The sequence below is a fragment of the Streptomyces sp. NPDC005017 genome (assembly GCF_042873115.1).
In the GTDB taxonomy this organism is placed as follows: domain Bacteria; phylum Actinomycetota; class Actinomycetes; order Streptomycetales; family Streptomycetaceae; genus Streptomyces.
On record NZ_JBIALD010000040.1, the window covers coordinates 1 to 47,168 of the forward strand.

43 protein-coding genes and 3 pseudogenes are annotated in these 47,168 nt (G+C 68.8%); 23 read left to right on the forward strand and 23 right to left on the reverse strand.

Annotation, left to right across the window (positions count from 1 at the left end):
* The first annotated feature begins 134 nt into the window (after positions 1–134).
* From ACFYR0_RS35695 to ACFYR0_RS35710, 4 genes are all read left to right on the forward strand, one after another.
* Complete coding sequence (locus ACFYR0_RS35695) at positions 135–1,523, forward strand: MFS transporter (RefSeq protein WP_389337834.1); 1,389 nt, start codon at positions 135–137, stop codon at positions 1,521–1,523.
* A gap of 158 nt (positions 1,524–1,681) precedes the next feature.
* Entirely contained in the window at positions 1,682–2,464 is a 783-nt protein-coding gene (locus tag ACFYR0_RS35700; RefSeq protein ID WP_389337837.1) for a sigma factor-like helix-turn-helix DNA-binding protein, read from the forward strand.
* A 186-nt stretch (positions 2,465–2,650) separates the two neighbouring features.
* The gene (locus ACFYR0_RS35705; protein ID WP_389337840.1) at positions 2,651–4,204 is read left to right on the forward strand and encodes an MFS transporter; all 1,554 of its coding nucleotides are present in this window, start codon (positions 2,651–2,653) and stop codon (positions 4,202–4,204) included.
* Complete coding sequence (locus ACFYR0_RS35710) at positions 4,201–4,872, forward strand: TetR/AcrR family transcriptional regulator (protein WP_389337843.1); 672 nt, start codon at positions 4,201–4,203, stop codon at positions 4,870–4,872. The genes ACFYR0_RS35705 and ACFYR0_RS35710 overlap by 4 nt, the downstream gene beginning before the upstream one ends.
* A gap of 87 nt (positions 4,873–4,959) precedes the next feature.
* Here ACFYR0_RS35710 and ACFYR0_RS35715 read toward each other — a convergent pair whose 3' ends face one another.
* The 5 genes from ACFYR0_RS35715 to ACFYR0_RS35735 all read right to left on the reverse strand — a co-directional run bounded on the left by ACFYR0_RS35715 (position 4,960) and on the right by ACFYR0_RS35735 (position 12,473).
* Positions 4,960–6,528, reverse strand: coding sequence for a DUF6851 domain-containing protein (locus ACFYR0_RS35715; protein ID WP_389337846.1), 1,569 nt, complete (start codon positions 6,526–6,528; stop codon positions 4,960–4,962).
* A 168-nt stretch (positions 6,529–6,696) separates the two neighbouring features.
* Positions 6,697–8,271, reverse strand: coding sequence for a DUF6851 domain-containing protein (locus ACFYR0_RS35720; protein WP_389337849.1), 1,575 nt, complete (start codon positions 8,269–8,271; stop codon positions 6,697–6,699).
* Between the two features lie 110 nt (positions 8,272–8,381).
* On the reverse strand, positions 8,382–9,947 hold the full coding sequence (locus ACFYR0_RS35725; protein ID WP_389337852.1) for a DUF6851 domain-containing protein: 1,566 nt from the start codon (positions 9,945–9,947) through the stop codon (positions 8,382–8,384).
* A 121-nt stretch (positions 9,948–10,068) separates the two neighbouring features.
* Entirely contained in the window at positions 10,069–11,505 is a 1,437-nt protein-coding gene (locus ACFYR0_RS35730) for a DUF6851 domain-containing protein (protein ID WP_389337855.1), read from the reverse strand.
* A gap of 59 nt (positions 11,506–11,564) precedes the next feature.
* Positions 11,565–12,473, reverse strand: coding sequence for an aromatic prenyltransferase (locus tag ACFYR0_RS35735; RefSeq protein ID WP_389337958.1), 909 nt, complete (start codon positions 12,471–12,473; stop codon positions 11,565–11,567).
* Positions 12,474–12,756: 283 nt separating this feature from the next.
* Here ACFYR0_RS35735 and ACFYR0_RS35740 point away from each other — a divergent pair, with 283 nt between their 5' ends.
* Together ACFYR0_RS35740 and ACFYR0_RS35745 are read left to right on the forward strand one after the other, a co-directional pair.
* Positions 12,757–13,665 carry an aromatic prenyltransferase gene (locus ACFYR0_RS35740; protein WP_389337858.1) on the forward strand — a complete coding sequence of 303 codons (909 nt, stop codon included), beginning with the start codon at positions 12,757–12,759 and terminating at the stop codon, positions 13,663–13,665.
* Between the two features lie 157 nt (positions 13,666–13,822).
* Positions 13,823–14,389 (forward strand): DoxX family membrane protein, encoded by a 567-nt coding sequence (locus ACFYR0_RS35745; RefSeq protein WP_389337861.1) that lies wholly within the window; start codon positions 13,823–13,825, stop codon positions 14,387–14,389.
* 285 nt (positions 14,390–14,674) lie between these two features.
* Here ACFYR0_RS35745 and ACFYR0_RS35750 read toward each other — a convergent pair whose 3' ends face one another.
* Positions 14,675–15,958, reverse strand: a complete 1,284-nt coding sequence (locus tag ACFYR0_RS35750) for an NAD(P)/FAD-dependent oxidoreductase (protein ID WP_389337864.1) — start codon at positions 15,956–15,958, stop codon at positions 14,675–14,677.
* A gap of 457 nt (positions 15,959–16,415) precedes the next feature.
* On the opposite strand from ACFYR0_RS35750, the gene ACFYR0_RS35755 reads away from it, so the two are divergent.
* Positions 16,416–17,798 (forward strand): FAD-binding oxidoreductase, encoded by a 1,383-nt coding sequence (locus ACFYR0_RS35755; RefSeq protein WP_389337867.1) that lies wholly within the window; start codon positions 16,416–16,418, stop codon positions 17,796–17,798.
* Positions 17,799–17,881: 83 nt separating this feature from the next.
* On the opposite strand, the gene ACFYR0_RS35760 is transcribed toward ACFYR0_RS35755, so the two are convergent.
* The 5 genes from ACFYR0_RS35760 to ACFYR0_RS35780 all read right to left on the reverse strand — a co-directional run bounded on the left by ACFYR0_RS35760 (position 17,882) and on the right by ACFYR0_RS35780 (position 23,855).
* Positions 17,882–18,451, reverse strand: coding sequence for a DM13 domain-containing protein (locus tag ACFYR0_RS35760; protein ID WP_389337870.1), 570 nt, complete (start codon positions 18,449–18,451; stop codon positions 17,882–17,884).
* Positions 18,452–18,561: 110 nt separating this feature from the next.
* Complete coding sequence (locus ACFYR0_RS35765; RefSeq protein WP_389337874.1) at positions 18,562–19,299, reverse strand: flavodoxin family protein; 738 nt, start codon at positions 19,297–19,299, stop codon at positions 18,562–18,564.
* 77 nt (positions 19,300–19,376) lie between these two features.
* A complete protein-coding gene (locus tag ACFYR0_RS35770; RefSeq protein WP_389337877.1) occupies positions 19,377–20,333 on the reverse strand; it encodes a sigma-70 family RNA polymerase sigma factor in 957 nt (318 codons plus the stop codon).
* Positions 20,334–20,616: 283 nt separating this feature from the next.
* On the reverse strand, positions 20,617–21,807 hold the full coding sequence (locus ACFYR0_RS35775; protein ID WP_389337880.1) for an NAD(P)/FAD-dependent oxidoreductase: 1,191 nt from the start codon (positions 21,805–21,807) through the stop codon (positions 20,617–20,619).
* 449 nt (positions 21,808–22,256) lie between these two features.
* On the reverse strand, positions 22,257–23,855 hold the full coding sequence (locus tag ACFYR0_RS35780) for an MFS transporter (protein ID WP_389337883.1): 1,599 nt from the start codon (positions 23,853–23,855) through the stop codon (positions 22,257–22,259).
* A 336-nt stretch (positions 23,856–24,191) separates the two neighbouring features.
* Between ACFYR0_RS35780 and ACFYR0_RS35785 the strand changes: the two genes are divergently transcribed.
* On the forward strand, positions 24,192–25,874 hold the full coding sequence (locus tag ACFYR0_RS35785) for an SWIM zinc finger domain-containing protein (protein WP_389337886.1): 1,683 nt from the start codon (positions 24,192–24,194) through the stop codon (positions 25,872–25,874).
* Positions 25,875–25,898: 24 nt separating this feature from the next.
* Here ACFYR0_RS35785 and ACFYR0_RS35790 read toward each other — a convergent pair whose 3' ends face one another.
* A complete protein-coding gene (locus ACFYR0_RS35790; RefSeq protein WP_389337889.1) occupies positions 25,899–26,312 on the reverse strand; it encodes a PIN domain nuclease in 414 nt (137 codons plus the stop codon).
* Entirely contained in the window at positions 26,309–26,566 is a 258-nt protein-coding gene (locus tag ACFYR0_RS35795) for a type II toxin-antitoxin system VapB family antitoxin (protein WP_389337892.1), read from the reverse strand. The genes ACFYR0_RS35790 and ACFYR0_RS35795 overlap by 4 nt, the downstream gene beginning before the upstream one ends.
* Positions 26,567–26,632: 66 nt before the next feature.
* On the opposite strand from ACFYR0_RS35795, the gene ACFYR0_RS35800 reads away from it, so the two are divergent.
* From ACFYR0_RS35800 to ACFYR0_RS35810, 3 genes are all read left to right on the forward strand, one after another.
* Entirely contained in the window at positions 26,633–26,797 is a 165-nt protein-coding gene (locus ACFYR0_RS35800; RefSeq protein WP_389337895.1) for a hypothetical protein, read from the forward strand.
* Between the two features lie 937 nt (positions 26,798–27,734).
* Positions 27,735–28,181, forward strand: coding sequence for a hypothetical protein (locus tag ACFYR0_RS35805; protein WP_389337898.1), 447 nt, complete (start codon positions 27,735–27,737; stop codon positions 28,179–28,181).
* On the forward strand, positions 28,178–28,645 hold the full coding sequence (locus tag ACFYR0_RS35810; RefSeq protein ID WP_386386994.1) for a helix-turn-helix domain-containing protein: 468 nt from the start codon (positions 28,178–28,180) through the stop codon (positions 28,643–28,645). Before ACFYR0_RS35805 ends, ACFYR0_RS35810 begins: the two co-directional genes overlap by 4 nt.
* A gap of 67 nt (positions 28,646–28,712) precedes the next feature.
* On the opposite strand, the gene ACFYR0_RS35815 is transcribed toward ACFYR0_RS35810, so the two are convergent.
* The gene (locus tag ACFYR0_RS35815) at positions 28,713–29,012 is read right to left on the reverse strand and encodes a WhiB family transcriptional regulator (protein ID WP_389337901.1); all 300 of its coding nucleotides are present in this window, start codon (positions 29,010–29,012) and stop codon (positions 28,713–28,715) included.
* Between the two features lie 691 nt (positions 29,013–29,703).
* On the opposite strand from ACFYR0_RS35815, the gene ACFYR0_RS35820 reads away from it, so the two are divergent.
* Complete coding sequence (locus ACFYR0_RS35820) at positions 29,704–30,255, forward strand: MarR family transcriptional regulator (protein ID WP_389337904.1); 552 nt, start codon at positions 29,704–29,706, stop codon at positions 30,253–30,255.
* On the forward strand, positions 30,200–30,433 hold the full coding sequence (locus tag ACFYR0_RS35825) for a helix-turn-helix domain-containing protein (RefSeq protein WP_389337907.1): 234 nt from the start codon (positions 30,200–30,202) through the stop codon (positions 30,431–30,433). The genes ACFYR0_RS35820 and ACFYR0_RS35825 overlap by 56 nt, the downstream gene beginning before the upstream one ends.
* Positions 30,434–30,683: 250 nt before the next feature.
* On the opposite strand, the gene ACFYR0_RS35830 is transcribed toward ACFYR0_RS35825, so the two are convergent.
* Positions 30,684–31,472, reverse strand: a complete 789-nt coding sequence (locus tag ACFYR0_RS35830; protein WP_389337910.1) for a hypothetical protein — start codon at positions 31,470–31,472, stop codon at positions 30,684–30,686.
* Between the two features lie 167 nt (positions 31,473–31,639).
* Positions 31,640–32,445 (reverse strand): IS5 family transposase gene (locus ACFYR0_RS35835; RefSeq protein ID WP_389337913.1). Its coding sequence is split into 2 segments (ribosomal slippage): positions 31,640–32,100 and positions 32,100–32,445, totalling 807 coding nucleotides; the frame shifts between segments, so codons are not numbered across the junction.
* Between the two features lie 270 nt (positions 32,446–32,715).
* Here ACFYR0_RS35835 and ACFYR0_RS35840 point away from each other — a divergent pair.
* Together ACFYR0_RS35840 and ACFYR0_RS35845 are read left to right on the forward strand one after the other, a co-directional pair.
* Positions 32,716–33,294, forward strand: a complete 579-nt coding sequence (locus ACFYR0_RS35840) for a hypothetical protein (RefSeq protein WP_389337916.1) — start codon at positions 32,716–32,718, stop codon at positions 33,292–33,294.
* Positions 33,295–33,440: 146 nt separating this feature from the next.
* Positions 33,441–33,607: pseudogene (locus tag ACFYR0_RS35845) on the forward strand (IS5/IS1182 family transposase); the annotation flags it as partial.
* A 201-nt stretch (positions 33,608–33,808) separates the two neighbouring features.
* Here the strand turns inward: ACFYR0_RS35845 and ACFYR0_RS35850 are convergent.
* Entirely contained in the window at positions 33,809–34,000 is a 192-nt protein-coding gene (locus ACFYR0_RS35850; protein WP_389337919.1) for a hypothetical protein, read from the reverse strand.
* A gap of 668 nt (positions 34,001–34,668) precedes the next feature.
* On the opposite strand from ACFYR0_RS35850, the gene ACFYR0_RS35855 reads away from it, so the two are divergent.
* The 3 genes from ACFYR0_RS35855 to ACFYR0_RS35865 all read left to right on the forward strand — a co-directional run bounded on the left by ACFYR0_RS35855 (position 34,669) and on the right by ACFYR0_RS35865 (position 37,662).
* Complete coding sequence (locus ACFYR0_RS35855; protein WP_389337922.1) at positions 34,669–36,030, forward strand: hypothetical protein; 1,362 nt, start codon at positions 34,669–34,671, stop codon at positions 36,028–36,030.
* A gap of 514 nt (positions 36,031–36,544) precedes the next feature.
* Complete coding sequence (locus ACFYR0_RS35860; RefSeq protein WP_389337925.1) at positions 36,545–37,177, forward strand: hypothetical protein; 633 nt, start codon at positions 36,545–36,547, stop codon at positions 37,175–37,177.
* Positions 37,150–37,662 (forward strand): hypothetical protein, encoded by a 513-nt coding sequence (locus ACFYR0_RS35865; RefSeq protein ID WP_389337928.1) that lies wholly within the window; start codon positions 37,150–37,152, stop codon positions 37,660–37,662. The genes ACFYR0_RS35860 and ACFYR0_RS35865 overlap by 28 nt, the downstream gene beginning before the upstream one ends.
* A gap of 64 nt (positions 37,663–37,726) precedes the next feature.
* Here ACFYR0_RS35865 and ACFYR0_RS35870 read toward each other — a convergent pair whose 3' ends face one another.
* The gene (locus ACFYR0_RS35870; RefSeq protein ID WP_389337931.1) at positions 37,727–37,948 is read right to left on the reverse strand and encodes a hypothetical protein; all 222 of its coding nucleotides are present in this window, start codon (positions 37,946–37,948) and stop codon (positions 37,727–37,729) included.
* Between the two features lie 23 nt (positions 37,949–37,971).
* Complete coding sequence (locus ACFYR0_RS35875) at positions 37,972–38,529, reverse strand: hypothetical protein (protein WP_389337934.1); 558 nt, start codon at positions 38,527–38,529, stop codon at positions 37,972–37,974.
* Between the two features lie 438 nt (positions 38,530–38,967).
* Between ACFYR0_RS35875 and ACFYR0_RS35880 the strand changes: the two genes are divergently transcribed.
* Together ACFYR0_RS35880 and ACFYR0_RS35885 are read left to right on the forward strand one after the other, a co-directional pair.
* Positions 38,968–39,783, forward strand: a complete 816-nt coding sequence (locus tag ACFYR0_RS35880; protein ID WP_389337937.1) for a sulfite exporter TauE/SafE family protein — start codon at positions 38,968–38,970, stop codon at positions 39,781–39,783.
* Between the two features lie 895 nt (positions 39,784–40,678).
* Positions 40,679–42,400, forward strand: coding sequence for a lamin tail domain-containing protein (locus ACFYR0_RS35885; protein ID WP_389337940.1), 1,722 nt, complete (start codon positions 40,679–40,681; stop codon positions 42,398–42,400).
* Positions 42,401–42,502: 102 nt separating this feature from the next.
* Here the strand turns inward: ACFYR0_RS35885 and ACFYR0_RS35890 are convergent.
* A pseudogene (locus tag ACFYR0_RS35890) lies at positions 42,503–42,791 on the reverse strand (Tn3 family transposase); the annotation flags it as partial.
* Between ACFYR0_RS35890 and ACFYR0_RS35895 the strand changes: the two are divergent.
* Positions 42,784–42,900 (forward strand): annotated as a pseudogene (locus ACFYR0_RS35895) (Tn3 family transposase); the annotation flags it as partial. The pseudogenes ACFYR0_RS35890 and ACFYR0_RS35895 sit on opposite strands and share 8 nt — an antisense overlap.
* A gap of 16 nt (positions 42,901–42,916) precedes the next feature.
* On the opposite strand, the gene ACFYR0_RS35900 reads toward ACFYR0_RS35895, so the two are convergent.
* Both ACFYR0_RS35900 and ACFYR0_RS35905 read right to left on the reverse strand, forming a co-directional pair.
* A complete protein-coding gene (locus ACFYR0_RS35900) occupies positions 42,917–43,633 on the reverse strand; it encodes a cation transporter (RefSeq protein ID WP_389337943.1) in 717 nt (238 codons plus the stop codon).
* A 2-nt stretch (positions 43,634–43,635) separates the two neighbouring features.
* Positions 43,636–43,971, reverse strand: coding sequence for an ArsR/SmtB family transcription factor (locus ACFYR0_RS35905; RefSeq protein WP_389337946.1), 336 nt, complete (start codon positions 43,969–43,971; stop codon positions 43,636–43,638).
* A 132-nt stretch (positions 43,972–44,103) separates the two neighbouring features.
* Here ACFYR0_RS35905 and ACFYR0_RS35910 point away from each other — a divergent pair, with 132 nt between their 5' ends.
* Positions 44,104–44,769, forward strand: a complete 666-nt coding sequence (locus tag ACFYR0_RS35910) for a hypothetical protein (RefSeq protein ID WP_389337949.1) — start codon at positions 44,104–44,106, stop codon at positions 44,767–44,769.
* Between the two features lie 90 nt (positions 44,770–44,859).
* On the opposite strand, the gene ACFYR0_RS35915 is transcribed toward ACFYR0_RS35910, so the two are convergent.
* Entirely contained in the window at positions 44,860–46,083 is a 1,224-nt protein-coding gene (locus ACFYR0_RS35915; protein WP_389337952.1) for an esterase/lipase family protein, read from the reverse strand.
* A gap of 395 nt (positions 46,084–46,478) precedes the next feature.
* Here ACFYR0_RS35915 and ACFYR0_RS35920 point away from each other — a divergent pair, with 395 nt between their 5' ends.
* Positions 46,479–46,685 carry a hypothetical protein gene (locus ACFYR0_RS35920; protein ID WP_389337955.1) on the forward strand — a complete coding sequence of 69 codons (207 nt, stop codon included), beginning with the start codon at positions 46,479–46,481 and terminating at the stop codon, positions 46,683–46,685.
* Positions 46,686–47,168: the final 483 nt, after the last annotated feature.

Sequence of the window (47,168 nt, forward strand, 5' to 3'; positions counted from 1 at the left end):
CACCCAGATGGCCGAGCAGCTCGACACGGCCGTCGAACAGCACGGCAAGGGCGACCTCGCCGCACTGCTCACCGGCGGCGACACCTGGACCGTCGCATGACCCACACAGCTTCAGAGGAAAGGGGCCGCCGCCCATGAGTACGGACGCCTCGGCGAGACCGAGTCCACAGGAGTTCATCGACCAGCGCCCGATGGGCCGTCGGCAGCGGCTCATCGTGGCGGTGGGCCTGCTCACGATGGTGGCCGAGGGCATGGACACCACCGTCGCCGCCTTCGTCTACCCCCGACTCAAGGAGGACTGGGGCATCGACGGCCGGGCCGTGACCGCGACCGTGGCGCTGGGCGTCCTGGCGATGATCCTCGGCGGCGTGGTGGCCGGCCCGCTGGCCGACCGCTACGGGCGCAGGCTCGTCACCCTCGTGGGCACCGCGACCTTCGGCGCCGGCACGGCCGCCATGGGATTCACGACCGGCATCGGCCCGTTCACCGCGCTGCGGATCGTGGCCTGTCTGGGACTCGGGGCGGTGCTGCCGACCGTGATGGCCCTCGTGGCTGACTGGATGCCCGCCCGGCGCAGGGTTCAGATGGTCGCGCTGGCGTTCGCCGGGGTGACGGCCGGCACGACCCTCGGCGGGCTTCTCGCCGCGGTGATCAAACCGGCCTTCGGCTGGGAGACGCTGCTGGTGGTGTGCGGGATCGTGCCGCTGCTGCTGCTCCCGGCGATCTTCCGGGTCGTCCCGGAGTCCCTCGGCGTGCTCGCCGCCCGTGAGCGGCCGCAAGAGGAGCTGCGCCGCGCCCTCGCGGCAGCCGTTCCGGGCGAGGACCTGTCCCAGGTGGACTGGGAGCGCGGCACGGTGCACAAGACCGCGCGGCCCAGCCCGAAGGTCGTGCTGTCCCGTGGCTTCTTCCGGATGACCATCCTGCTGTGGCTGTGCTTCTACCTCGGGCAGGGCGTCGCGTTCGTGATCGTCACCTATCTCCCCGAACTGGCCGAGAACGCGGGGCTGACGGAGTCCAAGGCCGCGGTGTCGGTCGCCGCGTTCGGGTGGGGCGGCCTGATCGGACAGCTCTCGGTGTCCTTCGTGCTCAAGCGGTTCGACCGGTTCCGGGTGCTGGCGGCCCTGTGGGCGCTGACCGCGGTCGGCCTGGGCGCGGCCGCGCTGACGGCCGGCCACTTCGCCGGGCTGCTCGTGACGGCGTTCCTGCTCGGGCTCTGCCTCCCGGCGGCGACCTCGGTGCTCCAGGCGATCACCGCGGTCGCCTACCCGCCGGCCGCCCGCGCCACCGCTGTGAGCTGGGCGAACAGCGCGGGCAAGGTGGGTCCGCTGGTGGGTGGTGTGCTCGGCGGTGTCATGGTCGACGCGGGCTGGTCGCTGACCAAGGTCCTGCTCGTCCTCGTGGGGCCGGTCGCCAGCGGTCTGCTGGCTACGCTGGCGCTGCACGCCCGCAGGCGAGGGCAGCAGGAGGAGTCGTACACCGTCGCGCCCCGGCCGCTCGGGAGCCTGGTCTCCGAGCGGTCCTGACCGCGCGGAGGTGAACTCGAACTTCCGTAGCACGTAAGGGACTTGCCGATCCGCCGCACCTACGATGGCGCCGCAAGCCCCTCCGTGGCGTGCCCGCCGATACCTTCCCCCCGTCGGCGGGCGCGCCGTTTCGTCCGAGCACGTCAGGAGGAGCCACTGTGACCAGGACCGAGGAGTTCGAGGGAGTGCGGCCGCTGCTGTACGCGATCGCCCGCCGGATCCTGGGCAGCGCGAGCGAGGCGGAGGACGCCGTGGAGGCGACCTGGCTGCGCTGGGCGGACACCCCGGCGCGGCCCGCTTCGATCGAGGGTCATCTCGCGGCCGAGGTCACCCGGATCTCCACCGACGTACTGCGCTCGGCCCGTCTGGAGCGGCACGCGCAGGTGGGGGTGGGGCCCTGGGCGGCCGAACCGCTGCCGGGCGGGACGGGCGGGGACCCGCGGCGGCCGGCGGAGCTGGCCGACTCGCTGCTGACGGCGGCTCTGCTGGTGCTGGAGCGGCTGTCCCCGCTGGAGCGGGCGGTGTTCGTGCTGCGGGAGGCGTTCGGGTGCTCCGTCGCCGAGATCGCGTCGGCGCTCGGGTGTTCGGAGGAGGGGTGCGAGCAGCTGGTCGACTCCATCGCCCGCACGAGCGACGGCGGCCGTGAGCCGCTGCCCTGGCCGACGTACATCGTGGGCGCCGAGAACGTGGCCCGGCTGCTGTCGGCGATCGTCCCGCCGCTGGTGCGGATCGGCGTCACCCTCGAGGAGCACCGGGTCAACGGCCGTCCCGGCTCCCTGTTCCGTGACCGCAACGGCAGGATTCTCAACGGCACGGCCCTCGACCTCCGTGACGGGCGGATCGAGGCGATCCATCTGGTCGTCAACTGCGAGGAGCTCGTGTACGCGGACCCGGTGGCCGAGGCCTACGCGGTCCTGCGCGAGGCGAACCGGGCCGGGTGAGGCGAACCGCGGGCCCGGTGAGGTGTACCCGGGCCCTGCGGGTGTGCGGTCGGCGCTTCGCGTCGGCTCTTGAATTGTCATGTACACGACAGGACTCGGGACGCTTACCCCAGGGCGGGACCCTCTCAATCCACATCGACTCGCAAGCTCTAGCTGCTCTCAAGTGAGAGCTGCTACCATTTTCCTATGGCTGTCAAAAATCGCTGGTTAGCTCTGATCGGTCTCACGATCAGCGTGCTCGTCATCGGATTCGATACGACGATCCTGAACGTCGCCATCCCCACCCTCGCCGCCGACACCGGCGCCTCCGCGGGTGAGCTTCAGTGGATCATCGACTCCTACGCTGTCGTCTTCGCCTCCGCGATGCTTCCCGCGGGCTTCCTCGGCGACCGCTTCGGCCGACGCAAACTGCTGATCACCGGGCTCGTGATCTTCCTCGGCGGCTCCGTCATCGGAATGCTCGTGGACACGCCGGGCGCGCTCATCGGGGCCCGGGCGGTCATGGGACTCGGCGCCGCGCTGATCCTGCCGCTCACGCTGTCCATCATCCCGACCCTCTTCAAGGGCGAGGAGCAGACCAAGGCGATCGCGATCATCACCGTCGGTGTCTCGATCGGCCTGCCGCTCGGTCCCCTGGTCAGCGGCTGGCTGCTCGATCACTTCTGGTGGGGCTCGGTCTTCGTCATCAACATCCCGCTGGTCGCCATCGGCATCGCCGCCTGCGCCCTGCTGATCCCCGAGACCAGGGACCCCTCGTCCCCCCGGGTCGACATCATCAGCACGGCCCTGGGCATGGCCGGTCTCGGCGCCCTCGTCTACGGCGTCATCGAAGGGCCCTCCGAGGGCTGGAGCGACCCCGTCATCCTCGGCTCGATCGTCGGCGGCCTGCTGCTGCTCGCCGGCCTCGTGCTGCGCGAGCAGCGCCAGCCCCGCCCGATGGTGGACCTGGAACTGCTGCGCAACCCGACCTTCCGCTGGAACACGGTCTTCCTGATCCTTGGCACGTTCGTGTTCATGGGCCTGATGTTCGTGCTGCCGCAGTACCTCCAGGTCATCCAGGGCCACGACGCCTTCGGCACCGGTGTGCGCATGATGCCGCTGGTGGCCGGAATGATCGTCGTCGCCAAGATCGTGCCGCCGCTGACCCTCAAGTTCGGCACCCGGCCGCTGGTCGTCGCGGGTCTGCTCATCATGTCCCTGGCGATGTTCCTCGGCGCCAGCACCGACACCGGCACCGGCTACGGCTTCACGGTGGTGTGGATGATCCTCACCGGCCTGGGCGTGAGCCTCGTGATGGTGCCGGCCCTGGACACGGCCCTCGGGGTACTGCCCCAGGGCAAGGAGGGCACCGGCAGTGGCCTGAACACCACCCTGCGCCAGGTCGGCGGCGCCATCGGCATCGCCCTGCTGGGCAGTGTGCTCAACGGCGTGTTCACCGACCGGCTCGACACCGACGGACTGCCGGCCCAGGCGGCCGACGCGGCCGAGGAGTCCGTGGTGGCCGCGCAGGCGGTCGCCGCCCGGCTCGACCTGCCCCAGCTGGCCGAGTCCGCCGCGTCCGCCTTCGTCGACGGCATGAGCACGGTGCTGCTGGTCTGCGGTGTCGCCGGCGTCGTCGCCGCCGCCCTCGCCGCCTTCAAGCTGCCCGACAGCCGGGAGACGAGGAGGACCGAGGCGAAGGCAGAGGAGCAGCCCCGGGCCGAGGTGCTGTCCGACGTCGCGGACGGTGCGCGACAATGAGCCGTATGCCCTCCGCCACGACCAGCGCATCGACGTCACCGGCGATCACCGTCGCCGAAGCCGGCCTCGGTCTGCGCGAACGCAAGAAGCTCCGCACGCGCCAGGCCATCCGTGAGGCGGCCCGTCGGCTGATCGACGACCGAGGGTACGACAGCACCACCGTCGAGCAGATCGCCGCGGCGGCCGAGGTCTCGCCGAGCACGGTCTTCCGCTACTTCCCCAGCAAGGAACACATCGTCCTGACGGACGACTACGCCCAGTCCAGCATGGCCATCCTGCGCGAACGCCCCGCGGACGAGCCGCCGCTGGCCGCCCTGCGGGCGGTGGTGACCGAGATGGTGCGCCGGCTCGCCGAGGACTTCAGCGAGGAGTACCGGTGGCGGCGTGAGCTCGTGCGCCAGGTGCCCGCGATCAGGGCCCTGGTGGGCGAGCAGCAGGACAGGTGGGTCGAGTTCGTCAGCGAGGCGTTCGCCGAGCGGGCGGGCCTGCCCGCGGCCAACCTCGAGATCCGTGTCCTGGTCGGCGCCGTGACGGGCGCCTTCCACCAGGTGCTGTGGGGAGACCACGGCGAGGACGCCGACCTGGTGGAGATGATTGAACGGGCCTTGACGGTGCTGGAGCGGCCCGATGCGGTGGGCCGCCCTAACACCAGCCCAGGCGTTGCGTGACGTATCCCCCGGCGACACGCGACAAGGGCCTCCCGGCACTCGCAACCGAGTGCCGGGAGGCCCCTTCTTATCGCCGCGGCAGGACCGTCAGCGCTTGACGTTGCCCTCGACGTGCTTCTGCACGAACTCGTGGGCCATGTCGCCGAACTGACGGCCGAACTCCACGGACCGCTTGGTCGTCGTCGCGAAGTGGACACCGCCGTCCACCCGGCTGCGGGCACACGCGTTGTCGAGGTCGGTCCACGTGGGGAAGTGCACCTCGACGTCCTTGACGGGGGCGATCCCGTGCTCCGCCCGCAGCGCGTTGGCCGGGACGGTGAACTTCCAGTCCAGGGTGTCGGTGCCGAAGTGACGCCGGGCCGCCTGCGATCCCGCGGAACAGATCGTCGTGGAGCCCGAGGGGTACTCCGGGTGGTCGCTCACGCTCAGGTAGCTGGCCCACTCGGAGGCGCGGATGTCGTTGACCGTGCCCAGACCGGGGCCGCCCCAGGCGGTGATCTTGCTGTTGCCGTACACGTGGCGGACCGCGCTGACCGGCCGCACGGCGTCGTACTTGACCTTCTGGTACCAGGCGATGATCAGCGTGTCGAACGTCGCCAGGATGGTCTTGCACGTCCACTGCAGCCAGCCGTGCACGCCCAGCTCGTCGTTCTGGTCGTGCTTGCGGGCGATGACGATGGACGAGTAGCCGATGCCCCACAGCTTGTTGTCCATGACCTCGGCGAGCACCTTGGTCCGGTCGTTGAGGTTGGCCGACGCGTCGATGATCTCGTCCACCTCGCGCTTGTAGGCGCGCATGTTGGTGTGGTCGCTGTGGTTCGGCGGGGCCAGGTAGTACTTGGACGGGTCGCGGAAGATGTGGGGCTTGACCCGGCCGGCCTGCGGGGTGACGAAGTGCTGGCTGACGTAGATGCCCATGTCGCCCGGGCCACCGCCGACACGACGGCCGTTGTGGGGGCCGAGCTGCGGCTGCCAGCGCGAGGGGTTGTTCAGCCTGAACGGCGTGTTCACGGGCCGGTAGCCGGTGTAGTCCGACCACGGCACGCGGTTGTACTTGCGCCCGCCCTCGTCGCCGAGGAGGTTCATGCCGTCGTGCTCGAGGAACTGCCAGACCTTCCTGGCGGCGTAGTTGCCGATGCCGATCGGGCTGCTCAGGTTCTCCGAGGTGTCGTTCGGGTCGAGGCCGAACGAGACCATCAGCTGCTGGAGGCGGCCGACGTTGAGCGGCAGCAGGCGCTTCCAGATGCCGTGCTGGGCGTAGATGACGGCGATGTTCATGTTCCGGTTGCTGGCGGACTCGCTGGACGGCCGGCGCGGGATCTGGGAGTGGAAGCCGACCGCGGTCTCGTGGTACGGCGCCAGCGCGTCGAACGCCGCGAGGATCGCCGCGCGGTTCGTCCACAGGAAGACCGTCGCGTCCATCGGACCGATGAACTGGAGGCTGGGGGAGTCGCCGGCCTGGTCGTCGTTGGGCTGGGCCCACTTGACGTAGTTGTCCTTGTCCAGGTCGAAGTCCACCTTGACCGGCTCATTGGTGGCGGCACCGGCCGTGCGGGAGAAGACCAGCGAGGAAAGGGCGGCCGCGGAGCCGCCGAGCAGCAGGGACCTGCGGCCCAGCGAGGAGCCTGAGAGGGAGGTGTGTCCGGACGTCGTCATGATCGTCTTCCTTGTTCGGGACAGGGAAGGGCCTGCGAAGGCGAGTCTCGGAAGGGCCCTTCATGAGGAACGGGACATCGACGGCTGCGCCGCGGCCTGCCGGCCCGGCCGGCGCTGGCCGGGAACGCGGCGGCGGACTGACGGCCCGCCGCCGCGAGGGGAAGGGCGTCAGTTCTTGACGTCGCCCTTGACCTGGCGCGCCACGAACTCGTGGGCCAGGTCACCGAACTGCTCACCGAACACCAGCGACCGGTCGACGGTCTTCTGGAAGTGGACACCGCCCCACACCCGGCTGTCGGCACAGGTGCGGCTGAACTCGGTCCAGGTGGCGAAGTTGATCGACAGATCCCTGGCGGGCGTCTGCCCGGGCTCCACCAGCGTCGAACCGGCCTTGTAGTCGATCGTCCAGTCCAGCTCGTCGGAGCCGAAGTAGCGTCGCGCGGTCTGCGAGGTCGCCGAGCACAGCGTGGTGGAACCCGACGGGTACTCGGGGTGGTCGCCCACCGTGAGGTAGCTGCGCCACTCGGTGGCGCGGATGTCGCTGACGGTGCCCTTGCCGGGGCCGCCCCAGGCGGTGATCTTGCGGTTGCCGTACACGTGCCGGACCGCGCTGACCGGGCGGCAGGCGTCGAACTTGGCCTTCTGGTACCAGGCGGCGATCGTCGGGTCGAACGTCGCCAGGAGGTGCTGGAGCATCCACTGGGCCCAGCCGTGCACGCCCATCGTGTTGTTCTGGTCGTACTTGCGGCCGATGACGATGGACGAGTAGCCGATGCCCCAGAGCTTGTTCTCCATGATCTCGGCGAGAGCCTTGCGCTCGTCGTTGAGATTGGCCGACGCCTCGATGATCTCGTCCACCGAGCGCTTGAAGGCGCGGGTGTCGGTGTGGTCGCTGTGCGCGGGCCGGGCCAGGGGGAAGCGGGCCGGGTCCTTGAAGATGAGCGACCGGGTCCGGCCGGCCTGCGGGGTGATGAAGTGCTGGCCGACGAAGATGCCCATGTCGCCGTGGCCGGGAGCGCCGAGCCGGCGGCCGTTGTGCGGGATCAGCTGCGGCTGCCAGCGCGAGGGGTTGTTCAGGTCGAACGGCGTGTTCACGGGCTCGTAGCCGGTGTAGTCGGCCCACGGGCGGGGGTTGTACTTGCGGCCGCCCTCGTAGCCGAGGACGTTCATCCCGTCGTTCTTCAGGACGTTCCACGTGTTCTTGGCGGCCACGTTGCCGATGCCGATCGGGCTGGTCAGGTCCTCCGACTCGTCGTCGGGGTCCAGACCGAACGCGGCCATCAGCTGCCGCACGCCCGCCGTGTCGTTCGGCAGCATGCGCTTCCAGATGCCGAGCTGGGCGTAGATCGTGGCGATGTTCAGGTTGCGGTTGGTGGCGGACTCGCCGGACGGGCGGCGCGGGATCCGCGTGTAGATGCCGACCGCGCTCTCGTGGTACGGCGCCAGCGCGTCGAACACCGCGAGCATCGCCGCGCGGCTCGTCCACAGGAAGACCGTCACGTCCATCGGCCCGATGAACGCCAGTCTCCCCTCCAGACCGGCCTGCGCGTCCTGGGGCTGGGCCCACTTGATGTAGTTGTCCTTGTCCAGATCGAAATCGATCTTGAGCGGCTCGTCGCCCGTGACGGCCCCGGCCGTGCGGGAGAAGGCCAGCGTGGACAGCGCCGCGGCCGAGGCACCGCCGAGCAGTGCTCGGCGGCCTAACAGGGCGCCTGAGCCAGAAGTGTGTCCGGACGTCGTCATGACTGTTCCTGCCCTTTGAAGAGGTTGCTGCGCGAGTGAGGGGGGAGTGCGACCGATCAGGGCGAACACGGCGGCGGGCGAAGGGCGCCCGCCGCCGCGGTGGGGGAGGGTCAGCCCTTGACGTTGCCGTTGACGTGCTTCTGCACGAACTCGTGGGCCAGGTCGCCGAACTGCTCACCGAGCTCCAGGGACCGGTTGACGGTCTTCTGGAAGTGGACGCCGCCCCAGACACGGCTGTCGGCGCAGATCCGGGCGAACTCGCTCCAGGTGCGGATGTGGATCGGGAGGTCGTTGTGCGGGGTGAGCCCCTTCTCCACCAGCGACGCGCCGGCGGAGATGGTGAACTTCCAGTTCAGGGTGTCCGTGCCGAAGAAGCGGCGCGCGGACTGCGCCGAGGAGGCGGCGAGCGTCGTGGAGCCCGACGGGTACTCCGGGTGGTCGCTGACGCCCAGGTAGCTCGCCCACTCGGAGGCGCGAAGGTCGCTGACGGTGCCCTTGCCGGGGCCGCCCCAGGCGGTGATCTTGCGGTTGCCGTACACGTGCTGGATGGCGGTGACCGGCCGCGCGGCGTCGTAGATGACCTTGTGCCGCCAGGCCACGATCGCCGGCTCGAACGTCGCCAGGATGTGCTCGAGCATGTAGTGGATCCAGCCGTGCATGCTCAGATTGTGGCTGCGGGCCATGACGATCGCCGAGTGGCCGATGCCCCAGACCTTGTTGTCCATGACCTCGGCGAGCAGCTTCTGCCGCTCGGTGAGGTTCGCCGACGCCTCGAGGATCTGGTCCACCGAGCGCTTGTACTCCCGGGGCCGGGTGTGGTCGACGTGGGTGGGCGCGGAGAGCTGGAACTTCGTCGGGTCCTTGAAGATGTGGGCCTTCACCTTGCGCAGGTGCGGGGTGACCATGTGCTGGACGACGAAGATGCCCAGGTCACCGTTGCCGCCGCCGAGTCGGCGCCCGTTGTGCGGGCCCAGCTGCGGCTGCCAGCGCGAGGGGTTGGTCAGCTCGAACGCGGTGTTCACCGGCTCGTAGCCGGTGTAGTCGGCCCACGGGCGGGGGTTGTACTTGCGGCCGCCCTCGTAGCCGAGGAAGTTCATGCCGTCGTTCTTCAGGTTCTCCCAGACGTTCTTGGCGGCCACGTTGGCGATGCCGACCGGGCTGGTCAGGTTCTCCGACGTGTCGTCCGGGTTCAGGCCCATCGCGGTCATCATGGCCCGCGTGCCCGCCATCTTCGACGGCAGGACCCGGCTCCAGATCTGGTACGTGGCGTGGATGGCGGCCACGTTCAGGTTCCGGTTGGTCGCCGACTCGCCGGAGGGACGGCGCGGGATCCGCGTGTACACGCCGACCGCGCTCTCGTGGTACGGCGCCAGCGCGTCGAACACCGCGAGCGCGGTGAGGCGGTTGATCCAGAGGAAGACGGTCACGTCCATGGGGCCGAACAGATCCCCGTTGGGCGACTTGCCGGCCATGTCGTCGCTGGGCTGCGCCCACTCGATGAAGTTGTCGGTGTCGAAGTCGAACTTGGCCGGGTCGGCAGCGCTCTCGGCCGCGGTGGCCGAGCCGGAACCCAGCCCGGTCACCGTCAGGGCAGCGGCCCCGCCGAGTCCGCCGAACAGCAGCGACCTGCGGCCCAGGCCGAAGCCGGAGACGGGAGAACGTCCGGACGTCGTCATGAGTGAATTCCTGTCCTTGTGAGGGGGGCAACTGAGAAAGGGGTGTGGCCGGCCCCGGCGGCGGACAGCGGTGCCCGGCCCGCCGCCGCGGTGCGTGGAACGCCGTGGGAAGGAGGCGGTCTCAGTCCTCGACGTCGCCGTCGATGTGGCGCTGGACGAACTCGTGGGCCAGGTCGCCGAACTGGGCGCCGAACTCCAGGGACGTCTCGACGGTCCCGGGGAAGTGCGCACCGGCCCACACCCGGCTGCGGGCGCTGTCCTTCTCGAAGTCGGTCCAGGTGGCCCAGGTCAGCTCGAGGTCGTTGGCCGGTACGGTGCCCGGCTCCTTCTGCGCCGAGCCGGCGGGGAAGGTGTGCGTCCAGTTGAGGACGTCGTCCCCGAGGAAGCTGCGGGCCGCCTGGGCCTGGGCGGCGGTGAGCGTGGTGAAGGCGGAGGGGAATTCGGGGTGGTTGCCGACCGGCAGGTAGCCGGTCCACTGGTCGCCGGGGAGGTCGTCGACCGTGCCCTTGCCAGGCCCGCCCCACGCCGTCACCGGGTCGCTGCCGTACACGTGTCCGACGGCACTGAACGGCCGTACGGCGTCGTGCTCGCGCTTGTGGTGCCAGGCGGCGATCAGGCTGTCGAACCGCGCCACCGACGTCACCAGGAACAGCTGCACCCAGCCGTCCAGGTCCAGGTCGTGCGCCACGGCGGCGGCACGCGGCGACAGGGTCACCGACAGCGGCGTGTGCTCGAAGAACTCCGCCTTGACCTTCTGTTCGTCGGTGAGGTTCGCCGACGCCTCGAGGACCTCGTCCACCGCGTGCCTGTACGCGCCGGAGTCGGCGTTGCCGAGGTGCTTCGGCGGGGCCAGTTCGAACTCGCTCGGGTCCTTGTACGTCTGCGGCGCGACCAGGCCGAGCTGCGGCGTGGCGAACCGCTGGGCGGTGAAGACGCCCTTGTCGCCGGGCCCACCGTCGATGCGCCGGCGGTGCGGTTCGACGGCCGGCTGCCAGCGCGAGGGGTCGACCAGTTCGTCGGCCGTGTTCACGGGCCGGTATCCGGTGTAGTCCTCGTAGGGCAGACCGTTGTACTTGCGCCCCTTGTCACCGAGGACGTTCATGCCGTCGTGCGCCCGGGCCGCGACGACCGCCTTGCCGGCCGTGTTGCCGATGCCGACCGCGGTGGTCAGGTCCGTTGACTCGTCGTCGGGGTCCAGGCCGAGCGCGGTGAACGCCTGCCGCAGCACCGGCGTCCGCTCCTCGAACACCGCCTTCACGACCTGGAACAGGGCGTGGAGACCGGCGATGTTCTTGTTCCGGTTGGTCGCGGACTCCTCCGCCGGACGGCGGGGGATCCGCGAGCAGATGCCGACCGCGGTCGGGTGATAGGGGGCCAGCGCGTCGAACCAGGAGGTCTGGAGCTGGTGGGTGAGCCAGGTGTAGGTGGCGACGTCGCCCGGGGCCATGGCGTCCGCCGGCGGATAGCCCCCGCCGCCGTGGGTGGTGATCAGGTCCCGGATGAAGTTGCCGTTGTCGAAATCGAAGGGTATCTGCTGGGCGCGACCGGAAGTCGTCACGGGGTGATGCCTTTCTTGAGGAAAGAGGGCTCCGCGTTTTCCGAGAGCGGGTGCGCCCGTTATTCCTGTGCTTCGATTGCCTTCAGGTGGATGGGCGAGACCTGGTAGTACGACGCGAGGTCGAGGAATTCCTTCTCAGGTGACCACTTGGCGGCCGTGGCATTGATCAGTGCTCCGGCGTACTTGTGCGGGGTGGCCTGCATGAACTCGGCGATCCTCGGCACCAGCCGGGCGGGCAGTTCCGCCAGGTCGACACTGCGGCGCGGCTGCGGCGCGAACGAGATTCGAAGAATCTCCGAGCGGTCCCAGTTGAGGGTTACATACACCCGGAAGGCCTTACCGGCGTACGCCAGCATCTCCTCGCTCGGCTCGCTCATCCCGGTCTCGCGCAGCATTTCCTGTACGGTCTTCGGCTCCAGGTTCCCGGCGATGCCGGCGGGGAGCTGGAAGTACAGGTTCATCGTGCGGTTCTTGCAGTCGGCTCCGACCAGCGCCACGTCTTCCAGACCGTAGCGGGCGAAGAATTCCAGGTTCTCGCTCACCGCGCGCGGCATCGAGGGGACCTCGGCGAGCTTCGACACCTTCTGCGGAGCGTGCGGGAAGTTCGCGTAGATCTTCTTGAAACCGCCGACGATCCCGCAGTCGATGTAGTGCTCGCTCGTGGGGACCAGCTCCACGACCTCGGCGAGCAGGGCGCGGACGGGGTGGTCCGTCTCCTTGAAGAAGCCGTTCGCCAGAGCGTGGGTATAGGGATCCTCGATTCCCGGTGAAACCTGGATCGAGTACTCGACCTCCGCCACCTCTTCGCCGGCCTGGAGGCTGAAAATCACTCCACCGTTCTCCGAGAAACCGCCCTCGAATGCCGCGAGGATCGGCCAGACCTTGTCACGTGAGAAAGGTGCGTCGACCAGTCGAGCCGATTCCTCGATGGCCGAGTACAGCTCTTCTGCCGAAACGCCTCCGGACATCAACACTCCAAGCAGTTGACGGCGATCATTGTTTCCACGTGAAATCCTGCGCCGCCACGCTACCAGCCGCCACTAGAGGGCCACTTGAAATGGGCTAAGCATATGGATCACCTTGACACGTCCAGTCCCCGGCATCGACACTTCACGGGGTGACGAAATTGGGACGTGCCATGCCCGTCTGCCCTGATCCTCGGCAATACGGCCACCGGCCCTAGACACAACAAATACCCGGTCGGCCGCCTGATTAACAAGATGCTCCACACAGAAGGAAACTGGAGGACGAATGACCAGCACAGGCATGGAAGGTCTTTTCAGCGCCATCGAGGAAACGGCCGGGCTGCTGGACATATCCCCCTCGCGCGAAAAGGTCGAGCCCATCCTGTCCGCGTACGACCTGGACAAGGTCGTCGTCGCCTTCCGGGTGACCACGCGCGGCTCCGAGGACCTCGACTGCCGCTTCACGGCACTGCCCGGGGACGTCAACCCCTACCTGTACGCCGTGTCGCAGGGCATCGCCGAGGCCACGGACCACCCCGTGGGCAAGCTGCTCGAGGAGGTCCAGGAGCACATCCCGGTGACCGCGCACGGCGTCGACTTCGGAGTCGTCGGAGGCTTCAAGAAGACCTGGACGTTCCTGCCGGTCAACGACCTCCAGAAGCTGTCCAAGGTCGCCGCCCTGCCGTCCATGCCGCCGGCCCTGTCCGAGAACCTCGACTTCTACGCCCGCTACGGCCTCGACGACAAGAACAGCATGATCGGGATCGACTACCCGAGCCGCACGGTGAACGTCTACTTCCTCCAGTTCCCCGAAGAGTGCCGCGAGCCCGGGACCGTCCGCGCGATGCTGCGCGACCTGGGCCTGCCCGAGCCGAGCGAGCGCATGCTCCAGCTGGCGGCCCAGGCGGTCGGCATCTACACCACCCTGAACTGGGAGTCCTCCAAGATCCAGCGCATCACGTTCGCCACGATGGTCCCGGACGCCGGCGCCCTGCCCGACCGCATCGCCGTCGACGCGAGCGTCGAGAAGTTCGCCAAGAACGTCGGCCACACCTACCCCGGCCCCGTCCAGGGTCTCTACAACGTGGCGTCCTACTCCGGCGGCGAGTACTTCAAGCTCCAGACGTACTACCAGCTGTCCGAGGGCTCCCTGGAGGCCAAGGTCCTGCTCGGCCCCGCGCCCGCCGGCCACTGACGGCCCCGCCCGGCCCACAACTGAAGATCGCCGAACGACTCCCTCCGGTCGCCCGATAGTTCCGCCCTGCCGCTCCTCCACCGAGCCTTGGGCGGAACATGACAGCCTCATAACCAAAATTCAGCCGGAAATGAGAAACTGCGGGGAGTCAAGGCCCATGCGCACCTATGGACGAATCGCTCGTTTCATCGAGGGCCTCGGTGCCTCATTCGGGATCACGGCACTCCGAATATCCATAGGAATCATCTTCCTGTGGTTCGGAGTGCCGAAGTTCTTTCCGGGGGTGAGTCCGGCGGAACCGCTGGCCGCGGAAACCGTGGAGCGACTGACGTTCGGCATCATCGAGGGAACGCTCGCGACGGTGCTGACCGGCGCGCTGGAAACGGTGATCGGGTTACTTCTCGTCAGCGGGCTTGTGCCCACGCTGACGACAATGATCCTCCTCGGACACATGGCGGGCACATTCACCCCTCTTTTCATGTTCCCGAAGGAGACCTGGGAGTCCTTCTTCATCGGCACCCTCGAGGGCCAGTACATCCTCAAGAACATGGTGATCGTGTCGGCCGCTCTGGTCATCGCCGGCCGCGGCAGGAAGCAGAACCGGCCCGCACCGGCCGAACTGGTCGCCGGCACACCGGCCCTGACCGTCCTGGAGGCCAGGCGCAAGCGGTCGCAGCCCACGGCCGGCTCCAGGCCCGTGGCCGCACCCGACCGGGCGAGCTGAACCACCGTGCCCACGGCTCCGGGCCGTGCGGCGGCCGGCCCCCTCACCCACGGGGGCCGGCCGCCGCACGGCCCGCACCGCGTCCTTCCGCACCGCGTTTTCCCGTACCGCGCCCTCCCGCGCCGAACGACGAACAGGCAGACAGGGCTCCCGGTGCACAGGGCGGAACTCCCCGGCACACGCGCCATGGCAAAGTCCCCCGGCAGACAGCACGACTGAGCTCCTGGCGGAGGGGATCCCCTCCGCCAGGAGCTCAGTCGTACCTGCCAGTGGTCCTGCCCGGCGTCAGTCGCCGACGCTCTCGGCCGGAGCGCCGGCGCCGTCGATGAGGTCGTCCACGTTCAGCTCGAACAGACCGCCCTGACGCCCGCTCAGCCCGGAGATCAGCTTGACGAAGTCGACCTCGGCGTCGTTCTTCTTCTCCGGGTCGACCATGTCCTGGGCCATGTTGAAGTAGAAGCCCTTGGTCTTCGAGCGGTCGTAGAACCCCTCGACGAACCGGCGGATGTCGTGGAAGAAGTCCTGGTACGCCGTGGAGTACCGGTCGAGGGCCTTCTCCTCGATCTCGGGGTGGTTCAGTATCTTGTCGACCACCTTGGACAGCGTGCTGGCCGCCAGGGTCGCGAGCGCCACACCCGTCGAGAACAGCGGGTCGACGAAGGCGGCGGCGTCGCCGACCAGGACCCAGCCGTTGCCGTGGAAGTGCTCGTTGGTGTACGACCAGTCGCGCGCCGAACGGTAGCCCGCGGCCTGCGTGGCGTCCCGCAGCAGTTCCTTCAGCTTGCTGGTCTCCTGGATCTCGGACTGGAACAGGTCCTCCAGCGACTTGTCCGACTCCGTCGCGAGCGCGGACCGGGTCACGTAGCCGACGCTGAAGACACCCTTGTCGATCGGGATGCCCCAGAACCAGCCGTCCTTGGTGCCCTCGATGAGGATGTTGCTCCACTCGTCGCCCGGCAGCCGGTGGCAGTTGTCGAAGTACGTCCACACCGCGACGTTGCGCAGCTGCTCGTTCCAGTTGACCTCGGAGTACTTCCGGCCGATCACACGAGCCTGCCCCGAGGCGTCCACGACCAGGCGCGCCCGCGCCTCGTGCGTGCCGTTCAGACCGCGCAGCGCGTAGCGGACGCCGACGACCCGGCCGTCCTCCTCGATGGTGTCCTTCACCGTGGCGTCCTCCACGACGAAGGCACCCAGCTCACGCGCCCGGTCCAGGATCAGCGCGTCCAGGTCGGCGCGCCGCGTGTGGAACGCGTACGGGATGCGCCCGCCCGTGGTGAAGGAGAAGTTCCACGGAACCTCGTTGTTGCCCCAGACCAGGGTCCCGCCGTACTTCCGCTCGAATCCCTTGGCCTCCATGCGCTCCTTGAGACCGAGTTCCTCCATCGGCACCATCACGCCGGGGATCAGCGACTCCCCGACGTGGTACCGGGGGAACCGCTCACGGTCGAGCACGAGGACACGGTGTCCCTGCTTCGACAGCAGCGCAGCCGTGGTCGCACCGGCGGGCCCGCCGCCGATGACGATGACATCGAAATCGCCAGAAAACCCGAAGAGAGTGGACGACATGTAAGACCTTCCAGTTCCGATGTGGCCGCACCAGCGATTCGCGTGAAGACCCCCTCCACGCACGCAGAACACGTTTCAGGGACCAGGTTGCAGGAACGCGCCGGACGGTGTCATCGCCGAGATTGCTCAGTGGAAATTCCGCTGAAACAGGTTCGGGAGAACGACAGGATCCCGGTGTGGCGGATCGGCCTTGAGTCGTGCTGCAAGCGAACTCGAGAAACGATTACACGTCACAAGTTCTGCGGCCGTAGCACTAGGCTCCCGGTAAATGACCCCCGCCACCCGTCAGTTCTGGTCTCTGGTCTCTCGTCCTGGAGGAACGATGCTGAGTAGACGATCTCTTCTTCGCGGTGGTGGCAGCGTGGCGCTCGCGGCCACGGCGCTCGGGTCATCGGTGCGGTCGGTATACGGAAGCGAAGACAAATGGGGGCAGCTGCGCCGGCATCTGCAAGGAGAGGTGGTCCTGCCCTCCGACCAGGCCTACGCCTATTCCAAGCAAGGCGTCCTGGTAGAGCTCGACACCGTGAAGCCGCAGGGAATCGTCTACTGCGAGACTCCCAGGGACGTGAGCACGGCCATCAGGTTCGCCCGTGACAACCACATCGAGGTCCACACCCGCAGCGGCGGCCACAGCCTGGCCGGCTGGTCCACCGGTGAGGGCATGGTCCTCGACGTCTCCCGGCTGAACCATGTCTCGGTCGGCGACCACACGGTGCGGCTAGGCCCCGGCGTGCAGAGCGTCGACGTGCTGGCCACGCTCAGGCCCCACAACAAGCAGGTGGTCACCGGCACCTGCGCCACCGTGCGCATGGGCGGCTACATCTCCGGCGGTGGCATCGGCTTCCAGGTACGGAAGTTCGGGGTCGCGAGCGACCGCCTCGTCTCGGCCCAGGTGGTCCTCGCGAACGGCCGGATCGTGCGCGCCTCCGAGGAGTCCCACCCCGACCTCTTCTGGGCGATACGCGGCGGTGGCGGCGGCAACTTCGGCGTGGCCACCGACTTCGAGGTACGCCCGATATCGGCCCCGAAGATGGTGTACTTCGACACCTACTGGCCGTGGGACAAGGCTCAGGAGATCATCACCGCCTGGCAGGAGTGGTGCTCCAGCGGCTCGAACAACCTGGGCTCGACCCTGAACGTGCTCCTGCGCGACGGTGCCCCCGGCAATGTGCCGATCATCAAGATCAACGGCGGCTATCACGGCCCCCAGACGGAGCTCGAGCAGGCCCTGAACGAACTGGCCGCCGAGGCGGGCGCCACGCCCAGCCTGCGTGTGGTCCAGGAGATGCACTTCGACGAGGGCATGAAGGCCGTCTACGGCTGCGAGCAGCTCACGCTCCAGGAGTGCCACCGCGCCGGTACGAACCCGGACGCCAAGATCCGCCGCACCCCGTTCCTGCGGGAGCGCACCCGGCTGCTCGACCGCCCCACCGGCAGCTCCGGGGTGGCCGACCTGCTCGCCGCGTTCGAGGCCAACCGCAGGCCGGGCCACATCACGTACCTGTACATGACGGCGCTCGGCGGAGTCGCCAACAAGGTCTCCCGCGGCCGGACCGCGTATGTGCACCGCGGCGCGGAGTTCTTCGTGGCCTGCGCGACCCTGCTCTCGAACGGGCAGCCGCCCGCCGAGGAGGCCGAGGCCGCCATGCTGTGGCCCGTCCAGGCCTTCGACATCATCGACCCGCTCTCCAGCGGCGAGTCGTACCTCAACTTCCCCAACCCGGACCTCGGGGACTGGCGCCAGGCCTACTACGCCGAGAACTACTCCCGGCTGGTGTCGGTCAAGCGCCGCTACGACCGGTCGGACTTCTTCCGCCACGCGCAGAGCATCGGCAGCTGATCCCTCCCGGGGGCGGTTTCGGTCCGGCGTACCGCAGCGCCGGACCGAAACCGTCGCGGCCTCCCGCCACCCCCGGCCCCGCGTCAGCCCTGTACGAGCTCCGCCGCGCCGAAGGACACGTCGAAGCGGTCGCACCAGATGCTGACGCTGCTGTACCGGGCCAGGTTGACGTCCTCGGGCACGGCGTAGTTCTGGTTGCCCTTGTTGCCTTTGAGCTTGCCGAGGCTGACGTGGTCGCCGTCGTCGAACACGTGCCAGCCTGCCTGGCCTTCCTTCACCGGTGCGTCGGCCAACAGCACCCGCAGGTCGGGGCCGTTGCTGGTGTCGAGGTTCTCCAGCCGCACGACATGGGAGCCGTCCGCCAGCCGTACGAGTTTCACGGTGCCGGACGTCGCGTGCTCATGGCTGATCAGCGCACCGCTGGCCACCGTCACGGGCCCGGCCGGGGCGGACGGGGAGGGAGCCGCGCCCGACGGCGCCGCGGCAGGAGCCTCCGTGACGTCCACGGCCCCCGGCAACGCCTCCTGGACCGTCTCGTCCTGCCACAGCTTCCACGGCTGGAACCAGTACAGCCCGAAGCCGACCCCGGCGACCGCCACCACCAGCACCCACGCCATCCACGGCCTGACCCGCGAGCGTCGTCCACGCTCCATACCCGCCCACCTCCGAAGAGCCCGTCGTTCCCGTCCCATTCAACGGAAACCACGGCGGCCCCGGGCGGCCTGACGGATGACGAAACCCTTACGTCTGCCCGGGAGGTGGGTCAGCGGTGTTCGGGGTTGTCCGCGCCCGGCCGGCAGCCGGCGTCCCACTCCGTGCGCTGGTTGCCGTACGCGGGCACGCCGCCGGAGCGCTTGAGCAGCGCGGCGAGGTGCATCAGGTTCCAGGTCATGAAGGAGGTGTTGCGGTTGGTGAAGTCGTTCTCCGGACCGCCCGAACCGGGGTCCAGGTACGAGGGCCCGGGCCCGGCCGCGCCGATCCACCCGGCGTCCGCCTGCGGCGGGATCGTGTAGCCGAGGTGCTGGAGGCTGTAGAGGACGTTCATCGCGCAGTGCTTCACGCCGTCCTCGTTGCCGGTGATCAGACAGCCGCCGACCCGGCCGTAGTAGGCGTACTGGCCCTGCGCGTTGAGCAGGGCGGAGCAGGCGTAGAGACGCTCGATGACCTTCTTGGTCACGGAGCTGTTGTCGCCGAGCCAGATCGGCCCGGCGAGGACCAGGATGTCCGCGGCCATCACCCGCTCGTACAACGCTGGCCACTCGTCGCTGCCGAACCCGTGCTCGGTCATGTCCGGATACACGCCGGGCGCGATGTCGTGGTCGACGGCCCGGATCTCGGACGTGGTGACCCCCGCGGACATCATGATGTCCGCGCTCTTGTCGATCAGCCCCTGCGTATGACTGAGCTGCGGCGAGGGCTTGAGGGTGCAGTTGACGAACAGCGCCGTCAGGTCGTCGAAGCGGTAGGGGGCGTTGGCGGAGGTCGAAGGCGAGGCAGTCATGGGGGCAGCGTCTCGCGCAAAACCCCCTTTGTCCGCATACGACGCACCTTCATATGTCGTGGGAGGCCGGTGTCGCGTCACCACTCGGCGATGAGCGGGCTGTCCGGTTCGTGGCGGCGCCAGGCCTCGTTGAGGCGGATCAGGCGGTCGGGGGCGGCGATGCCGCGCACGGTGGCGATCCGGCCGTCGGCGATGTCGAAGGTCACCGCGCCGACGACCCGGTCGCCGGGCACGAAGAGGATGGCGGGGGCGCCGTTGACGAGCGCGTAGTGGACGGCGGGCGTGCCGCCGGCGAGCCGCCGCTTCGCCGGTGTGCCTTTGAAACCGGCCCGGGCGATGGCGGCGATGCGCTCCGGAGTGTCGTAGCGCAGCAGCGTCTCGGTCAGGCCCGCGCCGTCGGAGATCGCGGTCGCGTCGTCGGTGAGCAGCGCCACCAGCTGTTCGGTGCGGCCCGAGGTGGCGGCGGCGAGGAACTCCTCGACGATCCTGCGGGCGGACGCCGGGTCGACCTCGCGGCCTCCGCGTCGCCGCGCGGTGGTGATGCGCCCCCGGGCGCGGTGCAGGTGCTGCTGGCTCGCGGACTCGGTGACGTCGAGGATCTCGGCGATCTCGGCGTGGCTGTAGGAGAAGGCCTCGCGCAGGACGTAGACGGCCCGCTCCAGGGGCGCCAGGCGCTCCAGGAGGGTCAGTACGGCCAGGGAGACCGACTCGCGCTGCTCGAAGGTGTCGGCGGGGCCGAGCATGGGGTCCCCGTCGAGGAGAGGTTCGGGCAGCCAGGCGCCGACGGTGCGTTCGCGGCGGGTCTGTGCCGAGCGGAGCCGGTCGAGGCACAGGTTGGTGACGACCTTGGTCAGCCATGCCTCCGGCACCTTGATCCGGCGCCGGTCTGCGCCCTGCCAGCGCAGGAACGCGTCCTGCACGGCGTCCTCGGCGTCCGCGGCGGAACCCAGCAGCCGGTACGCCAGCGAGGCCATCCGGTTCCGGCTGGCCTCGAACCGGCCGGTGTCGAAGCGATCAGTGGCGGTGCTGTCCACGCGGACCACTCCTAAAGCCTGTTGCAGAACGGCGTGAGGACCGCTTGGGACAACGACCGTCGCCGACCCGCCAGGAATCCGGACAAAACGAAGCACTAGACAGCCTGGATCATGGCGGAAAACCGGCGCTGATCGCGCTCTGCAACACTCTTTAGCTCGATCTTTGACCCGTACGGCGGGTCGCTGGGGCCCGTCCCAGGACCGGGCGGCTGCCGACGGCCGACGGCAGCCGCCTTCCCGGCCGCCCCGACGGCTGCGCGGGCGGGCCCGCGGCCCGGGCCGGCTACGCGACCGCCTGCTCGGCGGCCGCCTCCGGCACGGCGGCCAGGCGGCGCCTGCGCGTGGGCATGCCGAAGGTCGGGTGCGAGATGCCCCAGAGGGACATCTTGAGGATGCCCGACTTGATCCGGGCGGCCTTGCGGCCGCCCATGTACTTCGGCTTCGCTAGCGCCTCGTCGTCGACCATCTGCAGGATCGCGTCCCGGCGGCCGAGGCTGATGTGGTTGCCCAGGTAGCCCAGCTTGATGTTCGCGACCTTGCGGCCGGTCAGGCGCGCCACGATCGCGTCCGTGGCCTGCCGTCCGGTGTAGCCGGCCGAGGCGCAGGACATCGGCAGCGGCCGGCCGTTGTCGCCGATGGCATGGGCGCTGTCGCCGGCGGCGTAGACGTTCGGGTGCGAGACCGACCGCATGGTGCGGTCGACGACGATCTGACCGTTCCCGGTGACCTCCAGCCCGCTCGCGGCGGCGATGGGGTTGACCGTGAAACCGCCCGTCCACACGGTCGCGTCGGACGCCACGGACGTGCCGTCGGCGCACCGCACCCGCCTCGCCTCGACGGACGCGACGCTGGTGTGCTCCAGGACGGTGATGCCCAGCCGCTCGCAGGCCTGGCGCAGGTGGCCGCGGGCCCCGGGGGAGAGCCGGTCGCCCAGCTCGCCGCGGGCGATGAGCGTCACCGACAGGGAGGGCCGGGACTCGGCGAACTCGGTGGCGGTCTCGATGCCGGTCAGCCCGTCGCCGACGACCAGCACGTTCCCGCCTTCGCCCAGGCTGTCCAGGCGCTCGCGCAGGCGCAGCGCCGAGGGCCGGCCGGTGACGTCGAAGGCATGCTCCGCCACACCGGGGACACCGTGGTCGGCGACATGGCTGCCCAGCGCGTAGACGAGCGTGTCGTAGCCGAGCTCGGCGTCACCGTCGGCATCGGCCACGGCGACGACCTGTCGCTCGGGGTCGACGGCGGTGACACGGGCCAGCCGCAGCCGGACGCCCGTGCCCGCGAAGACGTCGGCGAGCTTGAGGGCCTCGATCTCCTGACCTGCCGCGATCTGGTGCAGCCGTAGCCGCTCCACGAAGTCCGGCTCGGCGTTGACCACGGTGATGTCGGTGTCCTCCGAGGACAGCCGACGGGCCAGGTTCCCGGCCACGTAGGCCCCGGCGTAGCCGGCGCCGAGGACGACGATGTGGTGGTTCATGTGGTGCTCCTGTGGTTCGCTTGCCCCCGGAAGATGAACGGAACGGCGCCCCGATTGCTGACAGGCACCTGTGGTGGGGGTGACACAGCGGCCGGTGCGACCTCGTGGACGGAGCTGCACGCGACGCCCTAGAGGCCGCCCCGCAGTGCTCGCGGCACCGAGACGGCGCAGCGGACACCGAGCCCGGCGCCCGGTCGGCCGCGACACCCGCACCGCTCCTCCCGGCGCATGCCCACCCCACCCCTCCGCCGTCGACGGGCCCAACGAAGGGCCGACCCCGAAAGGAACGAAACCGGCCTGCAGCGCTCCCGGCACGTGGCCCCCGACAGCAACCGTCCGGGACGGACACAGCCGGACACGCCGAAGGGGCCGGCCCAGGGATCTGGGCCGGCCCCTTCAGATGGGGAGCGGTCAGTTCGAGAACCGCTCCGGGAGCGGTGAAGGCGCGGTCACCGGGCGACGACAGCCTCCGTGTCCTCCGCCTTGTCCGCCTCAGCCACGGGAGCGGGCTTGTTCGGGCCGCGCAGGGCGATGTAGACGAGCAGCACGCCCATGACGGCGACGCCTGCCCACATGGACTGCTGCCATCCGTCGACATAGGACTGCTTCGCGGCGTCGACCAGGCTCTGCGCGTTCGAGCCCGCGCTGCCCGAGACCTCGACGGCGTTGGCGATGCCCTCCCGCGCGGTCTCCGCGGTCCCCTCCGGGATACCGTCCAGCTTGTCGTCGATGGCGTTGCGGTAGCCGGCCGTCAGGATCGCGCCGAGCATCGCGACTCCGAGCGCGGTACCGAACTCCCGGGTGACGTCGTTCAGCGCGGAGGCGACGCCCTGCTTCTCCTGCGGCAGGGACCGGGTGATGGCCTCGGTGGAGGGCACCATGGACAGGGCCAGGCCGAAGCCCATGACGACGATGCCGGGCAGGATCGACAGGTAGCCGTCGTCGACGGAGACGAACAGTGCCATGAGCGCCAGGCTGACGCCGATCAGCGCGATGCCCGCGCTCATGGTCGCGCGGGGGCCGATCTGCGCGGCCAGCTTGGGCGCCAGACCGGAGGCCATCATCATCGCGATGGCCAGGGGCATCAGCGCCGCCGCGGACAGCAGCCCCGACCAGCCGACCACGGCCTGGAGGAACGGGAAGAGGACCACGGCGATACCGCCCTGGACGCCGAAGACCACGACCAGCGTGATCGAACCGCCGGCCAGACCGCGCTCACGGAACAGGCGTACATCCAGCAGCGAGGCGTCCCGGCGGCGCAGCTCCCAGTACACGAAACCGACCGTGGCGACGAGGCCGACGGCGAGGCTGATCAGAGTGACGGGGGCGGTCCAGCCCTGCTCCGGCCCCTCCTGGAGGACGAAGATGAGGGCGGCCACGGCGACGACCGACACCAGTGCGCCGACGGTGTCGAAGGCGTGCGGGGACCGCTCGTGGGAGTTGGGGACCGACTTCAGCGTCATGGCCAGGGCGACGACGATCAGGAGCACGGGCAGGGCGAACAGCCAGCGCCAGTCGGCGACGTCCACGAGGAAGGCGGAGAGGAACATGCCCAGGATGCCGCCGCCTCCGGCAACGCCGGTCCATACCCCGATCGCCTTGCCGCGCTGCTCCTCGGGGAAGGTCGAGGTGATGACGGCCAGGGTGATCGGCATGATCGTCGCCGCGCCGATACCGCTGGCCACGCGCGCGCCGATCATCACCTCGGCGTTCGGGGCCACAGCCGCCACGACGCTCGCGACGCCGAAGACGACCAGTCCGCCGATCAGCATGGGCTTGCGGCCCACGCGGTCGCCGATCGCGCCGAGCGGCAGCAGCAGCGCGGACAGGGCGAGGGTGTAGATGTTGATGATCCACAGGACGGTGTTCTGCGAGGCGTCGAACTCGACGGCCATGTGCGTCTGGGCGACGTTCAGCCCGGACACCGATGCCATGACGGCCATCAGCGCGATCGAGACGGTGGTCAGGATCGCGCGCAGCTGACGCGCGTCCAGCGCGCCCCCGCCGCTCCCGTCGGCGTGGGCCGCCTGTGCAGGGTTCGTACTCATGGATTCCTCTCAAAAGGGCGTGCGGAGTCAGCGTCGGCGCCGGAGGGCCGGTGGCTTCCTGCGCCTGGGTCCGTGGGGAGCATTGCGACGGCAGGGGAGCCGACGGTGCACGACAACTCACCCATGGAGGAAGCAAGTTCGGCGGTCAGGGTGGGCAGGGCGACGGACGGGATCGTCGTACTGAAGCCGATGGCAAGGGACGCTGATCGTCAGATCGGTCAGCCCTAAGTCCCAACTTCTGACAGTCATGCGGAAATGGTAGCAGCTCTCAGTTGAGAGGGAGTCGAGAGTGGGTGGGCTCCCTCCGGAACCGCGATCCACGGTTGAATATCCGTTGTGACACGGAAACTTGCGGGGTTCGCCGAGGACGACCTACGGGCGCTGGCCGGCGATCGGTCCTTCACGCGGGGGCTGGGGTATCTGGACGCGGTGAGCGGCCTGGAGGTGGGGGAGGGCTCGGTCACCGCCGTCGTGCACGGCACTGATGCCTACGAAGTGGAACTCACCCTCGGCGACGGCGACGGCATCTCGGGCTGGTGCGACTGCCCGTACGGACAGGAAGGCAACTTCTGCAAGCACTGCGTGGCCGTAGGGCTGACCGTGCTGCGACGGGCCGAGGCGATCCCCCGTCAGCGGGCCGCGGCACGGGCACGGACCTCCGGCCTGGAGGCATGGCTCGCGGCCCTGTCACGTGACGAACTCCTGGCCCTGGTGCGGGAGCGGCTCGCCGAGGACCGGACACTGCGTCGGCGCCTGGAACTGCGCGCCGCCACCGCCCGCTCCGATCTCCACGCGGTCCGCGACCGGGTCCTCGCACTGATCGATCCGCGGCCGTTCGCCCGCTACGGGTACATCGAGTACGCGGACGCCCCCGGGTACGCGCAGCAGATCGCCGAGGCGGCGAGTGCCCTGAGCGCCCTGACCGCCGGCGGAGGGGCGGCGCAGGCGGTCGGCCTGGCCGAAGAGGCGCTGCGGGTGCTGGCGGAGGCGTACGAGGAGATGGACGACTCCGACGGCGTGGTCGGGGAGGCGGCCGCCGCGGTGGCCGAGGCCCATGTGAAGGCCTGCAAGGTCGCACGTCCCGATCCGCATCGGCTCGCCGAGTGGCTGGTCGGCCACATGCTCGGCGACGACAGCGGCGTGCCGGACCTGGACCCGCTCGACTACGCCGAAGTGCTGGGACCGGCCGGACTGTCCCGCATGCGTCAACTGGCGGCCGAGGCGAAGCGGCGCAGGCCGTCCGGCTGGGCGGAGCGGTACCTGATGGAATGCCTGGTCAAGGCGGCGGGTGACGTCGACGAGCTCGTCGAGCTGTACGCGCAGGACCTCCACCCGTCCGGCGCCACGCATCTGCGGATCGCCGAGGAACTGGAATCGGCCGGCCGCGCCGACGAAGCGCTCGCCTGGGCGGAGCGCGGACTGCGGGACTGCGCCGCCGAGGCACACATCGACGGCCGCCTGGTCGACCATGTGTGCGTCCACTACGCGAGGGCGGGACGGACGGCCGATGTGGTCGCACTGCGACGGGACCGGTTCCACGTCGAACAGTCCCTTGCCGCCTACCGGCAGCTGCGTTCCGCCGCCCAGGCGGCGCACTGCTGGGAGGCCGAACGCGTGGCGGCGCTGGCCGCCTTGAAGGCGGACGCTCGTCGTGAGCGCGGCAGCCGGTACGGCGGAACCCTACTGATCGACGCGCTGCTCGACGACGGCGACCTGGACGCCGCCTGGAAGGAGGCAGCCGGCCGCGCCCACGACGGGCAATGGGAGCAGCTCGCCGATCTGTCGCGCGAGACGCGTCCGGCTGAAGCCCTGACCGTCTACCTCCGGCTGGCCGAGAGCGCGAAGGAGCCGACCGGGGACCGCGCCTACGAGCGCCTGGCGAGGCTGCTGCTGGGTGCGCGTGACTGCCATCGCGCGCTGGGGACCGAGGCGGTGTTCACCGAGTATCTCGTCGGCCTGCGGACGGAACTGAAGCGCAGGCGGAAACTGATGACCGTCCTCGAGAGGCACGGCCTGTGAAGGCTCGACGGGTCTCCCGGCCGATCAGTCCCCGAGGTCGATCATCCGCACCGGCTGCCCGGTCGCACGGGCGATCGTCTCGAAGTCACGGTCGTGGTGCAGCAGCGTCAGCCCCGCCTCCTCCGCGGCAGCGGCGACGAGCAGGTCGACGGGACCGGCACTGCGATGCTCGCCCTTGGCGGTGAGCATCTCCTGGACGACGCGTGCGCGCCGGAAGACGCCCTCGGGCATGGGGCACCAGGTGTAGTGGGCGTTCAACGCCTGCTTCACGCGCTCCCGGTCCGCCGCCGAGCGTGCCGAGTAGAGGACTTCGAGTTCGGTGATGTCGCACAGGGCGACGAGCCCCGCCCCGATCCGATCGTCCCACTCGGCCGTCGTCCGCCCGAGAAGGACGCGGGCGAGGGCGGAGGTGTCGATCAGGTAGTCGGCGACGGTCACGCATCCGCCTCCGCGTCCCGGACACCGTCCCGCCCGCCGACAGGCCGGTACGTGCTCTTGTCGAGAAGAAGGTCGACATCCAACGCGCCTTCGGCGACCAGCTCCCGGGCCTCCCCGAGCGCCCGCAGCCGCCGATAACGGGCGGTGACCTCCCGCAGGGCGGTATTGATGGTGTCCCGCTTGGTGGTGGTCCCGAGCTCCTTGGCGGCGGCCTCCAGAGCCTCATCGTCAAGATCGATCACGGTGCGACTCATGACCCCTCCTTGTATATACACACTCGTATATCAATATACATGATCGAGTATGTATCTGCGGGGTGCATGCTGCCAGCCGCAGACGTCCGCCCCTCCAAGCCCGCTCCGCGCAGGGCCCGCCCTGCGGCCGACCGCCACTACGCCCGTCAGCGCCACCCCTGCCCACATGGACCCGGTTCCTCGGCCGACTTCCTCGCCCCCTACGTCGTCATCGACGGCACGGCCGCGTAGGAACTGACGTGTCGTTCCGGCGAGGAACGGGGTGTTGCGCGGGACAGCCACAACCAGCGCGCGCCACGACTGCCGGACTCGCGCGTTGCGCAGGAAGCCGGCCAGAACGAAAACTCGGCATGCAGGGGCGTGTCGGGCATGTCCCTGGACGGAATCGATCTATTCACCCACGTGCATGCATCTCGCCGCCCGCGACCACGTTCTATGCACCCAGAATGCATGCATCGGCCGCGTTTTCGCAGGTCAGCGCGTTGCGTCTATCTGTTCTTTAGGCGTGCGCCCGCAGATCCCTCCTCCGCCCCCCTCCCCACCACTCCGTACAGCCGAGCAACCGCCCACGAGCGCGAGCGGGACAGGACTACCTGCGAGCGTCCCTGGCCCACGACCGCTCCCGACAACCTCCTGCCCGCGACCTCGGCCACCGAAAGTCAGCCACGACGATGCGGCTGGCCTCAAGACCAGGCACGCGTGTGTACGGCGACCCCCCGCCGGGCACAGCCACGCCTTCGCGTTGATGAGGCAAGAGGAACCACCGACTGCCTCAGCGTGCTGAAGAACCTGGTCGAGAGCCGATGACCAGAGGGCGCCATGCCCGGGTAGGGCCTACCACTGCCTCAGCACTCTTCTTACAGATAGGCGCAAGCCTGTGAACTGCGAAAACGCGGCCGATCTATTCCATAGGAGGCATAGATCTCGACTGCAGGAGGGGAGTTGTATTCCGACTAGCGGCATAGATCGTGTCCGTCAAGGAGGAGTCGGCGTCACTCGAATAGATCCCCGCAAAAGTTGTGTCTCCTGGTAATTTTTGACGGTCGGAACGATCAAAGGCGCAGGTCACGTGCCTACACCTGCAAGGCGCCCGGCCTCGTCGGCGGTAGCCCCACAGCGCCTTGCCCCTGTCCCGTCCGCGGCCCCGTCGGACGACGTGCTTCGCAGCATGGTCGAAGCGCTCGACAAGGTCGCCGCCAACGGCGGGACCATCACAGCTGACGCGCCGAAGCAGAAGTACCAGTTCTTCAGTGGCAACCACACCAATGTGGATCAGGTGATCCAGGCCAACCTGTGGCGATTCGGGCTGACCGGCATGGCTCGCAACCTGCTGGACCACATGAGCACCGAGCACGACGAGGACGGGCAGGTCGGCGCGACGCAGGCGCAGCTCGCTGCGTACTTCGGCTGCTCGCAGCCGAGGGTGAGCAAGGCTCTCGGGGAGTTGTCCAAGCACCACTTCGCCTGGAAAATCCGGAGGGGAGTGGTCCAGGTGAACCCGACCTACACCTACCGGTGGGGCAGCGGAAAGCATCGATCCCTGACGATCAAGATCGGGGCGGAGACGCTTCGAGAACACGCGATCGTGATCCCGGAGGCAGGGAGGCCGTCATGAGCATCGCACTCGTCCGTAACCCCGACATGTTCGAGAGGCTGCCTGACGCGGGCCTGGGCAGGACAGCTCGTGAGGTGTTCGACATCCTCCAAGCCCGCCAGGAGCCGGGCGGTCTCGTCCGCATCACCCAGAAGGAGATCGCCGGTCGTCTCGGTATCGGTGTGCCATCGGTGTCGCGCGCCATAGGGGATCTCAAGGACCGTGGCCTGGTCCACCCGCGCACTGTTCACGGCAAGGTGCAGATTCACCCGCTGTTCGCCGCCTACGAGTCGGCAACGCACATGGTGAACCATCTCAAGGACCCGAGCACACACCTGTGGCCACTGAACTTCCCTGGCAGGGCGATGCCACTGCCTTCCGGCTCAGACCCCCGCTCGGGCACCTCGTTCGACCCGGACCCCGATGGCGGTGAGTCAGCTCCACTGCCAGAGACTCCACCAAGCCGCCTCCGCCTGGCCGGCTGACGCGGCGGCCTCGGTGTGCCGGAGACGTACGGTCCGGCTTCAGCCACGCTAAAGCCGGCTGAAGACATCACCCAGCCTGTGACGCTCGATTGCGCGGAGTCGGCTCGGCCCCGGCCCGCCGAATGGCACGCCGCTGAGAAGCAGTGGTGGCACCCCAGATGCCGTCGTCCTCGCCGTGCTCGATCGCCCAGGTGCGACACGAGAGAATCACCGGACACCGGCGGCACACCGCACGAGCCTGAGAGGCCGACGCCTCCGCAGCGGAGGAGTCGCTCAACGGAAAGAACAGCTCCGGATCCTCTCCCACGCACGCGGCCCTGCCACGCCAGTCGAGATCGGCCGGTGATGTAGGGGATGAACGGTCCATCACACACCTCTGCTGAGCCCGACTGAAACAGCCAGGGCGGCCACATCGGCACACAGGTGCCAATGGCCCGGCAGAGGTTCGCGCCATTTTATAGCCCTTTACATGGAAATCACCACGCCCTTCCCCGCACGACCGCCCCTGACCCAAGATCGCTCCCGACAACCTCCCGCCCGCGACCTCAGCCACCGAAAGTCAGCCACGGCGATGCGGTCAGCCTCAAGACCAGGCGCGCGTGTGTACGGCGACCCCCCACCGGGCACAGCCACGTTTTCCAGTTGCTGCGACATCAGCGAGCAGCGCACGGTGCGCCGACGGACGGAGTGTCCCGGTGGGAGTACTGGAGGGGCACCGAACGGTGCACACGTGCCTGGTTCCTGGACCGTATATAGAGGACGCGCCCCCCGCAGGGCTTTGACCTGCGAAAACGCTGGAATCAACGGCATCCTACGATGCCTATATCGGCATCCTAGGATGCCGATACATGGCGCCTATGGTCATGTCGTCTGGCGTCACCGAACGAACCTGCGGGTTCGCCCAGTTACCAGACACGACATGTCGCCTAAGGTAACGTTGAGATCATCGGGAAGCTCGAAACGAACGCCCAGGTCAGGGGTTGCAGGTGCCAGAGCGCAGCGGTAGAAGGCGCGGCCGAGAGCTGGTCAGCACGGCAACAGGTGAGGTCCACGAACTGGTGGATCACGACGACGAAGATGATCGCCGGTCATACAGCTTTGGCGGCCGCCACGGTCAGTTCAGCTTCCCGAGGGTCCTGGCCATGCTCGCAGCGGAGTCCGGTATCACCGGTGATCAGTTCAGGCTGTTCTGGTACTGCGCGATCATGACGTACGAGAAGGGTGGCGCCACCGCCGGGGAAGCCGCCAAGTTCCTGGGCCTTACTCCGCAGGCCACGCGAAGGCTTGCGAAGGAGCTACTCAAGCACAAGATCTTCCTCGTGGAAGAGGTCATCGGCCGGACGATCAAGTACAAGGCCACCCCACACATCGTCTCCAGCCTGTCCGGTAGGGAACAATCGGAACTGGCTGCCAACTACAACCTGCCGACCGTGCCGGGGCGCTCCGACACTGCACCGAAGGGTCCGAAGAATGCCTCGCCAAAGCCCGTACCCGGAGCTCGACGCTCTGCAGTGCAGAACAAGCGGCCTGCCGCACCTGAAGCAGAACTTGGTGATGACGTACGCGATCCTGGGCGGGTTCGACCACACCGTCGAGCGAACGGCGGCTGAGCTGGCCGAGCGTATAGGAGTTCCACGGTCGCACTTCTCCCGCGCCCGCAAGGAACTCGAAGAGGAAGGCTGGCTGGAGTACGTCTACAGCGAGGGCCAGGTGCCGTTCTTCCGCCTCGGAGAGAAGGCCACCGGCCGCGATGTCGTCGTGCAACTGCACAGCAGGCCTACGGCCTGACCCACAGCGAGCGGTGCCACGGCGCGGAGGCCGCGCCGGGCGTGGCTGCGCCGGGGGATCGTCTCAGGCTCGGGCATGAGCGTGCCGATGTGGCCCCCTTTCGGGGCCGGACGATCGGGGCTTTGCCGGGACGGCCGCCGGGGCGGCGGTCTCCTCCTGGGCGGATAGGGAGCCCCGCTGGAGACTGTTTCCCGATGCGTAGGAGATCGCTTCCCGTTTCTCGTCCGGCGCTTCGTTATGTGCTGCGGTGTTATTCGCGTAGTGCCTCGACGGCGGCCCGGGGGAACCGTCCGAGTGGTCCGGGTGACAACCCTCGGCGTTCGGCGGTCACCTCGAACTTGCCGACCGGCCATCCCAGCAGTGTCGCGGCTTCCTGGGGCGTCAGACTTGCCTCGGTCCAGGCGTGGCGCTCGCGGACGACGGCGGCGATGTGTTCCTCGGGGAGCTTGTCGAGGGACTCCAGGGAATACATGGGGTGTCCCTTGAACTCCCCGACGGGGTGCAGCAGTCCCTGGGCGGCGAGGGTGTGGACATCGACGCGTTCGACGTCCCTCTTGGTGCGCTCGGCGAGATATTCTGCCGCTTTGATCGAGCCGTGGCCCGGATGGTCTCCGACAGCTGCTCGGATCTCTTCGATGCGCTCCGGCAGGGTATGGGCGGAGGTCTCGGTCCAGCGCTTGCCGTCGACATCTGGTGGCGGGATCACGCCCAGTTGCACGCCGCGGGGAACCTGCCAGTTCTCCAGCCCCAGCCACTTGGCCAACTGGACGGGGCCGAAGACTCGCCCCTTGTCGGCCCTGCGGCTGCCGGCGCCCGTCCTGGCGTCTTGAGAAGAGGGTGCTGACACGTCGCCGCTGAGGGCAGCGGCTATGTCTTCGAGGCGGTCGGGCAATGTCTTGGCCAGCGTGAGCGACCATCGTTCCTCGTCGATGTCGGGAGGCGGTATGAGTCCGCGGGCCTGGGCCCGGCGAAACTGCCGCGGTTCCAGTCCCAGCCAGCGGGCCAACTGATGCGGACCGAAGTCCCGTTCACTCGCCATATTCCCCCCTGGTGAGGTCATCGCTCACTCCTGCGCGCAGCTCCGGCAAAGCCCGCAGGCCGGCCAACGATCACCCTATGCGTCAGGCGCTGCGGGCGGGAATGGAATGACCGTCGCGCGGGATCTTGTCGGATCCGATCGTGGGACTCCAGGCTTTAGAAGTCATCTCATTTGGTGAGTCGGCGGTAGCAGATGGGGGTGCAGGCGATGGCGGCGAAGGCGAGGAAGTGTTCGGCTTTGCGTTCGTAGCGGCGGTGGAGCCTGCGGCAGCCGGCGAGCCAGGCGACGGACCGCTCCACGACCCGGCGGTGACGGCCCAGATGGGTGGAGGACTCGACGCCACGTCGGGCCAGGCGGTGCGCGATGCCCCGGCTGCGGAGCCATTGCCGCAGGTGGCGGTAGTCGTAGCCCTTGTCGCCGTGCAACTTGCCGGGCCTGCGTCGGCGCGGACCACGGCGCGAGCGGATTGGCGGGATGCCCCGCACGAGCGGCTCCAGGCCCTGGCTGTCATGCATGTTCGCCCCCGAGATGCCCACCGGCAGGGGCAGTCCGGTCGGCTCGGTGATCAAGTGGACCTTCGACCCGTACTTGCCCCGGTCGACAGGATTCGGACCCGTCAGGTCCCCCTTTTCAGGGCCCGCATGTTCACCGAGTCGATCACGCAGCGGGACCAGTCCAGCTCGCCGCGGGAGCCGAGCTCGTCCAGGACCAGGCGATGGAGCTTCGCCCACACCCGGGCCTTCGACCACTCGGCGAACCGCCGGTGAGCCGTGGCTCCCGACGGTCCGAACGAGGCGGACGGCAGCTGCTGCCACGTGCAGCCCGATGTGGCCACGAACACGATCGCGGCCAGCACTTCCCGGTCACCGTGCCGACGTCGGCCGCCACCCTGCGGACGGGTCGGCGCCTCCGGCACCACCCGCTGGAACAACTCCCACAACTCGTCCGGCACAAGCCGCTCAACGATCCCCACACCGGAAGCTTATCGAACACTCCAAATGAGATGACCTCTTAGAGGGCGCTGGAAGTTTCCCGACGTCGTGCTCTCGCAGAGGTCATGCCGAGGGTCTGGGTCTGTCCGGCGGGCGGATGAGGAAGCAATCCGGTGGCCACCTCCTCCGCGACGTCCCAAAGGGCTGTCGGCTTTTGCAGTCAGGGGTTCCGGAAGCCTTGCGTTTGGGTTAATGATCAACAGCTAGGGGTGGAGGGAGTGGTCGGCCCGTGCTGGAGTGGGGGAGCTGGTATGTCGGTCCAAACGGTGCCTACACGGCCAACGTTCGGCACGTACGTGGTCATGGCGGTGTGTACTGGTGTCGCGGCTGTCCTGCTAGGGACGCTGTACCTGATCTACCGGGACATGGCGATCACTGGAGGCTGCGGATCGCGGTACGGCGTCACATGTTCCGGGAAGCAGTCCGCGCACATCTTCGCGGGGCTCGTGGTGATGCCTGCCTCCGTGGCCTGCGTCATGTTCTTGAACTGGGTTGTCTTCCGCCCGTACCGCCGGGGGCATGAGGCATATCGCCTCATCAGCCCGCTTCTTCTGGCGGCGGGTGCCGTGGAGTTGTTCGTAGCGGATGTTCCCCTGGGCAGTGCGGCCACGCTTCTCGGCGCCATCGGGGTTCTCCTGGCCTTCCGTAAGCCGGTCGGTGTGCGGGGAATGGTGTGGGGGCTGAGCCAGGACCGCGTCGTAGCGCTGACGACCGACCCCGAGGCGGAACCGTTGTCCACGGGCCAGAACGTACTCTTCCTGTGCGCCAACGCCATCGGGACGACGCTGGGACTGTTGGGAGCCGATCGGCTGATCTCGTTGCTGGGATGAGTGGAGCCGACCGGTCCACGGTCCGACGACCACGCCATTTCCTACGCGTGCAAACGCTGGTTCAGGGAGCAGGTGGCCGATCCCACTGAACCGCTGCGGTACCGCGTTTGAGCAGGGAGAACCTGAAGCGGTGGAATGATTCCGACGTGGCTGCTGTGATCACGGCGTCGAAGCCGTCCTGGATAGGTCCGTTCACCGGGTTGAGCTTGCGTCAGTTCGGCAAGCAGATCACCGCGCTGCGGCGGAGGGGACGTACCCGGTTCGCAGGGGTCGGCCGTGGAGCCTGCCGTTGGAGGATCGTGTGCTGCTGGTCGGGGAAGTTGCCGAGGGCCGCAGGCGCCTCGGCCGGACCCCTTGACCACGGGCGAATCCCCTTGCCACGGCGGGGCCGGCCTCTTGTCCTGAGCGCCGCCGCGGCCCTGCTGGGGGCAAGTTGCAGGGCAAGTTGTGCGGCCAGTTGCAGGGCAAGCCGGCCGTGTGCGGTGCGCTGGCTGCCAGGTGGTCCGCGAGCGGGTCACGCGCGGACGACCTGGGCGACGCCGACGATGATCGCGGTGAAGACGCCGAGGGCGACCAGGGCCAGGGTGATCGGCTCGAGCAGGACCGGGCGGCGGTAGGCGATGTAGCCGAGGCCTCCGGCCAGGGCGAGGACGACGACGGTGACGAGCAGCGCGACGACGACGGCGAGTACGGCGAGAACGGACACAGGGTCCCCCCTTGGGATTCGGGCACGAGGCGGGCCTGCGTGCTGTGGTGGACGGCGCAGCGTCGGTGGTGCTGAAGGCCTGATGCGGTACTGATCCCGCAGGCCCGTGACGAGGTGGGGGCAGATTGCTGGACGGGGGAGTTAGGCCCGCAAGGGGGGCTTGACCGGCGCGGTTGCGGCTGGAGTGACGACACGGTCATGTAGCCGGTGATGTCCCAGGCCCTCCAGAACGTCCCTGGTGCGTCGAACGCGGCCTGGCCGGGCGGCCCGTGGTTCACGGGGGCGGGCAAGTCGTATACGGCCGGGGTGATTTGCAGTGTTCCGGCGTGGGACGGGGCGGGTGCGGACATGCTGGTACTCCTCCTGCACGCAGCGGGTGATCCGGCCGGCCGGAGGCGGTGCTCCTTGGGCGGCTTCGCATTCACCTTGGAGGAGGGAGGAATTGTCGCGCTAGTGGAGAAAACCGCAGGTCAGCCCGGAAAGAAAGAAACAATTCCAGGGCGGGCCGCGGCGGGGGGTGTGCTGTGTCCGACTCGGCGAACGGCGCGGGGGACGAGCCGGGAAGAGGGCTGCCGGCCAAGAAGAGTGGTCCCGGTCCGGGGCGGCCACGCGGCCCGTTGCACGGGCCGCCGTCGCGGCGAGAGCTCGCGAGACTGCTGCGCGAACAGTTGTTTGATCCGCTGAAAACGGCGGGGTGGCCGTTGCAGCGGATCAGCGATCATCTGCGCGAGTCGAAGGTGGACGGCGCCCGCCTTGCGACGCTGAGCCGGATCTCCAGCGGTGAGCGGCTCCCCTCAACGAAGGTTCTTCACGCGCTGCTGGATCTGGTCGGCCAGGTGGCGGGCCGGCCGGTGCCGGGCGAGGCGCGGCAGCAGCTGCTGGCACTGCGGTTACAGGAGCTGGCGGTCGTTGATCCGAAGAGCTACGAGATAGAGATCCTCAGGCAGACGACCGTCCAGTTGGATCGGAGATGCGAGGGCCAGATCGACCGGCACAGCGACGGTGCCATGCCCGCCGAAGCGGACGACGGCGGCGCGGAGGCGACGGACGATGGTGAGTCGAGGCTGCCGTATCCGGTGCTGGCCCTGCGCGCGGACACCGTTGCGCATGTCGAGGACGTCGCCGCCGCCGGCGTGCCGCTGCCGGCGGGGCTGATGGAACCCGAACCCGACAGCAGGTCGACCGTGATGGGCGTGCTGTACGAGATCCACGACGTCCTGGGCCACATCTCACGGGCCCTGGACCGGGCGCTCGCCGAAGCGGACACAGAACCCGATGACGTCCCGCCCCCAGCCCCGAGCCCGATGCCGAGTGCGCCGTACGCACTCGACCCACTCGACCCCACCCCTGCCGAGAGAGACGGTTGCGTGGTTCCCGCCATGACCGTGGTGCTGGTCGTGGCGCTGCTCGTCCTGGGCTCCGTCTACATGGTGCCGTTTGTGAAGAAGCAGTGGGAGGCGGCGGAAGCCCGGGAATCCCCATCGGCCACCGTCACGGCCACGGCCACGGCCACCTCGACAGGCGGCTCCGGAGGCACAGGAGGAGGAAGCGGCGGAGCCCCCGGACCGACACCCACACCTGAGATCACCAAAGATCGCGATCCCTCCCCGAGGCAGTCGACCAAGAAGCCGCCCACCGAGACCCAGAGCAGCGACCCCACCATCACCATCACCGATCCGCCGGAGGAAGAGAGACCGGTGCTGGGCGGGCGGGGCATGAACGCCGAACCCCGGCTCGACAGCGCCGACTGCTCCCAGCCGGTCGTGTTCACGTTCTTCGCCGCCGCGCAGCGCCCGGGAACCATCGACTTCGCCTGGCACGCGGACGAACAGCTCATCGCCCGCGGGGTGCAGGACCGTACAGGAACGATGACCTTCACCACCACCAACGAGCAGCAGGACCAGTTCAGCGTTCAGCTGACCGGAACCCAGCCTGGAGAACGTGTCCAGGGCAGCATGACCGTGGAAGTGACCTCACCCGAGGCGGACCAGGGCACCACCAGCGCCTACATCGACATCACCTGCATCTGACAGGTGTGAAACAAGCCCGCTCCGGGCCGTGGGTGACGGGCGGCCGGAGCAGGGGGCAATGCTGCGTGCGTGAGCAGTGTGTAGCGGTGTGTGGCGAGAGCTGTCCGTGTGGCGTACGGCGGATGACGGGGCAGTGGTTCACGGTCTGGAGGACGCCGCCGACGACGGCGGCGAAGACACCGAGTGCGGTGAGGGCGATGCCGGTCGGCTGGCGCAGGCCGGGGCAGCGGTGGCCGATGCCGTCGGCGCGATCGGCAAGTGCATCTGCCGGTGGTCGTCTTGGTCTCGGTGCTCTCGTGCCATGACCTGAGCAGTTATTTAGTTCAACGAGAAATTGATTGGAGTCGATATTCCGCCACCCCTGGACTATGGAATGGCGGATTCTTTCTCGGTCTCAAATGCTTCCTCAAATTCCCCTCAGGGGTTCTGGTATTCGCTTGGTTCGGAGGATGCGGTGTACGTAGTTTCGTGGTCATCGATCGCCACGGGGGCGGTTCACCTGAAAGGGTGTCACATGGGCATCGGCACACGGCACGTCTCGACCAGCGCTGCCACTGCGCTGCTTCTCCTTTTCCCAACCCTGGGGACTGCGGCAATCGCCGCTGAGGCGCCCGTGGAGGACCCGGCCGCGCCAGAGAGCCAGACGGCGGAGTTAAACGATCTGGATTGGGAGGACGGGATCGAGTATCCGGTGGACGACCGGGAGGTGCGACGGTGTGATGGGCCGTCGACCTGGATCAAGATCACGTCGAAGAAGTCATACCACGTTCCCTCATGGTGGAACGGCACGAAGTACAAGGACGGCCCCGGCGGCACAATGACCGTCGAGGTCACCAAGAGCGGCACCATCAGCGGCGAGATCACTCTGGGTGCCGAGGCGGAGTTCAAAGCAGTCGTCGCCAAGGCGAAGGTCAGCGTCAGTGGAAAGATCGCGGCGAGCGTGGGGGTCACTGTCGGCCATCGCTACACCCACGACGTTCACCGCAACAAGTACGGGCACCTGCAGTACGGTGCATGGGGCTACAAGGTGGCCTGGGAGAAGTACCGGTCCAGTGGAAATGGATGTGACGATGTAAAGATCGGCAGCGGCAAAGCAACCCTGCCCACGACCGAGACCGGATGGCGATTCTGGGAGACTTCCTCATGACCTTATCCGTATTCAGGTCCGGCTTCATGGCCTGTGTCGTCGCCGCTTCCGCGTTCCTCCTTGTCTCATGCACCTCCGACAAGGACACGGCTGGTTCCTCTTCGTCATCCACCGCCACCACCGAGGCGCCGAGCGTCCCCGCCCCCACTGCGCTGGAGGAAAAGCTCACCGAACAGGTCGAGGCAGCCGTTGAAAGTGTCCACGAGGGAACGATGGTGGAGTCCGGCGTGGAACGCGTCAGCGAGGGCATCCACACGGAGCCCGTACTGGGCAAGGGGGCTACCTACCGCCTCAATCTGGCCTGTGCTGGGAAGGGAAGCGCCCAGCTGCTGTTCACCCCCGCAAGCGCAGGTGAGAAGGCCACTGTGCCGTGTGACGGATCCGTCGTGCAGCAGCGCGTCACCACGGATAAGCCGGTGCGTATCGATGTCAATGGCGATGTGGGAGCGACCGGCATGATCGCTTGGCAGATCGACAAGATCTGAGCCGGGCGGCCGCTCAGACGGCGGACGACTGGGCGGGGCTGACGCCGCGCCAGCGCCGGGCCCGTCAGGTCGCCCGCATGATCGTGGCGGCCGGGGGAGTGCGGGCGCGGTCGATGTCGTCGCGCTGATGGACGTCGAGGGCGCGCTCGGCGTCAGTCGGACCACGGCCGGGGAGTTGCGCCAGGAGGCGGCGGAGCTGCTGGCGGGCGGGTACGACCTGGCGTCGGCGTACGTGCCCCGTACCGGGGGCTGATCCCTGCGCGTTGTACGCGAGTGTGGGCGGCACCCGACCTGGGGTACCGCCCGCAGTCATGTGCAGCCGCTGGTGCGGTGACGCGTGGTCAGCCGCGGCGGGACCACCAGCGCCGCCGCTCGCCGGGCTGCTCCTGGTCGCGGTGTTCGTCGGCATCCTGCGACGCGGCCGGGTCCGACCGGGGCTGGTGCGGGGACGGCCGGACCGGCGCCGACGGGGTGGGCGGGCTGGGGGATGGCCGGCCGCTCGGGCGCGGGCGTGAGCGCCTTCAGCGCCTTCTGGAGGTCGGCGATGTGCTCGGCGCGCTCGTCCAGGCGCTCGCGCAGGTTGCGGGCCTCGTTCTCGGCGAGCTGGGTGCGCAGTTCGGCGACCTCGCCGGGCCCGGCGGCCGGGGCGGGGGCCTCGTCCTGGGCGGGTTCAAGGTCCGGCGGTGCCGGGGCGTTGAGCCGGAAGCCGGCCGCGAGCAGGTCCTCGACCGGGATCAGGTACCCGTCCTTGCCGTCCTCGACCGTGCCGGGCAGGGCGCCGACCTCGCGGCGGCGCCGGATCGTCGTGCGGCTCACGCCGCAGGCGGCGGCCTGGCTCTGGGACAGCATGGGTCGAGAGGTGCTCATGGCCCCGTATCCTCCCCCGACCACGCCGTGCCGCACATCCTGTCCGGCACACAGGGTCGCTGCGTGTCCACCGCTCTGACCTGCTGTGGTCGGGCCTGTGGTCGGGGGCAGGGTGCCCGTGGTCGGGGCTGGGCAAGCCTTCCTCGGGCCGCCGACTTCGGGACTTCCGGAGTTCGGGAGTTACAGACTTCGGGAGTCCCGGACTCCCCAAGTGCCGGTCCTGGGACCCAAGCCGCGGCCTGTGGCGAGTTGCTTCCTCGGTGGGCTCCATCGTTGTGTGGACAGTGGGCTGCACCGTTGCACCGAGAGTTGCACCACTCCCTCGGCTGCGGGTCTGCCTGGTCGGGCCGGTGCCGGAGGTTGGGACGAATTTGGAGCGGATATCCGGTGTCTTTCTGCCGTGGCGGGCCGGTGCGCCGGTCAGGGAGGATGCCGGGCATGGTCTCTGACCAGAGCGTTGTTGCTCTGCGGCCGGCGCATTCGATGCCCGTGGTGGCCGGTGCCGGGGCGGCGATCGGTGTTCTGGGCGGGATGATCGGGCTGGGCGGCGCTGAGTTCCGGCTGCCTTTGCTGATCGGCCTGTTCGGGTTCGCCGCGCTGTCGGCGGTCATCCTGAACAAGGCCATGAGTCTGGTCGTGGTCCTGGTCGCCCTCCCGGCCCGTCTGGCCGGGGTCCCGGCCGCAGAGGTGGCCGCGCGCTGGCCGGTCGCGGTGAATCTGCTGGCCGGCAGTCTGCTCGGTGCGTGGGCGGGGGCGAGCTGGGCGGTGCGGATGCGCAGCACGACCCTGTACAGGGTGCTGGCGGCGTTGATGGTGCTCATGGCGGCCGCCCTGATCGTCACCCACGCCACCACCCTGGACACGCTCGCGCTGCCGCTGTGGGCCCAGGTCCCCTGCGGCGTCGTGGCCGGGTTCGGCATCGGTGTGGTCGCCGCGATCATGGGCGTGGCGGGCGGGGAGCTGCTGATCCCGACGATCGTGCTGCTGTTCGGGGAGGACATCAAGACCGCCGGGAGCCTGTCCCTGCTGGTCTCCCTGCCGACCATGCTGGTCGCCTTCGCCCGCTACAGCCGCGACGGCAGCTTCGCCGTCCTCGGCGCGAACCTCCGCTTCACCGCGCTCATGGCCGCGGGCTCCGTTGCCGGCACGGTGCTCGGGGGGCTGCTCCTGGGCGTGTTCCCGGACCTGGTGCTCATTCCCGCGCTGGCCGTGATCCTTCTCGTCTCCGCGGTCAAGCTCGCCCGTCACGACTGATGCCGCCGCAACGACGGGGAGACCGGTCCCGGCTGCTGCCGGGACCCGTGGATAGGACCACGGGTCCCGGCTCCGGCGGCAACATCTCCTGAACCATCTCCTGAAGCGGCTCCTGATCCAGTTCCTGATGCATTTCCTGATCGAGCCTCCGGGCCGTCCTCGCAATGCCGCAGGTGACCATGAGGGTTCGGGTGTGGTCGGGGTCGGACATCCCCCTCAGAGCACCCCACGACCGCCTCGCCTGGAAGAAGGAAGGGAGGGCGGGCGGGACGTGGGGAGCGCTTCGGGGGATCGGCCGGCGTTTTCCTGTGCCGCGCTCGGCGGGGCCTCGCGCACCGGGCACGCCGTGCCCGGATGTCGCGGTAGAGGTTGCGCAGCCCTCCAGCGCGTTCCCGCGTCCTTGCAGGTCAACCCCTAGAAATTGGTGGGCTGCCGGCCGGACGGGCCGGGAAGAGAATAGGGGCACCGTGGGGTGCATGAAGGTCCGCCTGCTGGCCCGGGCATCGGTCAGGCTCGACGGCTGGGGAGTGCGGGCGGATTCACTCCATCGGAGCCGCCGGGTCCACGCTAGTGGTCCTTGCCCGACCCAACGGCGCCCGTCCTCCTTCCGCCCTGCGGATGCGACGTGGGTCAAGCCGTGGCCGGGCGCGGAGCGGGGCGGCTGTGGGCCTCGGGGATGCGGCTCGGCAGATTGGGCCTGTGCGAGGTATGGCGCGGCGCCCGGTACCCGGTGCACACTGCGCAACGCGCGTAGAAGTGACATGCGGCGGAAACCTTCCGGTCTCCCGCGTGCAACCCGGCCCGCCTAGAACTGCCCTGCCGCCATGGCGTGTCCCCCACACACCCGGTGCGGTGCTCCGCGAACCGTCCCCAACCGCTCGCGAAAGGCACCCTCATGTCACCTCGTCACATACCTGCCAGACGTCCCCGCCGCACCGCCGTGCTCGGCGCCGCCTTCCTGGCCGCCGCCCTGACGCTGGCAACGCTCACCACCGCCCCCGCGGCGAGTGCCGCCGCCTCGGTTCCGTCGCAGGGATCGCCCACACAGCTCGACGTAGGCAACTGGAACGTCGAGTGGCTCGGTGCACCGGACTTCGGCCCGACCGACGAGGCGCTCCAGCAGCAGAACGTCCGCGACGTCATGGCGGGCGCCGACATGGACGTGTGGGGCCTCTCCGAGGTCGTCAGCAGATCGGCGTTCGACACACTCGTGGCCGGCATGCCCGGGTACACCGGGGTCGTGGCCAACGACCCGGTCGTGACGAACGGTGCGCAGTACTACTCGGACTTCGGCGACACCGAGCAGAAGGTCGCCCTCGTCTGGCGCTCCAGCATGGCCACCCTGGTGAGCGCGAAGGTCATCCTGACCGGCCAGAACAGCAACTTCGCCGGGCGCCCGCCGGTGGAGTTCACGCTGCGCGGCACGTTCGACGGTGTCACCCGCGACCTCGTCTTCATCGTCCTGCACGCGAAGGCCGGGTCCACCCAGGACGCGTGGAACCTGCGCAACCCCGCGTCGCAGGCCCTCAAGTCCTACCTCGACACGACCTACCCCACACAGAACGTCTTCGTCGTCGGTGACTGGAACGACGACGTCGACACCTCCATCACACCCCAGAAGGCTTCGCCCTACGCCAACTTCGTGAACGACCCGGCGCGCTACACGTTCCCGACGCGGGCCCTGTCACTGGCGGGCGTGGCGTCGACGACGGGCTACCCGGACTTCATCGACCACCAGCTCACCACCAACGAGGTGCAGGCGAAGTACGTCGCCGGCTCGGCGACCGCCTTCCAGCCCCAGGCCTACGTCCCGAACTACGCGACGACGACGAGCGACCACTACCCGGTCCTGGCCCGCTACAACTTCACCATCGGCGGTGGCGGCGCGAACCAGCAGCCCACGGCGTCGTACACGCACTCCTGCACCTCTCTCAACTGCACCTTCACCGACGCCAGCACCGACCCTGACGGCAGCGTCGTGAGCCGTGGCTGGGACTTCGGCAACGGCCAGACCTCGACGGCGACGAACCCGAACGTGACCTACGCGTCGGCCGGAACCTACCCGGTCTCGCTGACCGTGACGGACAACGGCGGGGCCACCCACACCACGACCCAGAACGTCACCGTCACCACCGGCGGTGGCGGCGGACCCGCCGACATCATCATCAACGAGGTGCTGGCCAACGAACCGGGCAGCAGCACAGACGGCGAGGCCATCGAGATCGTGAACACCGGCGGCACGGCGATCAGCATCGCCGGCTGGACCGTCCGGGACGCCTCGGCAGTGCGGCACACGTTCGCGGCCGGTACGACACTGCAGCCCGGCAAGGCGATCACCGTGTTCGGCGCGGGCTCCGCGATCCCCGGCGGCATCGCGGCGGTGGCGGCCGGCACCGGCGGCCTCAACCTGTCCAACAGTGGTGACCAGGTCATCCTGCGGGATTCGGCCGGAGCGACGGTCCAGTCGATGAGCTACACCTCGAGCCAGGCGAACTCCGACGGGGTGTCCGTCAACCGAAGCCCCGACGGCTCGGCGACCGGCGGCTGGGTCAAGCACAACACCATCAGCTCGCTGTCCCGCTCGCCCGGCCAGCGCGCCGACGGAACGGTGTACTGAGCCCCGATCCACCGGCTCAGCGAGCCCGGCCTGGGGGAGGCGCGGTGCGACTCTCCCCGGGCCGGGCTCTGTCACTCGCTGTCGCTGGCCTGCCTGTCGCGCAAGGGGGCTCAGTCCGCCGGGAAAGTCGGGGAGCTGGGAGGAATACGGGCCGAGGAAGTTGATGTGCCGGTTCTTGAGCGGTGACAGGCGGGCGACGTCCTCGTCGCGGACTTCGAAGCCGTCGGCGCGCAGCTGGGTGAAGGCGGCCTCCATGTAGCGGGTGCTGAACAGCACGATCGCGTTCGGCCAGGGAGTGGCGCCCTTCCTGCAGGTTGGCCTGGGCCTTGATCTGGCGGCGGTAGGCGGGCTCGTCGGCCAGGCGCAGGTTGGGCAGGGACTTGGAGTCCCGCCACCGGCTCACCCGCGCGATCTGCCGCGGCGGCCGGGGCCAGATTCGCCAGGCATACCGAGAAGGCCAGGAGGACCAGCTCGCCGCCCTCGGTCTGGTCCTCAACGCCTCGCGGGGTGGTGAGGTCAGCAGCAGTCGCAGCCGGGGCTGCAGCCGCACGCGTCCGCCTCGGCGCCGGCGGACGGCACGCTTGCGGCCGTGGGCGCGCAGCAGCCCTTGCCCTGCCAGGCGTCGCGGCCCTCCTTGACCGCGATGGCCGCGATGACGAGCGCGGCGATCGGGTCGGCCCAGGACCAGCCGAGCGTGGCGTTGAGCACCAGGCCCACCAAGAGGACGGCGGACAGGTACGTGCACAGGAGGGTCTGCTTGGAGTCGGCGACCGCGCTGGCGGAGCCGAGCTCGCGGCCGGCCTTGCGCTGGGCGGCCGACAGGAACGGCATCACGGCCAGAGATAGCGAGGCGATCACGATGCCGGGGATGGACCGCTCGGCCTCGCCGGTGCCGGTCAGGGCGCGGACGGCGTCGAAAGTGACGTACGCGGCGAGCGCGAAGAAGGACACCGCGATGATCCGCAGGGTGCGCTGTTCGCGGGCCTCGCGCACGGCGTGCTCGCGGGCGGAGAACTGCCATGCCACAGCCGCGGCGGAGGACACTTCGATGACCGAGTCCAGGCCGAAGCCGATCAGGGCCGTGGAGGAGGCGATTGTGCCGGCGGTGATGGCGACGATCGCCTCGATGACGTTGTAGGTGATGGTCACGGCGACCAGCAGGCGTATGCGTTTGGCGAGTGCATCGCGCCGGGCCGGGGAGGGGCCGAGGGATATGGATATCTCCGCGGTCATGGTCAGCAGCACCCCTTCTCGCCGGCGTCGACGCAGGTCCGGTCGGTCTCCACGGCCACCACGGCGGTGCGCAGGTCGTCCAGCGCGTGGCCGAGGCGGTCGTCGGCGAGTTCGTAGCGGGTGCGGCGGCCGTCGGGGACGGTGACGACTAGGCCGCAGTCGCGCAGGCAGGCGAGGTGGTTCGAGAGCCGGGTACGGGAGACGCCGAGGGCGTCGGCGAGGTCGGCGGGGTAGGCGGGGGCGTCGCGCAGGGCGAGCAGGATGCGGCAGCGGATCGGGTCGGCGAGCGCGCGGCCGAACCGGGCCAGCACCTCGATGTCGGAGGCAACAGTCAGCACACCAACGACAATACAAGGCTTCCTGAATTCAGGGAATTCTGTATTGTTTCCATTGGGGTGCGGCTGACCGACGGGGCGGCCGGCGGTGACGTGCGAGGCCGGCTACCGACTCTCGACCAGCAGCGGCAGGTCATGGGCGAAGTCGTCACGGTCCTGGACAAGATGGGGATCTTCGAGGACGACAGCGAACCCTCCTCCGAACGCTGGCTCGCCGAGAGGCTGGAGGGTCTCGCGCCCGGCATCCGCTCGGAGGCCGAGCGCTGGACCCGCGTCCTGCGCGACGGCGGCCCCCGCAGCCTCCCGCGACGGGAAGGCACGGTCTGGCTGTACCTCAACCGGGTCCGCCCGGCCCTGCTGAAATGGTCGAACCCCTACGACCAACTGCGGGAGGTGACCCGCGACGACGTCCTCGCCTACATCAAGACACTCCACGGCCACCAGCGCCACGACCAACTCGTCGCTCTGCGCTCGCTGTTCACCTGGGCCAAGCGGAACGGACTGATCTTCCGCAACCCCACCAGCCGGATCAGGGCCGGGCAATACGAGCACGCCGTGCTGCAACCGCTGGTCCCAGAGCAGGTCGACCGCTCCGTCGCGGCGGCCACCACCCCGGCGACGCGGCTCATCCTTGCCTTCGCGGCGGTCCACGCCGCCCGGGTCGCTCAGATCGGTGTCCAGCCAGCATCCAGGGCGGGTGTCGCCTATTCGCGTCCGATGCAATTGGCGTCGGTAGGAACATCGGTACAGCGGTTATCGGTGAGATTGATCATGAACGGCAGAGGACCCCGGCGAGAGTGATCACCGGGGTCCTCTGCCGTTGCGGACGCCGCCTCACCCCGTCGATGTGGGGGAGGGGCGGCGTCCGTTGTTCCGGGTGCGGGCCAGAGGTCAGCCTGGGAGCCGTTCCAGCAGCCAGGTGCACAGCTCCTCGGTGGGAAGCGTGTGCGGGGTCGTCGTGGACGAGCACAGGTACTCGTCCAGGCCGCTCTGGGACGGGTCCAGGCCGTCGACCCTCGCGTACAGGTCCTCCTGCCGGGCGAAGTCCGAGATGTCGACCGCGCTGACCGACGGGACGAAGCACACCTTCTTGTGCCGCAGGTCCGCCTCGCCGCCGGCCTCGATCATCGAGTTGGCGAGGATCTCGTACGTCGCGAGCGTGCCGCCCGGTGCGCCGTCCAGCTCGGGGAAGCCGTTGGTCGTGATGGTCTGCTCGGTCTCCGGGAACTTCCGGTAGAGGTAGGCGACCGTCACGTCGTCACCCTGCGCCTGGGTGTAGAAGGTGGTGCCGGGGTAGCGGACGTCGAGTCGCAGCGCGACCTCGCCGGGCCCGACGTCGGGCAGCCCGATGCCGTCGCCGCGGCCGTTGGCGACGGCGAACTTGCGCGGGATCCGCGGCCACTGGCCGACCCGCTCCAGCTCGTTCAGCAACGCGGTGCGCTCGGGGGCCACCCCGATCTTCCTGGTCGCCTCGTCGTAGTGCTGCCACAGCATCTGCCGCGCGGCCGGGCTGTTCATCTGCTGCCGGAAGGGGTGGGGTTTGAAGTTCACGGGCGGGAGCAGGTACGCGAACGCCTGCACGCCGACAGGGATGCTCGCGCCGCGGTGCGGGGTGTCGAACGAGAAGTACGCGCCCGTCTGGTGCTCGTCCTCGTGGAAGTCGGTCTCCATCCGGGCGAGGGTGTAGCGGGTGATCAGCCCGCCCATGCTGAAGCCGCCGACGATCAGCCGCTCGGAGCCCTCGCGCAGCTGGATGGCCTTGCGGATGGTGGCCTCGGCCACCTTGGAGTTCTCCAGGATGGACGCGGTGCGGTCGTCGAAGCCGAGCAGGATCACGTCCCGGCCGCTTCGGCGGAGTTCGGTGAGGAAGGGATAGTCCTCGCCGTCCAGGAACTGGTAGAGCTTGGCGAGATCGCTCTTGCCGGGGTTGAAGCCGTCGGCGATGATCACCGGCCGGGTGAGACGGCGGTCGTCGCCAGCGTGGAAGACCCAGGCGAAACCCTTGCCGATGTCGTCCCACACCTCGTGCCCGGGGACGTCGATCGGATAGCTGGGGGCATCGAGCGGGTCGCCGATCATGATCGGGCCGACCTCGGGCTCGGTTCTCTCGGACATGGCTGTGTCTCCTCGCGGGAGGGGTGGGGGGAACGATCACATCATGGGGGATGAAATGCCCTCACAGCCCGTTTGACCTGCGAAGTTCATTACAAATGCTGCAATGCCCTGCAGGAAGGGTTAAGCCCGGAGGCATCGGGTGCCACTGCTCGGTCGACGAAGAACCTGAAAGACGACGTTGGTCTGCTCTATACGCGCGCTAGAGGAGGGTGGACCGGTCCCCGTTGGGTCCGCCATGGTGTTGGGGCGTGGGTCGTGAGGGCTCCATGCGGCGGGACGAAGGCATGAGCGGCCGGGAGGCGGTCGCAGGCCACGGGCCCGCGCGGGCCTTGATGAAGTAGAGACCGGTACTGCGTGATCGCGTCTTCTACGGCCTCAACTACCTGTACCGGAACATGAGCCAGCTCGGCTTCGAAAAACCGGACCCCAAGGCCCGCCTCCGGTTGGCCGAGCGCAAGGCGGCCCTGCTCGACCGGATTGCCATCGAGGAGGGCCGCGCCCTCTCTGCCCAGCTCAGGGCCGAGATCGAGGGCCCCTTGCGACCCCACCCCCCGAACGACGAGCTCGACCTGCCCAAGCTCCCCTGTTCCGTGGGTGCGTGATCGGCCGTCATCTGGGATGGTGGTGCGCTCTGTCTCATATTTGATTCGGTCCGTATCCCGACGCACGCGAATTGTGGTTATGAGCCTGCATTCTGTGGCGTTTTGATGTGGGGTCAGTCGGGTTTTCCAGGGGTGGATTTGAGGTGTTGCGAGATTGGGGTCTGGCAGAGCGATGTGGTTGAGTAGATGCCCAGAATCCATCCAGACCTCAGTTTTGACGCACAGCTCAGCGGCAACGAAAGTGGAGTCGTACAAGTGGCAGGGCCGACCGCTCACGGCATTGGTCTCAAACCATCCGATCCCGGGGGGAGCCGCCCCCACCTCACGGCCAGCGACTGACGCGCGCGGAGCGTGCGTCAGTTCCCGTACTGGACTGCGGAGCAGGCCGGTACGGCTTGATCCGGCGTCAGCCGGATCGCCGGATCACGGAGTGGTCCGGCAGGCGGGACGGAGTCCCGGCGCATCCGGCGCGGAGCGCCGGAT

Excerpts from the sequence above, each read along its gene's own strand:
- ACFYR0_RS35800 (WP_389337895.1), top strand. The coding sequence starts at position 26,633 with ATGCTGCCAGCCGCAGACGTCCGCCCCTCCAAGCCCGCTCCGCGCAGG.
- ACFYR0_RS35750 (WP_389337864.1), bottom strand. The coding sequence starts at position 15,958 with ATGTCGTCCACTCTCTTCGGGTTTTCTGGCGATTTCGATGTCATCGTC.
- ACFYR0_RS35725 (WP_389337852.1), bottom strand. The coding sequence starts at position 9,947 with ATGACGACGTCCGGACGTTCTCCCGTCTCCGGCTTCGGCCTGGGCCGC.
- ACFYR0_RS35860 (WP_389337925.1), top strand. The coding sequence starts at position 36,545 with ATGGGCATCGGCACACGGCACGTCTCGACCAGCGCTGCCACTGCGCTG.
- ACFYR0_RS35810 (WP_386386994.1), top strand. The coding sequence starts at position 28,178 with ATGAGCATCGCACTCGTCCGTAACCCCGACATGTTCGAGAGGCTGCCT.
- ACFYR0_RS35885 (WP_389337940.1), top strand. The coding sequence starts at position 40,679 with ATGTCACCTCGTCACATACCTGCCAGACGTCCCCGCCGCACCGCCGTG.
- ACFYR0_RS35840 (WP_389337916.1), top strand. The coding sequence starts at position 32,716 with ATGTCGGTCCAAACGGTGCCTACACGGCCAACGTTCGGCACGTACGTG.
- ACFYR0_RS35880 (WP_389337937.1), top strand. The coding sequence starts at position 38,968 with ATGGTCTCTGACCAGAGCGTTGTTGCTCTGCGGCCGGCGCATTCGATG.
- ACFYR0_RS35775 (WP_389337880.1), bottom strand. The coding sequence starts at position 21,807 with ATGAACCACCACATCGTCGTCCTCGGCGCCGGCTACGCCGGGGCCTAC.
- ACFYR0_RS35900 (WP_389337943.1), bottom strand. The coding sequence starts at position 43,633 with ATGACCGCGGAGATATCCATATCCCTCGGCCCCTCCCCGGCCCGGCGC.
- ACFYR0_RS35910 (WP_389337949.1), top strand. The coding sequence starts at position 44,104 with ATGGGCGAAGTCGTCACGGTCCTGGACAAGATGGGGATCTTCGAGGAC.
- ACFYR0_RS35765 (WP_389337874.1), bottom strand. The coding sequence starts at position 19,299 with ATGACTGCCTCGCCTTCGACCTCCGCCAACGCCCCCTACCGCTTCGAC.
- ACFYR0_RS35695 (WP_389337834.1), top strand. The coding sequence starts at position 135 with ATGAGTACGGACGCCTCGGCGAGACCGAGTCCACAGGAGTTCATCGAC.
- ACFYR0_RS35710 (WP_389337843.1), top strand. The coding sequence starts at position 4,201 with ATGAGCCGTATGCCCTCCGCCACGACCAGCGCATCGACGTCACCGGCG.
- ACFYR0_RS35920 (WP_389337955.1), top strand. The coding sequence starts at position 46,479 with ATGAGCCAGCTCGGCTTCGAAAAACCGGACCCCAAGGCCCGCCTCCGG.
- ACFYR0_RS35830 (WP_389337910.1), bottom strand. The coding sequence starts at position 31,472 with ATGGCGAGTGAACGGGACTTCGGTCCGCATCAGTTGGCCCGCTGGCTG.
- ACFYR0_RS35805 (WP_389337898.1), top strand. The coding sequence starts at position 27,735 with ATGGTCGAAGCGCTCGACAAGGTCGCCGCCAACGGCGGGACCATCACA.
- ACFYR0_RS35705 (WP_389337840.1), top strand. The coding sequence starts at position 2,651 with ATGGCTGTCAAAAATCGCTGGTTAGCTCTGATCGGTCTCACGATCAGC.
- ACFYR0_RS35740 (WP_389337858.1), top strand. The coding sequence starts at position 12,757 with ATGACCAGCACAGGCATGGAAGGTCTTTTCAGCGCCATCGAGGAAACG.
- ACFYR0_RS35720 (WP_389337849.1), bottom strand. The coding sequence starts at position 8,271 with ATGACGACGTCCGGACACACTTCTGGCTCAGGCGCCCTGTTAGGCCGC.
- ACFYR0_RS35815 (WP_389337901.1), bottom strand. The coding sequence starts at position 29,012 with ATGGACCGTTCATCCCCTACATCACCGGCCGATCTCGACTGGCGTGGC.
- ACFYR0_RS35715 (WP_389337846.1), bottom strand. The coding sequence starts at position 6,528 with ATGACGACGTCCGGACACACCTCCCTCTCAGGCTCCTCGCTGGGCCGC.
- ACFYR0_RS35915 (WP_389337952.1), bottom strand. The coding sequence starts at position 46,083 with ATGTCCGAGAGAACCGAGCCCGAGGTCGGCCCGATCATGATCGGCGAC.
- ACFYR0_RS35745 (WP_389337861.1), top strand. The coding sequence starts at position 13,823 with ATGCGCACCTATGGACGAATCGCTCGTTTCATCGAGGGCCTCGGTGCC.
- ACFYR0_RS35760 (WP_389337870.1), bottom strand. The coding sequence starts at position 18,451 with ATGGAGCGTGGACGACGCTCGCGGGTCAGGCCGTGGATGGCGTGGGTG.
- ACFYR0_RS35735 (WP_389337958.1), bottom strand. The coding sequence starts at position 12,473 with ATGTCCGGAGGCGTTTCGGCAGAAGAGCTGTACTCGGCCATCGAGGAA.
- ACFYR0_RS35825 (WP_389337907.1), top strand. The coding sequence starts at position 30,200 with ATGACGTACGCGATCCTGGGCGGGTTCGACCACACCGTCGAGCGAACG.
- ACFYR0_RS35780 (WP_389337883.1), bottom strand. The coding sequence starts at position 23,855 with ATGAGTACGAACCCTGCACAGGCGGCCCACGCCGACGGGAGCGGCGGG.
- ACFYR0_RS35875 (WP_389337934.1), bottom strand. The coding sequence starts at position 38,529 with ATGAGCACCTCTCGACCCATGCTGTCCCAGAGCCAGGCCGCCGCCTGC.
- ACFYR0_RS35865 (WP_389337928.1), top strand. The coding sequence starts at position 37,150 with ATGGCGATTCTGGGAGACTTCCTCATGACCTTATCCGTATTCAGGTCC.
- ACFYR0_RS35795 (WP_389337892.1), bottom strand. The coding sequence starts at position 26,566 with ATGAGTCGCACCGTGATCGATCTTGACGATGAGGCTCTGGAGGCCGCC.